Here is a 53,957-nt window from a genome sequence, read left to right as displayed (position 1 = left end):
GGGCTGCGAAGCAGCCCCACAAACCCAGGCACCTCGGCGTGCCAGCTGAAACCACATCGCCTGGAATGGCTATCAAAGGTGCGAGGGGGCTTGCCCCCGATAGCGGTGCATCAGCTAAAAAACCACAGGCTGACACTCCACCATCGGGGGCAAGCCCCCTCCCACCTTTAGATCAGTTGCATACATTGACATCAGCGCAAGGCGCGGCGCAGGACCTTGCCCACGGTGGTCTTGGGCAGTTCGGTGGTGCGGAATTCCACGTAACGCGGCACTTTGTAGCCGGTCAGGTATTCCCGGCAGTGGGCAAGGATTTGCTCCTGGGTCAGGCTCGGATCTTTGCGCACCACGACAATCTTGACCTTCTCTCCGGTCACGCCGTCTTCCACGCCAATCGCCGCCACTTCGGCCACGCCGGGGTGCAGGGCCACCACGTCTTCGATTTCGTTGGGGTACACGTTGAAGCCCGAGACCAGGATCATGTCTTTTTTACGATCCACCAGGCGGATATAGCCGCGCTCGTCCATCACGCCGATATCGCCGGTGGCCAGCCAGCCCTCGGCATCCAGCACTTCGGCGGTTTCCTTGGGGCGCTTCCAGTAGCCCTGCATCACCTGTGGGCCGCGTACTTGCAGCTCACCTTGTTCGCCGATATCGGCGACTTCGCCGTCCTCGCGCATAAAACGCACCCAGGTGGAAGGCAAGGGCACGCCGATGCTGCCGGTGAATTCCATCTCGCGCATACGCGAAATATCGATGGGGCTGATGCTCACTACCGGCGAACACTCGGTCAGGCCGTAGCCTTCGATGATCGGCAGCCCGGTGACTTCCTTCCAGCGCTTGGCAACTGACGTGTGCGTGGCCATGCCGCCGGCGATGACCATGCGCAGATCGGAGAAGTCCCGCGCGCAGAATTCCGGGTTCTCCAGCAACCCGTTGAACAGCGTGTTGACCCCGGCAATGCCGTTGAAGCGCTCCTTGCGCAGGATCATCTGCACTCGCTTCACGTCCCGTGGGTTGGCGATCAGGATATTGCGCCCGCCCAGGCACATGAACATCAGGCAGTTCACCGTCAGGGAAAAGATGTGGTACAGCGGCAGCAAGGTCACGTTGGTTTCCTGCTTGTCCTGATCCAACTGGTCCCCGACCCACGCCTTGGCCTGCAACAGGTTGGCGATGATGTTGCGATGGCTGAGCATCACGCCCTTGGCATCCCCCGTGGTGCCCCCGGTGTATTGCAGAAACGCCAGATCATCCAGGTGCATGACCACCGGCTGCGGGTAAAGCGCCCGGCCCTGTTTCAACGCTTGATTAAAGCGCACCGAGCCGCGCAGGTTGAAGGCCGGAACCTGCTTTTGCACGGAGCGCAGGATGAAGTTCATCGCCGCCCCCTTAAAGGTGCCGAGCAGGTCGCCGATGGCGGCGATTACCACGCGTTTGACGCTGCTGCCTTCGATGACTTTTTCCAGGGTGTGGGCGAAGTTTTCGAAGATCACCACAGTTTCGGCGCCGCTGTCCTTGAGCAAATGTTTGAGCTCATGGGCGGTGTACAACGGGTTAACGTTGACCACCACCGCCCCCGCCAGGATGGTGCCGAGCAAACAGATCGGGTACTGCAAGCAATTGGGCATCATCAGCGCCACACGGTCGCCGCGCTGCACGCCCTGTTCCTGCAGCCAGGCAGCGAACGCAAAGCCTTGTACCTGCCAGTCGGCGTAGGTCATTTCGGTGCCGATGCTGACGTAGGCGACACGCTCACGGAATTTTTCCAGGTGTTCCAGGAACACCTCACGCAGCGACGGGTAGTCTTCGATGCCGGCGTCGATATCCGCCGGAACGCCGGGCAGATAAGCGTCCAACCAGATGCGTTCGCGTTGTTCCAGGCTGATAGCGTTCATGGCAGTCTCCTTGTTGTTGTTTTTGACAGCGCTATTTTTCGACGATGGCGGTAATGCCCAGCCCGCCGGCGGCGCAGATTGAAATCAGGCCACGACCGCCACCGCGTTCATGGATCGCCTTGGCCAGCGCCGCCAACTGCCGGCCGCCGGTAGCAGCGAACGGGTGACCGCAGCCGAGGGAGCCGCCGTTGACATTCATCTTGGCCCGCTCGATTGCTCCCAGCGGTGCCGCCAAGCCTAGCCGCTCGCGGCAGTAGTCGGGGTCTTCCCAGGCTTTGAGCGTACACAGCACCTGGGCGGCGAACGCTTCGTGGATCTCGAAGAAATCGAAGTCGGCAAAGCTCAAGCCTTCACGTTGCAACATGCGCGGCACCGCGTAGGCCGGCGCCATCAGCAAGCCTTCACTGCCGTCGACAAAATTCACCGCCGCCGTCTCGCCGGTGCGCAGGTAGGCCAGCACCGGCCAACCGTGCTCGGCCGCCCAGGCTTCGCTGGCCAGCAGCACCACCGAGGCGCCATCGGTGAGCGGCGTGGAATTGCCGGCGGTAAGCGTGCCGTTCTGGCGGTCATAGGCGGGGGACAAGCCGGCGAGTTTTTCCAGGCTGGCGTCGGCACGCAGGTTGTTATCCCGGGCCAGGCCACGATGGGGGCTGATCAGGTCGTCGAAGAAACCGCGCTGGTACGCCGCTGCCAGGCGCTGGTGACTGGTAAGGGTCAGTTCGTCCTGGGCCAGGCGTTTGATCTGCCAGCGCTTGGCCATTTCTTCGCAGTGCTCGCCCATGGACAGACCGGTGCGCGGCTCACCGTTGCGCGGCAGCAGCGGCTTGAAGAACATCGATGGGCGCACCGTGAGCAGCGTCTTGAGCTTGTCGCCCAAGCCCTTGGCGCGGTTGGCCGCCAGCAAGGTGTGACGCAGGGACTCGTTGATGCCGATGGGTGCGTCGGAGGTGGTGTCGGCGCCCCCGGCGACTCCCACTTCGATCTGGCCAAGAGCAATTTTATTGGCCACCAGCAACGCCGCTTCCAGCCCCGTGCCGCAGGCTTGCTGCACATCGTAGGCCGGGGTTTCGGGCGACAACGTGGTAGACAGCAACGACTCGCGCGCCAGGTTGAAATCCCGCGAATGCTTGATCACCGCACCGGCGGCGAACTCGCCCAGGCGCTGGCCGTGCAGGTTGTAGCGGTCTACCAAGCCCTGCAGCGCCGCCACCAGTAAATCCTGGTTGCTGTCGTGGGCGTACACGGTGTTGGAACGGGCGAACGGAATACGGTTGCCGCCGATGATCGCCACGCGACGGGTCGGCGCCGGGTTAAAACTGTAGTGACTCATTGAAGGTTCTCATTGAGGGACAGCAGACCGCGCAGATGGGGCTTGTCGCCCGCACCGTTGCGCACTTCGAAGGCGCGACGCGGGCCGCTGGCGGGTAAGTTCCACAGCGCAACCTGGCCGGGCAACAGGATCGGCAACTTGAATTCGCACTGCACCTCGGCGCGCTCCAGGCCACCCGGCGGTTGCTGGGCGGCGAGCGCGCGGCCCAAGGTCCACATGCCGTGGGCGATGGCGCGGCGAAAACCGAACAGTCTGGCGCCGATCACCGAGGAGTGGATCGGGTTGAAGTCCCCGGAGACTTTGGCAAACCGTCGCCCCAGGTCGGCCGGCAACAGCCACTTCTGAGTGCGTACCAAACTGTCTGAAGGCAGCGCCAGCGCTTCGTCCCAAGGCGCGCCGACCGGATCGGCCACGCCCCGGCGCAGATACAGACTGTCGCCCTCCCACACCAGTGCGCCAGCGCTATAGGCACGGGTGGCGATGCTCAGCGCCTGGCCCTTGGGGTGCGCGACCCAGCGTTCGGCATACACTTCCAGCCGCAACGCCTGGCCTTCCTGCAAGCGCTGATGCTGCCGGATACGGTTGGCCAAGTGCACCATGCCACTGGCCGGGTACGGAAAACTTGGGCGGGTCAACAGCATCAAGTGCAAAGGAAAGGCCAGCACATGGGGATAGGTTAATGGCACGCCCTGCTCACGGCGAAAACCGCAGGCGCGGCCATACGCGGCGATACCCTCAGCCGACAGCTCCACCGCCGGGCGTACCAGGCGCGCCTTGGGCAGCTGCGGCGCGCCGTCGAGCTTGGGTTTGCGCAGTGCGCGCACACCATCCAGCAGCAGTCGCGTGCGTGACGGTGGTGGGTCGATGATCTGCGTCAGGTCGTCCATGGCTTCAGGCTCCCAACAAGCTTTGGCCGCAGACGCGCACCACTTGGCCGTTAACCCCGCCCGACGCCGGATGGGCCAGCCAGGCAATGGTTTCGGCCACGTCGATCGGCTGCCCGCCCTGGGACAGCGAATTCATCCGCCGCCCCGCCTCGCGGATCATCAACGGGATGCGGGCAGTCATCTGCGTCTCGATAAAGCCCGGCGCCACGGCATTGACCGTAACCTGCTGGGTCGCCGCCCGTGGCGCCAGCCCTTGCACCAGGCCGATCACCCCGGCCTTGGAAGTGGCGTAGTTGCTTTGCCCGAGGTTACCGGCGATGCCGGAAATCGACGACACGCACACAATGCGCCCGCCGGCATTCAGGCCCTGGCCGTCCAGCAACGCATTGCTCAGGCACAGCGGCGCTTGCAGGTTGACCGCCAGCACGCTCTGCCACGCCGCTTCGCTCATCTTGGCGATGGTTTTATCGCGGGTGATCCCGGCGTTATGCACCACCACATCGAAGGCACCGTACTGGCTGACATGGGCCTGCAACGATGAGGCGGCGTCGGGCGCGGTGATATCCAGCGGCAATGCCGAACCGTTCACTGAGTCGGCGGCCTGTTGCAACGCAGCCTGGGCCTGGGGCACGTCCACGCACACCACGTGCGCGCCGTCGCGAGCCAGTACCTGAGCGATCGCCAGGCCAATGCCACGGGACGCACCGGTAACCAACGCACGGCGGCCAGCGAACGGCTTATCCCAATTGACCGTGACGTGACCATCCACCGGGGCTTCCACGCGCACCACCTGCCCCGACACATAGGCCGAACGGCGCGACAGGAAAAACCGCAGGCTGCTGTCCAGCGCGTCTTCAGCCCCCGGCGCTACGTACAGCAACTGCACGGTGATGGCCCGGCGCAGTTCCTTGGCCAAGGACCGCACCAGACCTTCGAGGGCGCGCTGGGCGACGGCTTGGGGCAAGTCCGCGCAGTGCTCCGGCGCCGTGCCGAGCACCACCACCCGCGCGTGCTGGCCGAGGCGTTTGGCGTTGCAGTGGAAGAACGCGTACAGCTCGTCGAGTTGTTCCAGGTTAGCCACGCCGCTGGCATCGAACACCGCGCCCTGCACCTTGACCGTGGAGGGCGCCTTGAGCGTCGCCGCAGTGGCGGCCACCGTGTCGGTGGCGCTGAATATCCGTTGCACCTGGGCCGTCAGGCGCCCTGCCCCGGCGACGATCACCGGATTGACCAGGCCCTGCTGGCCACTGCGATGGCGCTGCAGCGGCAAGGGCTGGGGCAAGCCCACCGCCTGGGCCAGGCGACGGCCCCAGGGGGAATTGACGAAGGTTAGGTAGCTGTCACTCATATCAGCAATCACTCTCAACACATTCTGACCGTGTAAACCCGATCCAATGCGGGAAGGGCTTGCTCCCGATAGCGATCTAGCCGTCACCGGCTCATTGGCTGAACCACCGCTATCGGGGGCGAGCCCCCTCCTACACTGACCGGGGTTTCTTAGTTGACCGAGGCGTTTTCGCCCTGGGCCGTACGACGCTTGGCGACCGGTTCCAGCGCCTGCTTGCGTTGCTGCAACGCCTCCAACAATCCGAAGTCCTGAGGGAAGTCATCCACCTGGATGCCGTGATCGGCGTATTCCACGTAGCGGGCGAGCAAGGTGTCTTCGTCGTCGCTGATCAAGTCCAGGGCCCGGGCCTTGATGCGCCAGGCGGTAAACGCAGTGGTCGATACCGGCAGCGGTTCGAGCAGGCCCTGCTTGATCGCCGGCTTGAGGCGCGCTTCGATCAGCTCGACCTGGGGCAGCAAACGGAAACCCAGTTCGCCGTAGGCCAGCTTGTCGATTTCCGGGCGCGGGATGTAGGAATCGGCCAGCAAGCGGTCGCGGGTGGCGCCGGGGGTCTGCACCGCATCGGCGACGTCGGCTAACAGGCGGTCCGACGGTTTGCGCAAGGGCAGACCGAATGGAAAACTCAAGGCCCGCACCGCGCGCGCGGCGGTTTTGGAGGGGTAATTGTCGAGCACTTCGGCCAGGGCTTCATGGGCGCGCAGCAACGCGTCCTGGGCCGACCAATGCACCAGCGGCAGGTCCGCCTGGGGCCGGCCATCGTCCTCAAAGCGTTTAAGCACGCAGGACAAGATGTACAGCTGCGACAGCACATCCCCCAGGCGCCCGGTCAGGCTTTCCTTGCGTTTGAGCGCACCGCCCAGCACGCCCATGGAGATATCCGAGATCAACGCCAACACCACCGACAGCCGATTGGCCTGGCGGTAGTAGGACGCCAGCGCCGGTTCGGTCTTGGCCGGTGCGGCAATCAGCTTGCCACCGGTCAGTGCATGCACCGCCGCGCGTACGGTATTGGCCAGCACAAAACTCACGTGGCCGAACATGGCGCTGTCGAAGGCTTCCAGGGCCTGGCGCCGGTCCGGGTTGCGCGCCGCTTCCATCTCGCGGAACACATAGGGATGGCAACGGATCAGGCCCTGGCCAAAGATAATCAGGCAGCGCGTCATGATGTTCGCGCCTTCCACGGTGATGGCGATGGGGCTTTGCTGATAGGCGCGGGCCAGGAAGTTATTGGGGCCCATGCAGATGCCCTTGCCGGCGACGATGTCCATGCCGTCGTTGACTATCATCCGCGCCCGCTCGGTAACGTGGTACTTGGCGATGGCCGAGATCACCGAGGGTTTTTCTCCAGCATCCAGGGACGCCACCGAGACTTTGCGCACCGCGTCGCAGGCATACAAATGCCCGGCCATGCGCGCCAGCGGCGCTTGCACCCCTTCGAACTTGCCGATGGGCAGGCCGAACTGTTTACGCATGGCGGCGTAGGCCGTCGTGCCCCGTACCGCCACCTTGCCCAGGCCGACGTTGGCCGACGGCAGGGAAATCGCGCGGCCGGCGGCCAGGCATTCCATTAACATGCGCCAGCCATTGCCAACCTGCTCGCGGCCGCCGATCACCCAATCCAGTGGGATAAATACGTCTTTGCCGGTGGTCGGGCCGTTCTGGAACACCGCGTTAAGCGGCCAGTGCCGCCGGCCGCTGTTGACGCCGGGGTGGGCGGTGGGAATCAACGCACAGGTGATGCCCAGGGAGCCGGCCGCGCCGAGCAGGCCGTCCGGGTCTTCGGCGCGGAATGCCAAGCCCAGCACCGTGGCGATCGGGCCGAGGGTGATGTAGCGCTTGTCCCAGGTTACGCGAAAGCCCAACACTTCCTGCCCTTCATGCACGCCTTTGCAGACGATGCCCACATCGGGAATCGCCCCGGCATCGGAGCCGGCATAGGGGCTGGTCAGGGCGAAGCACGGGATGTCTTCGCCACGGGCCAGGCGCGGCAGGTAGTAATTGCGCTGCGCCTCGGTGCCGTAATGCAGCAGCAGTTCGGCCGGGCCCAGGGAGTTGGGCACCATCACCGAAATCGCCGCCGCCGAGCAACGGGTGGACAACTTCATCACCACTTGGGAATGGGCGTAATGGGAGAAGCCTTTGCCGCCGTATTGCTTGGGAATGATCATGCCGAGAAACCCGGCGCTCTTGGTGTACTGCCAGCCTTCGGGCGACATGTCCTGCCAGATCTGGGTGGTTTCCCAATCGTTGGCGATGTCGCACAGGGTTTCCACTTCGTTATCGAGAAACGCCTGTTCCTCGGCACTCAGGCTGGCCGGAGCGGCCTGTAACAGCCGCTGCCAGTTGGGCTTGCCGCTGAATAGTTCGGCGTCCCACCACACCGTGCCGGACTCGATGGCTGCGCGCTCGGTATCAGACATGGCCGGCATGATCGTACGAAACAGGCCGAGGGCTTTGCTGGTCAACAACGCGCGGCGCAGGGGCTTGATCGTCATCAGCAGCGCAGGCGCCACCACCAGCAGCGCGGCGACCGTGACGCCAACACCGGCAACCACGGAGAACAGGTAACCGAATGCCAGCCACACCAGGCTGCCCCCCAACCACTGGGCCGCCGCCGCTTGTCGATACGCCAGGGCAAGCGCCGCTACGAAACCCGCCAATAACCAGATAACCATGGGATACCTCTACTCGATTCAGGGCACGACAGCTACGCAGCTCGCTAAAACGCGACAGCGGCGTAACGCCACACTACAAACTGGGAAACACAAATTCAAATTTTGTTTTGAAATTTTTATTTAATGCTTGGACCAAAAAATAGCGGCTGAGCGGGCTCAGCCGAAGTGTTGAAAAATGGTCGAACGAGGCAGCCAGATGCGCTGACTGCCCTCGCTGATCAGCCCAGGATCAGAACGCGTAAGTGGCCGACACACTCACCACATCACCCGACGACTCGGCTTTACCGTCCAGACGCGCGCCGCCCAGGCGATCGACGTTTTGAGTCTTGAGCTTGACCTCCTGAACGAACTGGTGGGAATACGCCAAGTCCAGGCTCAAGCCCTTGACGGCTTTAACGTCGTAACCGGCGCCCAAGGACAGGAACGTACGGTCGCCGTCGGGAATCCGCGGGTCGCGCGTCGAGTTGCGGGTGGGTGTCTGGTCAAGGGCCACACCGGCACGCAGGGTTAGTTCATCGGTCAAGCGATAGTCGCCGCCCAAGGAATACATCCAGGTGTTCTTGTAGTTGTAGGGAATGGAGACAACCGTGGTGCCTGCGGATTCGAGGGTCAGGTTCTTGAACGACGACCATTCGGTCCAGGTGACGCTTGCGCCCATGGTGAAACGGTCATTGAACTGATGCACCCAGTCCAGGCCCGCTGTGGCGGGAATGTCCAGTTGCACGCTGGCATGGGCACCGTTCGGGTACAACTCAAGCCCTGGATAGGCGGTATTGACCAGCGTACCGGTGCCGCCAAACGGGCTCGGCTGGGTCATCAGGTTATTGGAGAACTGATCGGCACGGACAGTGTACTTGCCGGTCATCTTGTTCTTGATCTTGGCGTGGTAGTTCAGGCCCAGCGTGTCGCGGTCGGTGGGTTTCCACACGATACCGGTAAACCAGCCAGTCGAAATATTGTCGACCTTCACCCGCATCAGTGCGGTGCCCACATCCGATGGGAAGTTGATGCCGCCCAGGACCGAATCGGACACGGCGGCGGCGGACAGCAGGTCGACGTTCTGACTGACGAAGCCCTTGCTGTGCTGCACGATCAACCCGCCACCAAGGGAGAACTGATCGTTGACCTTGAAGGACAAGGAGCCTGTGAGCCCCACTGTTTCGATTTTGGTGTCCACGGCAAAGTCGCGCAGTTTGGAATTTTCATCCCAGGTGGAACGCATGCCTTGTGGGACGACCTGGCTCAAGCCAAACGCGAACCGGTCCCCAAGGGGCATGACCATAAAGCCGGTGGGTAACCAAGCGGTAAAACCGCCCTCGCCGCCGTCGTTGTTATTCTGGGTGGTCGCAGCCAGGTCAGGGAAACCGTTGGCGTCCAACGGTGTGCTGGAAGTCGGGTTGCCGGTGTAGTCGAAGGCATCGCCCTTGTACTTGATCTTGATGCGCGCGTAGTCGACGGTGAGTTGCGCCACATTACGGTCGACGAAGGCCATGGCCGCTGGGTTGTTGTACGCCGAGCTGGGATCGTTTTTAAACAGCGAACCGCCGGCAAAGGCCCGGCCCCAGCCTGGTGCGCCATAGGTGGGTGTTGAAAAACCGCCGGCCTGAACAGGTGCGGTCATCACCACGCCGCCTATCAATGCCAGCCCCAGCAAAACCTGCATCTGTTGTTTCTTATTATTCATGCGGCACTCCTTATTATTATCGCTCTGAGCCGGCCCTGCCGGTTCGTCTTGCTGCCTGGCCCTGCTTGAACCGGCGCCCGGTAAGGGCGCCGGCTTTTTTACGGGTGATCAGCCCTTCGTTCTCAGCCGACCATCAAGGCACGATGGTCAGCGCTGGGCTTGGGGTGACGCTCAGACTGACGACGGTGCAGCTGCCGCTCAGGGTCTGGTTGGCCGCCGTCAGCACCCCGCCGCTGTAACCCACGGCGATGGTGGACGGGCCGCAATTGGAAGCCGGGTACAGAATCGAGGCAGCGATGGTGTAGCCGACGTTGGTCACGGAACCCGCCGACGGGCCGGTGGCGGACAGGGTCCAAGGCAGCCCGGTGATTTTCGGCAAGGCGCAGAGCCCGCCACCGGTTACCGCTACACCGGTGATTTTGGCAACGCCAGTGGCGTCAACATTCCCGGTGAAGGTAGCACCGCAGTTAACGGTGCCCTGGAACGAAGAAGGTGATTTCACCGAAATCGTCCCTGGCGCGGTGAAGCTGGTATTTACCGGAGCGATGCTATAGGCGTTCGCCATCGACGCAGCACCCATGCAGACAGCCAAAGCAGACAACGATACGAGGGTTTTCAAGCTTTTCATTGTTTTTCCTCACATGTTATGGCGAATTCATTTCGCCAGGGGGTAATGGCCATGAACGAGAGGTCACGGTGAAACTGCAGAACTTCCCTTTCCAGCCAAATCTCAATGTAATTACCGCTATTAACGTGTGTTGCTATTCAACGACCTTGAAGTTAGGCGGCATCTTGATCGACACCGTTTTAATCTTGCAGTCTTCGCCAATCGGCACATTGGCCGCTTCCAACTTGCCGGTGGCGTTATCCCAGGTGCCGTCGGCGGTGGAAGGACCGCACTTACCGCCCAGGCCGAAAGCATGTACGTCGACACTGATTTTCGACATGGACCCACTACGACTGTCTTTAGCCACCAATACCCACGGCAAGTTAATCGCTTCGACCCGGCTGCACTTGAGGCCGCCGTCGAATTCAACTTTATCGACATTGACCGATGAACCATCGGCCGCCACTTTCCCCGCCACTTTGATGGTGCAATCGGCGCTGATCAGCGCGCCCTTGGAAAAACTGATCGGCCCCTGGGCCGTAAAGGCGCTGCCGGCCGGTTCGATACGGGCAGCCTGGGCCTGGTGATAGGCGATCAGGCCCAACGCAGCCAGTACAACATGGGCAGTGAATTTGGCAGGTGCTTGCATGGTAGACGTCCTTCCCTTTAATTGTTTTTGTTCGGGTCAAACACAACTTGCTGAAAACTTGAGCGGTAAATCGAGGGCGACAAAACCCCCACGCTGGATATATCTGGCGCCGTTAACGCTCGCTTTAATTACATTAGAACGGGGTCGCGTTATTCCCGTACTTTTCCAGGTATTTCAAACGCTGTGACGGCTGCAGATTGGTCAGGGTGATATCCCCGGCATAATGCTTAAGTACCCGATGGTCCATGCGTCGGCGCCACAAGTACGGCACATAAGCCCAGACAATCATGCTCGCATAACCGTAGGGAAGTTGCGGCGACTCATCGAAATGACGCAGCGACTGATAACTGCGCGTGGGGTTGGCATGGTGGTCGGAATGGCGCTGCAACTGGAACAGAAAGATGTTGGTGACAATCCGATTGCTGTTCCAGGAGTGCCGTGGCGAGCAGCGCTCATAACGACCGTTGGGCAACTTCTGACGTTTAAGGCCGTAGTGTTCGACATAGTTCACCACTTCCAGCAGCGAGAATCCGTAGATGCCCTGAATAATCAGAAATGGAATCACCGCGGCACCCAGCCAGGCGATCATCGCGCCCCACAGCACCACGCTGTACATCCAGGCACTGAGCACGCCGTTTTTCCAGTGCCAGGCCGGCAGGCCCAGTTTGCGCAGGCGTTCACGCTCCAGGTTCCAGGCCGAACGTGCGCTGAACCACACCGAGCGCGGCAGGAAGGCCCAGAAACTCTCGCCCAGACGCGAGCTGGCCGGGTCTTCCGGGGTGGCCACGCGGACGTGATGGCCACGGTTGTGTTCGGTGTAAAAGTGCCCGTAAAAGGTCGGCGCCAGGGTGACCTTGGCCAGGAACACTTCCAGGGGTTTGGGTTTGTGCCCCAGCTCATGGGCGGTGTTGATCGCAATGCCGGTGGCGGCGCCGGTCGACATGGCCATGCCCAGGTAAGTGAACCAGCTCGGTTCGCCATGCAATTGCGTGCGGGCGGTGACGTAAGTGGCCAGCTGGGACATCCAGTTACCCGGGTCGAGATGGGCGGTGGCCCGAATCAGCCCGCCGTCGATGATCCAGGCGATACCGCCCGCAGCGAGCCAGCCGGTGATCACCACCGAGGCGATGACGAACAGCACGCCGGTGTAGACGATCCAGCGGTAATAGCGTTGGGATTCGAGGTGGCCGACGGCGGATTCCGGCGGGTTGCTGACGTCTTCGCCGAGCAGGCCGTCGATCAGCGGGATCAGGCCGAAGATCACCAACACCCCGACCCACCACAGTTGCTGGATACCGGTGCTGATCGCCAATGCCCCGGACAACAGCGGTGTGGCCAGGGGCATGATGCCCAGCCACCACAGGTGGCGTTTACCGTCGGCCCATACGGTCGGTGCTGTAAGGGTCTGGTTCATGGCAGCCTCCGGGCGACACGCGCCGACAGAGGGGCACACAGCAGGTGCAGGGAGCGCAGAAGGCTGCGGGAACATAAACGGGCGACAAAAGGCGTTTTTTTCATTGTTATTCGCTCTTAGGCACTTCAAAAAATTCATTTCAAAATAAATATTGAAATATTTTTTTAAATAGATAGCGCGGAATCGTTAGGTCGTCAACTACTTTGTCGAGGGCTTTTTGACGTGACTGCGCAGTCTGTTTTTCTGCTCTGCAGTCAGGTCTCTAAAACAACCTTTTGCCTCGCCCTCGGCCACGACCCACCTCACGATTATTTATTCGCCAGCGCAACGGGCGGGGGTAGAGGCGCGACGTTTTGCAGCGGCCGCGCACGCTTGGCCACCTGCTGCACCAGCTCCACCACCCGCGCCGTGGCGGTAATCGGCAGCATATGGCCGCGCCCCTCCACCAGTTGCAGTTTCAGGCCCGGCACCGCGTCGGCGAGGGCCTGACCGTGCTTGCGAAAGTCCAGCACGCGGTCCTGGGCACCGTAGATCAGGCCAATGGGCAAGGTCAGGCTCGTGTAGCGCTTGACCATCTGCGGCAGGTCATCGTTGACCAGGGCAATTTCACTGGAGGCGGCATAGAAGTTGTTCGGGCGCATGCCCAGCAACCCCCCGCCGCGGGTGGCGAAATCGTCTGGGGCGGGGTCCGGCGCGAAGACGCCCTTGACCACCGTGCGGCGGGTCAACAGGCCAATGGGCACTGTCAGCGTGTGGGCGACCCAGCGGCGCAGCCAACCGGGACGTACCGCCAGTGACCAGAACACCAGCGGCAAAGTCGGTTGGGGATGAGTCAGCGGCGCCACCAGCACAAGGCCCGCTACCGTCTCAGGATGATCCAGGGCCAGCGCCAGCGAAATCGCACCGCCCAGTGAGTGCCCCAGCACCAGAGGTTTGTCCAAGCCCAGGGTCTGCATAAACCTGGCAATCTGCCGCGCCTGCCCCGGCAAGTCGGCTGCGGTGCCTGCGTGGCGCGTGGAATAACCCGAGCCCGGACGATCAAGGGTGATCACCCGAAAGTGCTCGCGCAACTGCGCGGACAAGGCGTAGGTGAGGTTGCGACTGCTGCCCATCAGCCCGTGAATCATTACCAGCGGCGGGCCTTTGCCCTCGTCCCTATAGTGGAAGCGTTCGCCGTCGACCTCGACAACATGCCCGTCGCGCGGCACCGCCGCTTCAATGCGCCGCGTCTTCCAGGCGCTAAAGCCCCAGGCCAGCACACACGCTCCCACACCCGCAGCCACCACCCATTCCATCGTCATGCGCTCGGTCCTCTGCATTCCCTGCCGCCGCGCACCCCACCGGAATTGGTCGGGCTTCGGCCACCGTCCACACCCTGGACCCGAACCTCATGCACAGCGTGCGCGTCCGTCGGACAAATCGCACATTTGAGACAAGGACCTAGCGTAGGCGATATTTTCAGGTAGATTATTTAAAATCTTTTTTAAAATAATTAATTAAATTTTCCTTTGCAATGGCGTTCTCTCCACACGACAAAACAAAAACAGGAGCACCTGCGATGCCCACCAAGGACAGCCTATGAATGCCCACAGTGACTCGATCGACATCGCCATCATCGGTTCAGGCTTTGCCGGCCTGTGCATGGCCATCAAACTCAAGGAAGCTGGGGTTCGCGACTTCTTCGTCGCCGAACAGGCCGACAGCCTCGGCGGCACCTGGCGCGACAACCACTACCCCGGTTGTGCCTGCGATGTGCAGTCCCATGTTTATTCGTTTTCGTTTGCGCCCAATCCGAACTGGACGCGGCAGTTCGCGCCGCAGGCGGAAATCCGCGCTTATCTTGAGCAGTGCGCCGCGCGTTTCGAGCTGGCGCCTTTCCTGCGCTTCGGCATGGGGCTGACCCGTGCGGTATTCGACGAAGCACAGCAACGCTGGCAATTGAGTTTCAGCAATGGCCGCCAGGTGAGCGCACGGGTGTTGGTATCCGGGATGGGCGGCCTGTCGCGTCCGGCGCTGCCGGATATTCCGGGCCTGGACAGCTTCAAGGGCAAGCGCTTCCACTCCCAGCAGTGGGACCATGAATACGCGTTGAAAGGCAAGCGCGTGGCCGTGATCGGCACCGGCGCCAGTGCGATTCAATTCGTACCGCAGATCGCTGCGCAGGTGGCCCACCTCGACCTGTTCCAACGCACGCCGCCGTGGATCATGCCCAAGCCCGACCGGGCGATCTCGCCGTTCGAACGCTGGCTGTTCAAGCACCTGCCCTTCACCCAGCGCCTGGTGCGCGGCGCGTTTTACTGGGCGTTGGAAGGCCGCGTGGTGGGCTTTGCGCTGCACCCGCGGCTGATGAAGACGGTGCAACGCATCGCCCTGCGCCATCTGCATAAACAAGTGGCGCGCCCTTCCCTGCGCAAAACCCTCACCCCGAACTACACCATCGGCTGCAAGCGCGTGCTGATCTCCAACGACTATTACCCGGCCTTGTCGCGCAGCAATGTGGAGGTGGTAACCGAGGCCGTGCAGCGCATCGAGCCGGACGGGGTGATCACCGCCGACGGCATCAAGCACCCGGCCGATTGCTTGATCTTCGGCACCGGTTTCCAAGCCAGCGACCCCCTGCCCCGTGGCTGCATCATTGGCCGCGACGGCGTGGACCTGATGGACACCTGGCGCGACGGCGCCCATGCCTATAAAGGCACCACGGTGCCGGGCTACCCGAATCTGTTCCTGATCATCGGGCCCAACACCGGGTTGGGGCACAACTCGATGATCCTGATGATCGAGGCCCAAGTGGCCTACATCCTCGACGCGCTCAAGCAGATGCAACGCCAGCGCATTGCCACAGTGGAGGTCAAACCGTCGGTGGAGCAGGCCTATAACGCCCATCTGCAGGACAAACTCAAGCGCACCATCTGGAACACCGGCGGTTGTCAGAGCTGGTACCTGGACCCGCGCACCGGCAAGAACACCACGCTGTGGCCTGGCTCGACCTGGCGCTTCAAGCAGGTCACCCGCCAGTTCGCGCTCAAGGACTATGTAGCGGGCGTGACGACGGCCAACGCCACGCCGCGCACAGTCGCGGTGGCCCACGCCAATATCGAAGGGAGCCTGTCATGAAGTCATTCAACGGTCGCGTGGCGGCCATTACCGGCGCCGCGTCCGGCATGGGGCGCGCCTTGGCCCTGGCCTTGGCTCGCGAAGGTTGCCACCTGGCGCTGGCGGATAAAAACGCTCAAGGCTTGGAGCACACCCAGGAATTGATCAAGACCTCCACCCTGTCGCCAGTGCGGGTTACCACCCAGGTGCTTGATGTGGCCGACCGCCAGGCCATGGAGGACTGGGCCGCGCGCTGCGTGGACGAACATGGCCAGGTCAACCTGGTGTTCAACAATGCCGGCGTGGCGCTGTCGAGCACCGTGGAAGGCGTGGACTACGCGGACCTGGAGTGGATCGTTGGCATCAATTTCTGGGGCGTGGTCCACGGCACCAAGGCGTTCCTGCCGCATCTCAAGGCCAGTGGCGAGGGGCATGTGATCAACACCTCCAGCGTGTTCGGGCTGTTTGCCCAACCCGGCATGAGTGGCTACAACGCCACCAAGTTCGCCGTGCGCGGTTTTACCGAGGCGCTGCGCCAGGAACTCGATCTGCAACGCTGCGGCGTGTCGGCCACCTGTGTCCACCCCGGCGGCATCCGCACCGACATCTGTCGCAGCAGCCGCATCGACGCGAACATGACCGGCTTTCTGATCCAAAGCGAGCAACAAGCCCGCGCCGACTTCGAAAAACTGTTTATCACTGATGCCGACCAGGCCGCCAAAGTGATCCTGCACGGCGTGCGCAAAAACAAGCGTCGCGTGTTGATCGGCCGCGACGCCTACGCCCTCGACCTGCTCGCCCGCTGCCTGCCGGCGGCCTATCAGGCGCTGGTGGTGTTCGCCAGCAAGCGCATGGCCCCCAAGCCGCGCACGCCGGTGTTCGAAACCAATGACGAGTCCCGTCTCTGAACAGGAGCACAGCCCATGCTACCCATCCGTCGCGATGTCCGTTTTGCCCTACCCGCCGAGCGCATCAAGGACTGGCACGCGCAAGGCCCGTTCGTTACACACTTCTTCAACGCCCTGTCGCTGCTGTTTCCCCAGGGTGAGCTGTTTTTTATGGACAGCGTGCGCCACTACCGTCAGCGCATCGACGACCCGCTGTTGAAAAAGGAAATCCAGGGCTTTATCGGCCAGGAAGCCATGCACAGCCGCGAACATGTGGCCTATAACGATCTGCTGCAAGCGGCGGGCCTGCCGGCGCATACCCTCGACCGGCGCTTGAAATTCATCCTCGACTGGCAGAAAAAACACCTGCCGCCGGCTTTCAACCTGGCCGTGACCATCGCTCTGGAGCACTACACCGCCATGCTGGCCGAGATCCTGCTCAGCGACCCGTCGCGCTTCGGCCACTCACTTAAGGGCTACCAACAAATGTGGTACTGGCACGCCCTGGAAGAAACCGAGCACAAAGCGGTGGCGTTTGACGTGTGGAATACGGTGATCAAGCCTGGGCCCGCGCGCTACCTGCTGCGCACCGGGACCATGTTGACCACCACGCTGTTGTTCTGGCTGGTGGTGCTGGATTTTCATGTGCGCTTGCTGGTGGCCGACCGCAAGGCGGGAGGCTTTTTCAAAGGGTTCTGGCGCATGCTCAAGTTTCTGTACGGTCCCAAAGGTGTATTCCCGCGCATGCTGGTGCCGTGGCTGCATTACTTCAAACCGGGCTTTCACCCATGGGATCACGACAACCGCGCGCATCTGGCCGGTATCGACGCGTTGGTCGAGGATATCGAACAAACCCGACGCCGCTACGAATCCGCCTAGGTCTGCGCCAGCGCCGCACGCTCGCGCACAAAGCGCTGCAATTGATCGCCCGGCAGCGCCTTGCTGAAATACCAGCCCTGGATAAACAGCTCGCTGCCGGTGTTCAGGAAGGCCAGTTGCTCGGCGGTCTCGACGCCTTCGACCACCACGCCCAGGTTCAGCGCTTCACAGAACCGCAGCATGCCCGTCAGGACCTGGGCGCCCTTGGGGTCGTGCTGGGCGACTACGAAACTGCGGTCGATCTTGATGAAGTCCACTGGAAACTGGTGCAGATAACTAAGGGCCGAAAACCCGGTGCCAAAATCATCGATGTACACCTTGGCGCCAATCGCCTGGAGTTTCTGAATGGTCTGGCGGGTGGCCTGGATATCGCTGACCAGGGCGTCTTCGGTGATTTCCACAGAAACCAACCCGTGAGCCTGGGCCAGAATGCCGACCAGGCGTTCGCCGTAGGCGGCATCGGTCAAGGTCGCACTGGAGATATTGATGGTCATGGGCAGCGTGAATCCGAGCTTTTGCCACTGCTGGTATTGGCGCACGGCTTGGGACGCTACCCACATATCCACGTCCGGCATCAACTGCGCCTGAGCCAGCCACTGCAGAAATTCCCAGGGCGAATGCACCGTGCCCTGGCCATCGCGGGCACGCATCAAGGCTTCGCAACCGGTGCACAGGCCGGTGAGGGTCGAGACTTGGGGTTGGAATTCCAGATAAAAATCATAGTCGCTGATCTGCTGGATGCGGCTCAGCTCATTGGCTTGGCGCGCCAGGGTTTTGTGGGAGGTCAACACCGGGTCGAGCTCGCGCAGCCGGCCTTTTTCCTCCAGGCCACGGAAGGTCATGTCCAGGGACTTGAGGTATACCGTGCCGCCTTCACTGGCCTGGCGATACATGGCCCGTACATACGGCGCATAAACCAGCGTGCCCAGCCCCAGCAACGCCACCTGCAACCCGACCGCCGCCAGGTCGCCATGGGTGCTCAGATAAGCATTGAGCAGCACCGGCGAGGTGAACGGCACGCTGGCTACCGCCGGCGACACCCAGCCCATATGCACCACCCCCAGAGCCAGCATCGCGTTCAAGGCAGGTACTAACAGAAAGGGCATGAACAGCCGCGGATTGAGGATGATCGGCAAGCCGAACAACAGTACCTCGCTGACGTTGAACAGCGACAACGGCAAACTCGCCACCGCCACCAGGCGCATGGACTGACTCTTGGAAAACAGCAGAATCGCCAGCAATAGGCACAACGCACTGCCAGACCCACCGATAAACGCAAAACTGCCGAGCAGACCGCTGTTCAACAGGTACTTGATCGGCTCGCCGGCCGCCAGTGCCGTGCCATTAAGCACCACGGCCTGATCCAGCACATCGAACAGCGGCTGCATGGCGTACACGCCGTGAATCCCGAAGAACCACAGCAGCGAGTTCATCAACGTCACAAACAAGCCGCTGCCGTAAGGCGACTGCAGCGCACCCAGCACCTGCGGCCCCTGCAACTGCGCCACATAAGGCACCTGTAGCAGCAGAGACAGCACTATCACCAGTACCAGAGCGGTGATGGCGCCGGGCACCACCATATTGATGGTGCCGCGCAGGTTGTGCCCTACCAGGTCCTCATTGACCAGCCGAGTCCAACGATAACGGTGCAGCCATGCCATCGCCGGCACGTTTAGCAGCGGCGAGGCGATGGCGATAAACAACACAAAGGTCGCCGAGGCTCGCGGGTAGTCACGCAGAATGAACGTCGCCACCACCACATGAGCCAGGCACAGAAAGGCAACCGGCAACTGCGGTAGGCGATGCTGAATTGCCAACATGTAACCAATGGACGCTGCCACAAGCAGCGGGATGACCGAGCTGATCTGGTTATGCAGCCCAGCGAGGAACGCCACCACCGAAGGCTCGAACCCCAGCACCCGCGCGAATTCGGACAGAATCAGGAAACCGGCCGACACCAGCAGGCAGGGCAGAATCCACAACAACCCTTCGCGGATCGCCCGCAATGACTCAGTGCTGGCCAATGCGGCCAGGCGCTGGGTGAAGAAAAGTTTGGAGAGCGTTTGCACCATGACCCATCCCTCTGCCCATCGCATACGCCCTTTAAGGCAGGGCCCCGTAAACACGGGCTAACGCTACACGTCCTGGCATCGGGAGCGAAAGAGATTTGAAGGATGGGCATGCAATTTTATTGGCTGGCTGTCGCAGCATCGGTAAGTTTTCGCTGACGATTTATTGAACTTTCGGAACAGCTAAAATTCCTAATCTCTCTTGAACGGGTACTATTGCCGGCTTTTGAAGCGTTATGGGCAGCCCGGTGAAGTCTCAGGCTGAGGTGCCCATTCAGGGAAACAGCGCCTGAGTGGTATCAGGTACCAAGGAGGTAAGCTCGAAATGCAACATAAGTTGTCGAATGCGATGCGCCCACTGCTGCTTAACGCAGCGCTGTGGTTAAGCGGTGTAGCTCTGCTGTTTTTGATCAAAGATGTGATCGAAGAGGTTTCGGGCCCCATTGGCGGAACCTGGATTGACCTGACGCTGGTACTGACAGCTTACTTGCTGTTCTTTATCCTCGATCCACTGCAATCTCGGGTGAACCGCCACTTGCGCAAACGCGCCCGACGCAGAAAGACGCATCTGGAGGCAGGCTCCCGTGCTTGAATCCGGCCCCGGCGATAGTCACCGACTAGCCCTCGAACGCTTTCAGGCAGCGCACCCGACGTTGGTCGCTGAACTGGATGCTTTGAACCCTCTGGCCGCCCGGGCCAGGGGTGAAACCCTGGCCGAATACCGCGCCGAACGTTTGCACGAGGCCTTCGAAGCCGAAGCCGAGCGCCTGGGCCTGTTTGCTTGGGAGCTGACGCTCAAGCTCACCAGTGACTCTCCTGAAGCGTTCGAAGCCCAGCGCCTGGAAGTGCACAAGGAAGTGGCGCAGATGGCGGGCATGAGTTGGGCCGATTACTGCCAGTTGCACGACCTGCCCGGTTAAAGCCGTCACTACACGAACCAGCACCGTCTGACGCCGGCCATGGCCTCGCGCAGCTGTGCCACCGTGACCTTTCGCTGCTCCGGCGTCCAATGCAAGGCCGAGCGCAACGCCGGCCAACACCGCCTGGGTAAGCCGCGCGGTCTCGGCAGCGGCTGGTCGGGCTGACGTGGCGCCGAACGGCGGCCCTGGGCGAGTTCATAGACGACACAAGCCGCGCCGTACAGGTCAGCCAAGGCCGACAGTTCCCCACCCGCCATCAGCTCCGGTGCCGCGTACGCAGGCGTCCAGGCATTCAGACGGCTACGGCTCAAACCAGGCAACCCCGCCGCTTCCTGCGCCTTGCCGTGGCCCAGGCCGAAATCGAACAGACGCACCCCCTCGTCGCCCAACAGGATATTCGCCGGTTTTACATCGCCATGCAGAACGCCCTGCCGGTGGGCGTAGCTCAAGGCATCTAACAACTGCAGCGCCAGAGGCTGCAGTTCGCTCCACGGCAAACCCTCCGGACACTCCAACAGCAGGCGATCGAGGGTCACTCCCTGCAACAGCTCCATGGTGAAGAACGCCACTTCACGGACGGTGTCGACGTCGAAGGCGAACATCCGCACGACATGCTCATGGCGCAGGCTGCGGGTCAGGGCGAATTCGCTGTACAGCAACACATGACCATCCGGGGACTGGGCCAATGGCTCGCCCAGCAGTTTCAGGGCGACCCAGGCGTTGGCGTCGCCGAACGCCTCATGCAGCAGGTCGCGAGCCCGATAGACCACGCCCATGCCGCCGGAACCCAGTACGCGCTCAAGCTGATAACGCCCTGCCAGCACATCAGTCGGCCCCACCCCGGCGGTCATGGCTGAACCACCACGGCCGTCAAGTCGTCCGCTGCCGGCCCGCGCAGCACCTCGGTGAACAGCCGATCCACCACCTGACCGGGTGCGCCCCTACTCAGCGCACGTCCCAAGGCGTCATGGCCGAGGCCCTGATACAAACCATCGCTGCAAAGCAAAAACACATCGCCAGGACGAGTACACAGCTCCAACACTTCCAGAATCAGCGGTTGCCGCCCGCCCAGCGCACGGGTCAGAGACCTCGCTGCCGGGTGGGACTGCGCCTGTTGCAGGGTCAAGCGTTGCGTGTCCATCAGTTGCTGCTGCAAGGAATGGTCTCGCGATAGCTGATACAAGCGCTGCCCGCGCCACAGATAGCAACGGCTGTCCCCAGCCCAGACGCAGGCTGCCCGATTGCCCTCCAGCAACAACGCCACAACCGTGCTGCCCATGATTGCGTACGGCGCGCTTGCATTGGGGGGCAACCCTCGGCCCAGTCGACTGTCCAGTGCCCGCAGACAATGCCGCACGGCATCGAGCCGCTGGTCGAAATTGCTCTGGCGCGGCAGCGCGGCAAGGCTGCTGATCACCCACTGGCTGGCCACATCACCGGCGCGATGCCCGCCCATCCCATCGGCCACGGCCCAGCAACCGTGTTGCGGGCAATCGAGAAATGCATCCTCATTGCGCGCACGCGTCCTGCCTCGCTCGGTGCGCCCGGCGCTGCGGCACGGGTCGCGCAGTTGGCTCACAACTGCTCCGGCAGACGGAAAGTGCGCCATGCCGCCATCTGGAACGGGCCCGGGTGGCGTGCGCTGCTGAGCAGGAAGTTGGCGCGCAGCCCCGCAAGATCGGCCTTGAGTACCTGGGCATTGCGGCCATTGGCGGGCTCGCTTTGCATCAGATCCAAGAAGCGGAAGAACGACCAGGGCCCGCTGTTTTTCTCGATACCGAACGGCCGCTGGGCGCCACGCTCCAGCACCAGACTGCTGCGGCCGTTGTCTGCCTCTTCAGGCCAATGGAACGTCGTCGGCACGATCGGACCGTGGCGGTACTCCAGTTGCTTATCGCCGATGCGCAACACCGCGCGGCTAACCGTCGGGTCCAGGCTGTAGGGTGCCAGTGTGAAACGAACGGCCCATTCGCCCTGCTCCTCACTGAAAAAACCCAGGCGAATCAGTTGAGCTTTGGCCAGTTGCTCCAGGGACGAGCGTGACATCGGCAGGCTGCGGCCATCCAAGCCGCGCAGCCGGAAGCGGCTGCCTTCGGTGCTTACAAAAGGCTTCACGTAGGTCTCGTAAAAACGCGCCATGGCGCCCCTTGGCTTGAAAAACTCCTGAAAATCCCCCAGCGCGACCTCGCCCGCGGCTTGCGCATTGAAGGGGTATCGACGCTGGATGGCCTTGGCGTAGAAGCCATAGACCTCACTCTGATAACGCTGATTGACGTGCACATACGCATCATCGAGCAGCAATCGCCAACTGTCGTCAGCGATAGCTTCGAGCCAGCCTTTGAGGGGCAGCGGCAGGCGCGCCGCTCTGTCGCGCAGTTGGCCTAACAGCGGCTGCTGCCCCTCCATGCGCTGCTTGACCAACTTGAACGCCGCCTGTTCCGTCGCCCCTTCGCGGTTCAGGGCGACCAATTGCAAGTGCCACTCGTGGAGCAGCCGCAAGGCCTGCAACCATTCGCCGTCGGGGTTGCGCTCGGCATCCAGCAACTGGTGCAAGGGCTCGAAGCGACGCAGCAACGCACGGCGAGCGGAGTCCGGCACGGCCTGCGCCTGGAGGCCGCTAAGCAGCCCTGCGGCAGCCTCGCTCTGAGTCGAGGTACCGCGCTCGATGGCCTGCTGTACGCCACCAAGGCGCTCATGAGCCGTCGGAAAACGCGTGTGCTCATGCACCTGCTGCAACAAACGCACTAGCGGTGATTGCATTGAGGAGAGGCCCGCGAGTGTATCGACATGCTCTCGGAGGGTTTCGCTCGGTTCCAGACGGACGCGGCTCAGGGCGCGGCTCCAAGTATCGGCGTACTCGCTGAAATAGCGTTGTTCCAGCTCCTGCATCAACTGCCGCATATCCATCGGACTAAGATCGCCACCCTCCCCGAGAACCCAGTTGTCCTGGACAATCCCATTGACCAGACGCGAGCCCTGCTTTTCAAAGTGCTGCACGTACTGGTGGGTAAAGAACCCCGGAATGAGGGGTTCGCCCGCCGTCACCCCTGCCCCCTCCGCCAAGCGATAGGGTTCCAGATTGCGGGCCTGATCACGCAATACGCGATAGATCACACCCGCCAGCGACTCTCCGCGCAGGGCCTGGCGAGCCGCTGCCACCCGTTCGGCATTCAACGGCGATTCAAAAGATAGCCTAAGCAAATATGAGAAATGCGCGTTCAGCCTGTTCTGCGCCGAGCTATCCCCGCCATATAGCGCAGCCCACTGAGCCGCCACGCGCTCGGCCAGCCAGGTCGCGTCCCGACGCTCGGGCAAACTGAGCATCAGGTAGGCCCGCAGGCTGTCCATCAACTTTTCGCGGTCGTTCAGCGTGGCCTGCACCTGCGCTTCGAGCAACGCCGCGACCTCGGGCAATAATTGTTGGCGCAGCGCGTCCTCATAAGCCGTCACCAACACCGGGCGACTGATCTCGCCCTGATACAGCCCGGCCCGTTCGTTCCGGCGCGCATCCGTCACCGCGGGAAACACCTGGGTGGCAGCCAGCCGGCTGTCCAGCAGTGGTAGCAACGCCAGAGTGGCGTCCGAACCTGGTGTCGCCGGGGGGTGAGGCGCGATCAGCTGCGCCAGTTGCATCAGGCGCTGATGATTGGCCGAATAACTGTGCGCCCACAATGCCCCGCTGCCGACCACAACCCCTGATGCCGCCAATATCAGCAAGCCCTGACGAAGATGGAGGCGACGTCGCTCCGGGGTCTGCAACCCCGCAAGGCCGGCCTCGGCAAAAATCACCTGTTTGAACAAACCTTGAACAAAATGGCCGCGCCTGCCAGCGGTTTCCGCACTCGTCAGATAGAACCCACGCAGTCCATAGATACGTTGGAAGCGATGAGCCGAGAACCCGGACTCCACAAACAGGCACAACCGCTCGGCGATTCGCGCGGCCTGCCGAGGAAAATCAAGCATGACGCCGCGCCGCTCGGCACTGCGCTCCTGGTGCAATCGCGGGATCAGCTCCGTGCCCAGACGCTTGAGCAAGGCTTCAAAGGCATCGCGTACCTGGGCCATCTCGGTACCGGTTTTACTGGCGGGCAAACGCTCTCCCAATACCGCTTGGGCGCTGCCCCCCTGAGGCGTATCGAAGAATTCGGCAAACCCCGGCAAGCGGTCAGCCTGGGTCAGCACCAGATAAATCGGCACATCCATATGCAGCGTCTGGTGGATGTCCTGCAAGCGCGCATGCACATGGCGGGCATGCAGATCCAAGTCGTGTTCGTTGCCGCCGAGCAAGGTGTCCACCGCCAGCGTCACCACCACGCCATTGAGAGGACGTGCCCGGCGCCGCGATTTGAGCAAGCCCAGCAACGTCGCCCAGCCTGCTTCGTCCACTTCACCATCGGGCTGCGTCAGATAGCGCCCGGCGCTTTCGACGATCACGGCCTCATCAGCCAGGAACCAATCAAAGTAGGCGGTCGTGCCTGAGGGTGTGTCGCTGCGGTCGAGCGGAAACCGCACGCCGCCGGCGGCCAACAACTGGCTTTTGCCACTGCCCTGTTCGCCGATCAGAAGGTACCAGGGCAAGTCATTGCGCCAACGCTCGCCACGCTCCCCGTAACAGCGTGAGGTTTTCAGGGTCTGCAACGCCTCCTTGAAACGCCCGCGCACCTGCCGCCGCTCTTGGTCGATCAACACCTGACGTTGATGTCGCGCCTGGTGGTCCGGCCTGTCGAGCCATGCCGCGCGCCGCCCTCCCACGACCACCATCACCAGGCCCCATAGCAGAAACAGCACGCTGATGCTCAGCAGACGTGCCGTGGCCCCGTGCCAGAACCGATAATCGTCCACCGCCAACAACGGCCCGAAACACCACACCAGCGCCGCCAGGCATAACACCAGCAGCAGGCTCCAGACCCAACTCTTGCGCAGCACTCTGCCCACGCCCGTGAAGAATGCGTTCATTGATTGCTCCCAGCGTTACATCGGCGTCCGCGTCTGTTCCGGCGCCACGGATTGAAAGGGTTGCAGGACGGTCATGCGCTCGTTGCGCAAGACCCAGGCAAACCCGGAGTACACCACCAGCAAGCAGGCGACGGTCAGGACAACAACCCAGGTCGCCGAGATCATCCGCAACGGTGTGTCGCCTGCTCGCCCAGGCTCAACCGACGCCGCCGACGGCAGGCGTTCACCGCGCACGTGCCGGATCTGTCGATATAAACCATCGCGTACCGCTTCCAGTTGCGCCGCTCCACGCTCCATGACGCGATACTGGCCTTCGAACCCTATCGATAAGCACAGGTACATCAGTTCAAGCATGGCCAGGTGCTTGATCGGATCGCGGGACAAGCGCTCCAGCAACTGGAAAAATTTCTCGCCGCCGAAGGTTTCCTGATGAAAACGGCTCAGCAGGCTCATGGTCGACCAGTCACTGCGGGCACCCCACGCCGTGGTCACCACCGCCTCGTCAATCACACTGCACAGCACATAGCGGGCAGACATGACCTGACTCTTTTCCGCCCCCTGATGGGAGGCCCGCATTTCAAATGCCGAAACCCCCGCCGATAATCGATCGTTGAGGCTCTGCAAGCTCTCCCGGCCCGAACTGGCCTTGAGCTGTACCACCTGGGACAGCAGTTCCCAGGCCGCCGTTACCAAGGTGTTGGGCCCTATATCGAAGCTCTGCACGCCCTGCAGGGCGGCCGAGTAAATCATGCGGTCTTCCAGCTGTTCGAAGCGCGGAGGCGTTGGGAAGTCCGTCAGCGCCCCCTGTGCCGGTTGGTGGCCCTCGCGGTCTAGCAGGACGGTTTTTTCGTCCTGCGGGTATTCACTGTCCATAGTCATGATGTTCAGTTCCTGATGGCCCAAAAGTTGAGTTCCAGTCCTGCGAACTCGCCGCTGGCGTGGAAGGCGAAGCCACCCGACTGCTCCAGCTGTGTGATGTCGCGGGCACTGAGATCGAGCATGAAATAGGTTTTGCCGGCATGGAACGGGATCTGCCGCGGCGCCACCGGCAGCGGCTTGAGCTTGATACCCGCCAGATGCAGGTTGACCAACTCACGGATGCGCTCCACAGGGCCGATCTTGAGGTGCGCCGGCAGACGGTGGCGCAGTTCTTCCGAATCGCACTGGGCCTCGGCCGCTAGAATGAAGGTGGCGCAACCCAGCAGGTTGAGATCGCTGACCGGGCAAACCAGCACGCCGTATTGACGCGGTTGCAACGCGAGCTGGGTCGCATGCTGCTCCAGCACCCGCGACAGCGCCGTTCGAATGCCGTCCATCAAGCTTCGGAAGCTCTCACCCTGGTCGTCATGTCGGTACCGCCCCTGCGACTGCGCGCGCTTGTTATCGGTGCCGTATGTCGATAGCTCGCCGAGCAACGACAGCAACTGGCGATACACCGCTTCTGGACGGACCTGGGGCTGGCTCAAGTAGTGATGCAAGAGCAGTTCCGTACGGTTGATCAATTGCAGCATAAGGAAGTCACCCAACTGAGCGCCCGCCGATCCGCCATTGCCCTGGACGCGCGCGGCAATCGCATCGCCCCGGGTAGCGAGTAGGCTGATCACCTCCTTGACGCACGACGCTACGTAGCCAGAACGCTGTAGATAGAGGAAGGTCGGTACGAAATCCGCATCCAGCGTCACGCCCCCTTCCCGCGTCGATTCCACAACCTGGGCCACCTGGAGTTTCACCAGCAGCGGATCATCGCGCTGCTCTCCCAACACCAATCGCAGGTCCGGGCGCGCGCAATGGATCTGGCAGCGCGAATCGGCACCCGCGTTGGAGTCGCCGACTTGAAGTTCACAGCTGACATACCGCGCCAGCACGTCGCCATGCTCCGGGAGCCGCGCTTCGACCTGATTGCCGATCGCCAGCGGTAACGCCAGGTACACGGCCTGACCGCCGGCACCGACGGGAACCTGCAATACCAGCGGCTCGTCGGCACTGTCCAATGCAAACAGACTGCCGTCGGGAAACATCCCGCTGGCCTGGGTAAGCACCACCTTGCCCAGGTTGAGGTGCTGGGTATCGACGTGCAGCGTCAGGAATCCCCAACCGTCACAGCCCATCAGGCGTGTCTGATTGAGTTGCTGCTGGTAATAACGGTCGTTGTGCTGCAAGTGCTGAGGACGCAGCAGCATGCCTTCCTGCCAGATGACTTTATAGGCCTGCATTTGAGTTCCCCGACCGGCTGGCGAACGGATCGACAAGACGAATACCCGATTCGTCCAACATCACTTCGACACGCGTGCGCTGTTGCGGGGCCACGGGCAACGCCAGCCGCCATTGCACATGGGGCAAATCCCGATAAGCGGCCAGCACGCCGACATAACGGCTCTGTGGCTCGATGCTGAGTTTGAGCGCCACCTGTTCACCGGGGCGTAGTTCCAGCTCCTCGGAGTTCACCCAGTCCTTAGGCAATGCTTGTTCAGCTCGGGCATACAGGCTGAAGAAATCGGCATTTTCGAACGCGACCGGATGGCGCAGCTCCAGCAGATGCACCACCACGGGGGAAGGCCGACCGTGCAAGTCCGGATTCAGCGCTTCGCCGGCCGTCAATGTCAGGTCCAATTTGGTCAGGGTTGAAAACGGTCCCACATGACTGCAACCGCTCGACAGGCTCAGCGCCAACAGCATCAATGCAATAAAGGTTCGATACATAAATCTCATCCTGGGTACGCCGCATGCAACGTGGAAACCAAGCGCACCTGCTCCTCGTAGGCCTTGGAAAAATCGTTATTCAACAGCTGTTCATCCAGGGGGAGCTCATCGACCAGATGTCGGTAGTGACGCTGATAGGCGCGCCAGCACGCGCCGTCGGTGGTGAACCTGGCCGGCTTCCCTTCTCGCTCGAAGCACAGCATCAAATGGCTCGGCGCGAACGCCGCGAGCGCGCCGCGCACCACCGCTCGACAAGCCACCACCAACGCCAACTGATGGACTTGCATCTCCCGACAGGCTTGAGCCAGCGCCAACTCGGCGGACAATTGACCCAGCTCGCCCGCGCCCAGCAATGCCGTTATGGTCGCCTGGGTATCGAGGCAGTCTTTCAGCGGGTTATGGCTTTTAAAGCCAGGCATGGCTGCGCCCAGGTTCAATTCATTGTTCAGCTCATCTCGAGTGCGCAGGCATTGCTGCATTCCCTCGACGGTTTGTTTGAACAGGCCCGCCACTTTGATCGCCAGCGCTTCGCAGGCCACGCTATCGAGCCCATCCATCCGCAGGCCCAGGGCGTCGCCAAACTGCGCCCAGAAGGCTGCCGGCAGCTCGGGCACGCTTGGGTCAGGTGGAGGGGGTGGCATGCGCTTGGGAGGTTGCGCCCATCTCGGCACCGTCAGGTGATCGCGCTCCACGGCGCTATGGGCAAACGAACAGGTGGGCGTTTCTACACTGTGCGCCAGTGCATCCAGCTCCTCGCAAGACTCATCGCGCCATTGCTCATGCGCCAAGGCGTGCATCGGGTCCAGTCCAAGAAATGCGTCATCTGGAATGGTGTCGGCGCAGGCCAGCGCCTGCCGGTCGTCCTGCGTCGTCCAGCGCGGTCGCAAGTGCGCGCGAATGTCCAAGGCGCCCAGCTGATAGACCTCGCCGTCGGCGATCAGCCGCGCCTGCCCCTTCCTCAAACGCTCCATGCCGCCTGCCACGCCAATGCCATTACTGCTGACATCCGTCAGAAAGTACTGCCCATCTCGATAGCCGATCAACGCATGGTGGCTGGAGAGCAGCCGCGTCGCATCCGGAATTACCCAGTCGCATCCTGCGCCACGACCGATAACACCCCCGACGCGGTCAAACACCTTGCGCAGCGACGCCTCACCGCTGGCGGTGTCACATACCTCGAACACTAATTGCATCGCTCGGCACTCCTTGCTCACTGACCACGACGCGTCGTTTGGGGGTCGCCCAGCGGACGGTAATCGGCATCATCAAAAACGTAGTTGGCGTTACAGCCGCTCAGTAGACACAGCACAAGCCCCCAGGCTTGCCACGGACGTAGAAGCATCAGGTTTCTCCCGGAAAATTCAGGTACGCGGTCGGACAACACATTCTTGATCGGCTCATTCAGCACTCCCCGCCACATCGCCACAGGGAATGTTCAGACGCGCAAGTCGATACAGCAGCGTGCGACGTGCCACGCCCAGCTCACGGGCGGTACGGGTCCGGTTACCACGGTTCTTGTGCAGGCAATCGAGCAGAAATACCCGCTCAACCCGCTCCAGGCGCTGGCGTAAAGTCGCATCGACACAGGGCACTACCGGCTTCGGCTCCAGGCACAAGTGCGCCGGCAGGATCAGGTTCTCGTCACACAGCAATACCGCGCGTTCGACTCGGCATTTGAGTTCGCGAACATTGCCGGGGAACGGATGACCGGACAGTTGATCGAGCGCCGCACTCGACCATTGCACCGTTGACCGACCCAATGCGACACAGGCCTTTTCGGCGAAATGCCGCGCCAACAGCAATACATCGCCATCTCGCTCGCGCAAGGGCGGCAGCTCGATGGGGAATTGCGCCAACCGGTAATAAAGATCCTCGCGAAATGTCCCCTCGGCCACCATGGCCGTCAGGTCGCGGTGGGTCGCGGCAATGATGCGCACATCCACCCGATGAGCCGCGCTGGCGCCAAGCGGACGGATTTCACCTTCTTGCAAAACCCGTAATAGCTTGGCCTGCAGCGACAACGGCATGTCGCCTATTTCATCCAAAAGCAAGGTGCCGCCATCGGCGGTATCGAACAAACCGATGTGGTTGCGCTCGGCGCCGGTGAAGGCGCCTTTGCGGTAGCCGAACAGCTCACTTTCCAGCAAGCCTTCGGGGAAGGCGGCACAGTTCTGCACCACGAACGCCTTGCCGTTGCGCGGGCCGGCGCTATGGATGGCGCGCGCCACCACTTCTTTGCCGGTGCCGGTCTCGCCGCTTAGCAGCACGGTGTAGGGAGCCTGCAAAACCTTGTCGATCAAACGACAGGTATCGGCCATCGCTTTGCTGGTGCCGATCAGGCCGTGAGTGCTTTGGGGGGCTCGCGCGCTGACCTGGTTCGCCGCGCGGCTGTGGGCAGGACGCACGCGGCGCAGTAAACCCAATTGCGTCAACGCAAAGCTGCCCAATTGCCCCAATGACCGGGCATAGTCCTGCAAGGGTCTGGGGCGCAGGCTGGCGCACAACAGCAAGCCTGCGAGGCTTTCACGCCGACCGAACAGCGGTATACATGACAACGACTGCCACGGCGTCGCCATCGCCGGTAAGAAGCCGCTCTCGTAAACGCTACCACTCAGGTCATCCAGGTTCAGAGGGCTGGCTTGCTTGAGGACATACTGCAACAGCGGCTGATGCTGAACGTCGTCGCCGCATAGCCGTCCGCCTGGCGGCAAGGTACCCGCTAAGTGCTGGGCAATCAGCTCAAGCCGACCCGTCGTCTCGTCGTACTTATACAACTGGCTCAGTTCGCACTGGCTAAGCTGCGCCGTCGCCGCGGCACACAGCTCGGGCAAGCTCGCCTCGTCACTGTCGGTGCCCAGGCGCGTGAACCAGCCCAACAATGCTTCGGCATAAGCCAGGGGATGGGGCAGTTGGCTAAAGAGATTGTCCGTCATTGGCTGAACTCGCAGATCGGTTGTCCACGGTGGTCAAGATCGGCGTGGGCGCGCGACAGCGATTCACCGACGGCCATCGCCTCCAGCAGACGGTTGACCATTTGTGGCATCAAATGGGTCTCGATCCATTGGTCGATATAGCGCGCGCCACTGTCGCTATGGCTGCAACGGTCAGCCATATGCGCGACCAGTTCCGCTGTATAGCTGAACGCCAGCCGGCGTGCTTCCAACCGCCGCCCGAGGCACTCCAGCTTGGCCCTGGCCAACTGCTGCAACACATCGCCCGCGATCGGGTAATAGGGCAATACGCGCATGCGCGCCAACAGCGCCGGTTTGAAATAGTCACGCAACAGCGGATAGATCGCTGCGTGCAGCGCCTGCGCATCCGGCCGCTGGGCGCCGGAACACAGATCGGTAATGCAATCGCTGCCCAGGTTGGACGTCATCAGGATCAGCGTATTGCGAAAGTCGATTTCCCGACCTTCGCCATCGTTGGCCAGGCCTTTGTCGAAGATCTGATAAAACAGGTTCAGCACCTCCGGGTCGGCCTTTTCCACTTCATCCAGCAGGACGACCGAGTATGGTCGTTGACGCACCGCCTCCGTCAGCACGCCGCCCTCGCCGTATCCGACATAACCGGGCGGCGCCCCAATCAACCGAGATAGCGCATGTTTCTCCTGGTACTCGGACATGTTCAAGGTCGTGACAAAGCGCTCACCGCCGTAGAGCAAGTCGCCCAGGGCCAGGGCCGTTTCTGTCTTGCCTACGCCGCTGGGTCCCACCAGCAGAAACACACCGACCGGCGCGTCGGGCTTATTGAGGCCAGCGGCGACCGCTCTTAGATTACGATCCAGTGCCTGCACGGCAGGCTCCTGACCGAGGATGCGTGCACGCAGTGCCTGGGCAAACCCAGTGACCGCATCACTGTGCTCAAACGCCAGGCGTTCGACCGGAATCCCCGTCCACGCGCTGATTACCTCGGCCACCAGGCGTGGGCAAACCTCAAGATGAACCAATGGCTGCGGGCCTTGCAGTGCAGACAATGCCCGTCTCTGTTCGCCAAGTGCCTGCTCCAGGGCGTCGACGCCCTGCCCTCCACGGCGAGCGTCCTCCAGTTGCCGGCGCAGAGTCAGTGCCTGTTCCGCGCACGCGCGCTGTTCGAGCCAACGCTGCTCCAATGAGTGCCGCTCGCTCTCTACTGCCGCCAAGCGAAGATCCAGCGCGTGCAAAGCCTGCGTATCCACCGGCACCCCGGCATCCCTGTCGCGAATCCATGCCAGGCGTTGTCGGGCGCCTTCGGCCAGATCCGCCTCCAGACGCTGCAACGCCTCAGGCGCGCAAACCCGGCTGATCCGCGCACGCGCGCAAGCGGTATCCAGTACATCCACCGCTTTATCGGGTAGCTGTCGACCCGCCAGATAACGGGCACTCAAGTGTGCCGCCGCCACGACGGCGTCGTCACGCACGTAGACCCCATGACTGGTCTCGTGTACCGGCACTAGCCCACGCAGGATCGAAACCGCCTGTTCGACGCTGGGCTCACCGACATGGATGGGCTGGAAGCGCCGCGCCAGGGCCGGGTCTTTCTCGAAGTGACGCTTGTATTCGGACCAGGTGGTCGCGGCAATGGTGCGTAGCTCACCGCGCGCCAACGCCGGCTTGAGCAGGTTGGCGGCATCGGCGCCACCTGCCGGGCCTCCCGCTCCCACCAGGGTATGGGCTTCATCGATAAACAGAATAATCGGGCGTGGGGATGCGTTGACCTCGTCGATCACCCCCTTGAGGCGCCGCTCGAATTCACCTTTGATGCTGGCCCCGGCTTGCAGCATGCCCATGTCCAGCGTCAGCACGCGCACATCCTTCAACAGTTCCGGCACTTGGCCGCCGACAACGCGCAGGGCTAGTCCTTCGACAATTGCGGTCTTGCCCACTCCGGCTTCGCCGACCAGTAGCGGATTGTTCTTACGTCGGCGCACAAGGATGTCGATCAAGCGGCGAAGCTCATCATCCCGACACAGCACCGGGTCGATGCGCCCGGATTGCGCCTGGCGTGTCAGATCGTGGGTAAACCGTGCCAGGCAGGACTCGTCAGCCAATGCAGGCGGGGTTTCAACGGCGCGACTCGACACGAACTCAAGCACGCGCTGCGTATCCACACGGCTCAACAGTTCTTGGTAAGCACAGCCGGCATGCTGCTGCGGATGCTGCAGCAGCGCCAATAGCAGCGCGGCGTGGTCCACCTCGGTTTGACGCAATTGCAAGTGGGCAACGAGCGATGCCTGCTGCAACCATCGCACCAGCGCCTGGGCGAATACCGGATTACGTGACGCGTTTGCCTGCGCTTTTGGTTGCAAGATGGCTTGCAGCTCGCCGACCTCGACACCCGCGTCGGCCAATGCCCGTGCCAGAAGGCAATCGCTGTGCTCCAACCAGGCCAATAGGTAGTCCTCTACCAAGACCTCATGGCCACCCCGTGTGACGCATCGCTCGGCGGACCGCTCCAGATCTCGCCGTGCCTGTGGGGTCAATGTGCGGATAAGTTGTTGCAGGTCTACATTCATCATCTTTGCTGATCCCCTAATGTGCGTCGCTGGCCACGATGAGCACACCGTCAGCACAGTCGTGCGCGAGCCAGCTGGTCCATCCCAGCCGGCAGACGTTGTGTTCGCCGATGTGCAGCGGCCTGATCTCTTCTTTCGCAAGCACCAGGCGCAAGTCGTATTCCAGCGGATCGCGCGCAGTCAGCCGTATCAACGAGCACAGCTGCGGGTAATCCGCGCCAGTGGGTAAAAACCCGTGAAAGCGCTGCCAGCCCAGGTCGTGCACATGCACCCTGAATTTGCCGCCACGGTCGGCGACACGACTGCCCAGCACGTTGTCCTGGCCCAGCACACTGTTGGCGACGCCTAGCTGGTTTGTCTGGCACTGAGCGATCGCCACCGAGCGCTCAACCCATTGCTCGATCCACAAGCGGCTGTGCTTGAAGTAGTAACGCAGCACCGTTTCGATCAAGGCCGCCGAATGGGCTCGCAAGCCAAGCAGCCCCAGGTAAGGCAACAGCCGCTTGCAGTCCAGTTGGGCGGCAGCGCGAATCGGCTGGCCCCTCAAACCGATCAACGCAAACATCTGCTCGGAAAAGGCGTCGCGTGCCCCTGTCTCGAAACAGGTGCGGTAACGATATTTACGCCAGATTCCCAACATCAGACGCTGCAATCGATGGTGAAACAGGTCCAGAAAATCGCGGGTTGCATCAGCCCCTTCGGCGCATGCCTGTTCCGCGTAAAACGCAGGCAACGGCGATCCCGCGCCACATAGGCCCAACACGTTGAGGCGAAGACGGGCGCGCAATTGACCCTGCTCAACAAAAAACTCCAAGCGATCAATATCGTGAGCGGGAAACCCCAACCCTGGATTGGCCTGAAACTCCAAGCGCTCATACAACGCGTCGTCATCCAGCAGCGGGTGCACATCGCGCAACTGCTCGATCACCCGAGCGATCGCCTGGAACAGCGAGTACTCACGGATGACTCGGCTCAGTTGCTTTAAAGCAGGGGCTGTTGGCCCATCCGGATTGGCCATTGGTACACGTCTCCTTGTGTGCTGATGACTCGTAGTTCGTGGTAAGCATTGAGGCTGGCGTACAGCGTGAAGAACTCATTGAGTACCGACGCGAACATAAAAATCTCGCCTGGCCCCAAAAAGCCCTGGGCGTCGACGGTCAAGTCGATTCGCACGCCGCGAAACGGCATGCCGCGATGCAATCGGTCGACCCCCGTGTGCTGGATGGAGCGCAATGCGTCCAGCTTTCTCTGACTGATTTTTTGCGCCTGCCGATCGTGGTAACGCGGCAGGTCGTAGGTTTGCAGGACGACCTTCAGCGCACTGATGTCGCTCAACGACAGGTAGTTGAGCGACATGTTGCTGATCAACCGCCAAAGAAAGTCCTGATCCAGCGGCGGCGCAAAACTCTCGGTCGGCGCGCAGATATTGCGAAACGACAGGCCTTCGGGAGTTTGTTCGCAGGGCTGGTTGATTGCCCCCGCCTTGAGTGACCGAGGTACGTTGTGATTGGTGCACGTTAGCTCGACCGAGAGGGTTTCCTGGCTTTGCCCCATGCCATTGCCAAACCCCAGCCAGGTATCGAGACCGCCGTGATGTGCGGATGCGCGTTGGCGAATGCTGTAGCAGGGTGAGCCCTCGTTGGCGTCGTGCTCGAAGGATTCAAATGGCACGTATGCCTGATACCCCAACCCTCCGGGGCGCCACCCGGTTACCCGGTCAACGGAAAACACGTCGGCATTGCCCCGCTTGTATTCTCCAGGGATCAGCAAGTAATCATCCTGTTTGCCATCCAGGCGGATCGGAACCGCGTCATGTTCAAACAGGTTGACGATGGGCGTGCAGTACAGCTTCACGTTATCCAGCGTAGGCTGCTGGAGTTGCGGGCAACGACCGCTCAGCTCAAAACGCAGCGTCACACCGCACGTTTGCTGGAGGGCTGCGGTCGGCAACGTCTGTAGTACATCCAGCCCAACCAAATCGACAAACAGGTACTTTTCAGGAAAGGCGAAATACTCCTGCAGGTGCCGGTATCCGCGAAAGGTATTGGGCGGATAAGGGATCAGCGCATGCTCTTCAGCGAACCCTACGGGTTGTACGCTTTGCGCGCCAATTCGCAGCGACAGATCTTGGCCATTGCCGACATCGATTCCAACGCCGTCGCGACCGAACGGTCGTAACTCGATGCCGTCCAAATGACGCAGCAACCCCAAATACAGGCCTTGACTGACATACCGGTCCCCCGCCAGATGCAGGCGCAGTCGGTCAAATACGCACGCGCTGAAATTCCCCTCGGCGCTCATGTCCAAGCGCAAGTTCAACACCGCCCGCTCGCCCTGAACGTTGTACTCCAGGGCACTCAGTTGAAACGGCAGAACCTGAGTGGCGTAACAGGTTCGGAAGCGGCAGCGCTCACCGTCGACCGGTTCGCTCTCCACAGGTGTATCCCGTGCAACGGTCACGCTGGGGCCGGCATGTCGCAGCGGGTCGAATTGGAGGATGCTGAACGCCGGCAGCGGTCGCATATAGTTGGGCCACAGCAAGTGCATCAGCGAATGCGTCAGCTCGGGTAACTCGTCATCCAACTTCTGGCGCAGGCGACCGGTGAGGAAAGCAAAACCCTCCAGCAGACGCTCCACGTCCGGGTCCTTGCCGGTCTCTCCCAGAAATGGCGCAAGCGCCGGGTTGCGCTCGGAAAAACGCCGGCCTAACTGACGTAGCGCGCTGAGTTCGCTCTGGTAATAGCGGTTAGCGGACATCGGCATAGACCTCACTACGACCGGCGTCGCCAAGCCGCGCAGTGAAGGTGACGGGCCTCGTGACACCGTCAACACTCAGCGTGGCTTCAATGGAAAAGGCCAGGGCCAATGGGTCGTGATCACGGGGCAAGGCGCGCACCAGGACATTCTGCAAGCGCGGCTCGTAGGCCCGGATAAAGCGCTCGATCAGTAGTCGCGACCGGCTCAGGGTTTCGTGCAGGCTCTGGTTCATATCGTTGAGGTCAGGCAAGCCGTAATCCGGCAGCGTTTGGACACTGCCGGCGCGGATGCTGAGCATCTTGCCCAGATGGGCCGCGACAGAACTCGCACAGCATTTTGAGTGAGGTGCGGAGCGATCAAGACGCTCGAAAAGGCGTTGGTTGCGCGTCATCCCTGGCTCCCGATTCATTCTTTGTCGAGCTTGCCGACCAGGGATAAGGTGAAGTCCGCGCCCATGTATTTGAAGTGCGGTCGCACGCTCAGATTGACCCGGTACCAGCCGGGCTCGCCTTCAACGTCACTGACAACGATACGGGCCGCGCGCAACGGCCGCCGGCCACGCACTTCGGCACTAGGGTTTTCCTGGTCTGCGACGTACTGGCGAATCCACTTGTTGAGCTCCAGTTCCAGGTCGGTGCGCTCCTTCCACGAGCCCAACTGCTCGCGTTGCAGGACCTTTAAGTAATGAGCCAGGCGGTTGACCACCATCATGTAGGGCAACTGAGTGCCGAGACGGTAATTCAGCTCGGCTTGCTTGCCCTCGGCACTGATGCCGAAGTGCTTGGGCTTCTGCACGGAACTGGCGGAAAAGAACGCGGCGTTGTCGCTGCCCTTGCGCATCGTCAGAGCAATAAAGCCCTCTTGCGCCAGCTCATATTCTCGACGGTCGGACACCAATACTTCGGTGGGAATCTTGGTCTCGATTTCGCCCATGCTGTGGAAGTGATGCAACGGCAGATCCTCCACCGCGCCGCCGCTTTGTGGGCCAATGATATTGGGGCACCAACGGAACCGCGCAAAGCTGTCGGTCAGGCGCGTGGCAAACGCATAGGCGGTATTGCCCCACAGGTAGTGCTCGTGGCTGTTCACCACATTTTCCCGATAAGCAAAGGTCTTGACCGGGCATTCGAGGGGATCGTAAGGCGTACGCAGCAAGAAACGCGGGACGGTGAGCCCGATATAACGGGAATCCTCGCTCTCGCGAAAGCTCTGCCATTTGGCGAACTGCGGGCCTTCGAAATGATCCTTAAGATCCTTCAGGTCAGGCAGGCCGGTGAAGCTCTCAAGGCCGAAGAACCCCGGCCCGGCCGCGGCGATAAACGGCGCATGGGCCATGCAGGCCACACTGGACGCGTATTGCATCAGTTTCACATCGGGAGCGCTGGGCGCCAGGAAGTAATTGGCGATTATCGCGCCCACCGGCTGACCACCGAACTGACCGTATTCCGCGCTGTAGATATGCTTGTAGAGCCCGGATTGCGTCACCTCCGGCGAATCTTCGAAGTCGTCCAGCAGGTCTTGGCGCGAAACGTTCAACAGTTCGATTTTGATGTTTTCGCGGAAATTGGTGCGGTCGACCAACAGTTGCAAGCCCCTCCACGCGGATTCCAGTGCCTGGAATTGCGGATGGTGCAGAATCTCGTCCATTTGCAAGCTGAGCTTTGTGTCGATCTCGGCAATCATTCGATCGACCAAATGCTTCTTGACCGGTTCGCCACTGTTCTGGGGTTTGATCAGCTCTTCGATAAAAGCCGATACCCCGCGCTTGGCGATGGCGTAGGCTTCGTCGTCGGCGCTGAGTAATGTTTGGGCAATGATGTTGTCGAGGATGCTGTGTTCTTCGGTGGCGTTGACCGAGGTCTGTATCGGTTGGCTGTTCATGGTGTCAGTGTCCTTTTACTGAAAAGTGTCAGGCGGGTTGGCTGCTCAAGGCCAGTTCCGCCAATACCCGTGCGCGGGACTCGTCATCGGCCAGCGCCTGTTCGATGGCTTTACGAAAGCTCGGCGTGTTGCCCAGAGGCCCCTTGAGCGCCACCAATGCCTCACGTAGAGCCATGAGCTTCTGCAACTCCGGAATCTGCTCCACCAGATGGGCGGGGTTGAAATCCTTCATCGAATGGATGCGCACCTGAATCCCCAGCTCCTCGACATCGGCGTCGTCCTGAAGACGATTAGGGACGTTCAGCGCCAGGCTCAGCGCCTGGTTGGCCAAGACTTCGTCAAGGCTGTTTTTGTCGATCGCGATAGGCTTGCGATCTTCGAGCTTGCGCGCGTCTTCGCGCTGGGTGAAATCTCCCAGCACCAGCAGTTTCAACGGCAGTTCGACTTCTTCCTGGGCAGCGCCGATGGCAGGTTTGAAGGTGATGTTGATGCGTTCCTTGGGTGCAACCGAACCTTCTTTGGCCATGGTGTTTCTCCTTTTTTCGAGTGGCTCGAAAGCCTATTCAAGTACCGCTTCGAGATCGAAGAGGCACAGCCTGCGGTGGGTGTCTTCCTTGCGCTCGCGTACGGCATGGCTCTGTGGCAACAGGTCACAGCAGCGGTGCAACAGCTGCGTGACGTGGACAGCGAGCTCCGGCTCCCAGCGCTCCAGCCCCGTGCGTTGCAACTCGAGGTCCAGATGGTCGAGCTGGATCTTCGCCAACTCATGTTTGCCCGCCTGCACACACAGCCGGGCCTGTGCCAGGCGCCAGTGAAAACGCTCGCGGTCGCTACGAGCCCCATGCAACCCCCGCTTGAGTTGATGCACGACGGCCTTGAGCCCGTCTTTGCGCAGCCTGGGCTGCAGGGCCTGCAAGGCGACTTCCCAAGGCGCCTCCTCGACGGCCTCGCACGGCGCCTCGGGTGGCCGCAGGTGACGTACAACCTGCGTGGCGATCCAGTCCCGTGTGCCCGCATCGGCAAATGGACTACCGTCGTGGAAGCGAAACTCAGGCAGGTTCGGCAGGCGCTGCAGCAGCAGGGCAAAATTCACTTCCAGTTCGGTCATGGCCAGCTCGGCCTGCAGAGCTTCCAGGCATTGCCAGACCATGTGTAAGCCGTCGAACCAGAACATCGCGCCGGCCAGACTGGCCTCAAGTTCCAGCAGCAGATCGGCGTAATGGCCTTGGGCAAAGCGTTCGTGATGGCGTTTGAGCTTGTCCGGTGCTGGGCCGCGCAGCGCGGTGATGCGCTCACTGTCCGCGTCCGGATAGCTGAGCAGGGAGAGCCACATCAGCGTGCGATTAAGGCGCAAGGCACGCAGGTCGGTAGCGTTCTGGCGCAACCACCAGGCGCATAGCGGACGGGCCTGCTCCTGCAGTGCTCGCAGCCACTTGTGCGCATCCTTCTCACTCTCCAGCACCGGCTCGGGTTTGATCAGTTGTGTCGTGGCCTGCTTCACCTGGGCTATCGCGCCGGTCAATCCTGTGGCCGGAGCTTGGCTCTGCGCGGCGCGCTCCAACTGCTGGGTCAATTGCCTGCAAATCGGCAATAGCAAAGGCGCGTCCTCTTTCAGATGACGGCTCAACAGCTCATCCAGGCCCTCCAGTTCCTCAACGACCGCACGAAAAAGCGGCTGTTGGTCTTGGAGGGCCAAGTGGCGCGCGAGCAATGTCTCCAGGCGCGATACCAACCACTGAAACGCAGCGGCACGGGTGCGCGTTTTTCGGGGATACACCTCCGACCAATGGCCCTCACAGAGAAGACGCAATAATTTCAATCCGGCCAGCAGCCCAGGAAAGGACTCACGCTGATGCAGCGCCCAGGTCAACCAGACAGCCACGCGAAGATCCTTGGATTGTTCCCTTAGCAGAACCTCGGCGGTTGCCACGACTTTCTGCCAGTCCGGCTGGCACGCACCATGTATGGACTGGGCCTTGGCCAGTTCGAATTCGAGGGTTTCATACTCAGTTGAAAACCGCACATCGCCGCCCGCAAAATTCGACTGCGAGCAGGGAGTTTGCGCAAGCTCCAAATAATAAGCACAAAACTTTCCTGAATAGACCATTTAGGACCATACGCAACTAAGCATTAGATTCAAGACAAGACAATAACAACTAGACCGGCCTATCAACTTGTCATCCTGGCTTCGCCTTAACTTCCACGAAGTTCGCAAACCTTAGTCATGCCAAGACCATTGAGCAAGCAGCCACCCAACACTTAAGTCATTTCCTACAAACCCCTGAATTAGGGGCCTGCGCAGTTTTTTGCGCAGTTGAATACTTACATCCTGTACAGCCAGACCGTGGAAACCTAGATAATTAAAGGAAGATAATAGCGAGCAATTAATTGCACACTTATGCGCACATATTCTCCAACTTACCTGCATTTCAACGCGGGTTTTTAGATAAACACAGACGAACATTCGGCGCAGAGCGCGGCCCTATTGGCCATCACAGTTTCCGGCACGTTTTTTGTTATAGGCATTTGACCAACCGGCAGCATTGCGGGTTGGAACTACCTCTATAACCAGGCAAGGAAACCCGTCATGCCAACACCCGCGTATCTTTCTATCACCGGTGTCAAACAAGGTTTGATTACGGCAGGCACGTTCACTCAGGACTCGGTAGGCAATATTTATCAGGAAGGCCACGAAGACCAGATCCTGGTACAAGCCTTCTCCCATCAGGTCATCATTCCCAGGGACCCGCAATCCGGCCAGCCGACCGGTCAGCGGGTGCATAAACCGCTGATGATCAGCAAGGTCTTCGATAAATCTTCGCCGCTGCTGTTCAGCGCGTTGACCAGCGGCGAAGAGGTCAAGTGTCGACTGGAATGGTTCCGTACCTCTTCGGCCGGGACCCAGGAGCACTACTTCACCATTGAACTGGAGGGCGCGACCCTGGTGGATATCCAATCACGCATGCCCAACTGCCAGGACCCGGACAATGCGCATTTCACCCATCTGGAAGACGTGTATTTCACCTATCGCAAGATCGTGTGGACCCACGAGGTGTCCGGTACGTCGGGGTCGGATGACTGGCGCAGCCCGGTAGCGGGTTAAACCGAACCGCAGAAACGGCGGCCATGGACGGCGCCGTTTCTGTCGTCAGCTAGACCATCGCCAACGGATGCTTGCGTTTGGGCGCGCCGAACACACGGTCGATGGCATCGAGGTCGTGCTCATCGAGCACCAGCGCGGCAGCGGCGGCATTGAGCCGCACATGCTCGGGCGTCACCGCCTTGGGAATGGCGATCACGCCGTCCTGGCGCAGTACCCAGGCCAACGCAACCTGGGCGGGAGCTACCTCGTGACGCAGGGCGATCTGCTTGAGCGTCGGACTCGATAGCAGTGCTCCGCCCTGGGCGATGGGACAGTAGGCCATGAGCGGCAGATGATGTTGCTGCCACCAAGGCAGCAAATCGAATTCGATGCCCCGTTCCTCGATGTTATAGAGCACCTGATTCGTGGCACACGCCGGGGCTGCCAGTTCCTGCAGGTCCGCCACATCGAAGTTGGACACGCCCCAACGGCCAATCTTGCCGGCTTCGCGCAGGCGTTCGAACGCTTCTACGGTTTCTTCAAGGGGGTACTGGCCGCGCCAGTGCAACAGATACAGATCGATATAGTCAGTGCCCAACCGTTGGAGACTGGCTTCACAGGCACGGGGCATGCCCTTTTGGCTGGCATTATGCGGATAGACCTTGCTCACCAGAAACACTTGATCGCGCCGGCCGCGAATAGCCTCGCCGACCACCGTTTCGGCGCCGCCCTCACCATACATTTCGGCGGTATCGATCAGGGTCATGCCCTCGTCGATCCCCAACTGCAATGCCGCGATTTCAGCGCGGCGATGGTTCGGGTCTTCGCCCATGCGCCAGGTGCCCTGGCCGATGACGGGAACGGGAACGCCCGCCAGATCGATACTGCGCATGACAACCTCCTGATGAGTTCTTGGGTTAACCGTGTGGCATTGACCGGACAAAAGGGTTCAATCGAAGTATGGTTGGGCCCTGCCCAATCGCCAGGAAGGATCTGCAATGCTGTTTGTCGTGATGCTCGGGGGCAAACACCCTCGCGCCAGGATCGAAGTTCATGATGTGGTATTCGCCGCGGCCGATACGCTGCAAGGCACTTACCCGCAACTGCGCGAGGCGTGGTTCGGCAGCGCCAAGGGCGTGCATATCGATTCGTGGATGGCGGTCGACGGCGTCGACGGTTGGAAAGTCGAACTCAGCCACCTGGCACCCCACGCTGACGCCCATCGCCTGTATTTCATCAACCTCGGCGGTTACGAAGCCGAGAGTTTCGGCGAGGCCCACCATTATCTGCTGGTGGTTGCCCGCAACAAACACGAAGCTAAAAGCCAAGGCAAGCAACAGATGCGCCGGCACTGGTCCCAGGCGCATACCGACGCTGTGCTGGACGTAGATGACTGCCTGCCCATCGACCTGGTGGATGGCCGCTACGTGCATCTGGTCCAGGGTGAGCACCTTCCGATCGTCAAGCGCAACGATTACATCGTTCTATAGTGAAACATCAGCCTGCCTGCGAAAGGCATGGCCCGCCGCCGTACCGCTCAGGCAATCCCCGGGAACTTTGCCGGGAAATAACCGCCTGAATCCGGTACGCTCACCCTTTTCATTCAAGGAGTTACTCTCATGGCCAAAGCCACCGCCCGCCACATCCTCGTGTCTACCGAAGACAAGTGCAACGAACTCAAGGCCCAAATCGAAGGCGGCGCTGACTTCGCAGAAATCGCCAAAGCCAACTCCAGCTGCCCTTCCAGCCGCGATGGCGGCAACCTGGGTTCGTTCGGTCCAGGCCAGATGGTTAAAGAATTCGACACCGTGGTATTCAGCGCTCCAGTCAACACCGTGCAAGGCCCGGTCAAGACTCAGTTCGGCTACCACCTGCTGGAAGTTACCAGCCGTCAGGACTGATTTGTCCTGCACTGATGCGCGAAACAACGGCCCGCCATTCGGTGGGCCGTTGTGCATCTGATCACTGGCGACGCTGCCGCCGTTAGCGTACAAATCCCTATTCTTTTTATCCGGCGTTCAAGGCTGACAATGCGATTGGCTTTTTTCACACCCCTTATCAGTACTGCCCTGGCCTTTGTAATGGCGAGTACCGCCGTGATCGCGGCGCCACAAACGTACCTCACGGTGTACGGCGAACCGGCCAAGTACCCAGCCGGTTTCACCCATTTCGACTATGCCAACCCCAAAGCCCCCAAGGGCGGCAGCCTGCGGCGTTCGGCCATTGAGATCGGGCGCTTCGATCATGTGTTGCCGTATATCGATAAAGGCATCGGCGTGTCCCAGGTCGATGGCTGGCTCTACGCGCCGCTGGCCCAACGCTCACTGGACGAACCCTACACGGTGTACGGGCTGGTAGCCGAGAAGATGGAGCGCGCCGAGGATGGCCTGTCGCTGCGCTTTTACCTGAACCCCAAGGCGCGCTTCGCCGATGGTAAACCGATCACCGCCGAAGACGTACGCTACAGCTTCGATCTGTTGATGACCCAAGGCAGCCTGCGCTTTCGCACGCTGTTCGCCGACGTCAAACAGGTCGAAGTGGAAGGCGAACGCCAGGTACGCTTTGACTTCTCCAGCAATGAGAACCGTACCCTGCCCCTGGATATCGCCACCCTGCCGGTATTTCCGGAGCACTGGTGGAAGACCCGCGACTTTGCCAACGGCGGCGGCTACGAGGCGCCACTGGGCAGCGGCCCGTACAAAGTCAGCAAGATCGACTCAGGCAGCACCATCACCTTTACCCGCGACCCCGACTGGTGGGGCAAGGACCTGCCCGTCAGCCGTGGCCTCTACAACTTCGATCACCTGAGCCTGGAATACTTCGGCGACACCGAAGTGGCGCGCCAGGTATTGCGCGGCGGAGCCTACGACTTCAACCGCGAGTTTTCCGCCACCGGCTATTCCATCGGCTACAACGGCCCTGCCCTCGACGATGGCCGCCTGCAACGCGCGCATTTGGCCAAGGAAATGCCGCAACCGGCGCAAGGCTATGTGTTCAATGTGCAAAAGCCGATGTTCCAGGATCGCCGCGTGCGCCAGGCCCTAGCGATGCTGTGGGACTTCGAGTGGGCCAACCGGCAGATGATGCGCAACATGTACATCCGCCAGCAGAGCTTTTTCTCTAACAGCCCACTGGCCGCCACCCAACTGCCAAGCCAGGAAGAGCTGGCCATTCTGGAACCGCTGCGCGGGCAAATACCCGATGAGGTATTCACCCAAGTGTTCAAGGCGCCGGTCACCGATGGCAGCGGCATGATCCGCGACAAACAATTGCAGGCCCTGGCCCTGCTTGAGCAAGCCGGCTGGAAACCCGATGGCGACAAACTGGTGAACGCCCAGGGCGAGCCGCTGGAGTTCACCTTTCTGAACGCCCAGGCCGGTCTGGAACGCCTGCTGCTGCCCTACAAACGCAACCTGGCGCAGATCGGCATCACCCTCAATATCCGCCGCATCGATTCCTCCCAATATGTAAACCGCCTGATGAGCCGGGATTACGACATGATCGTCACCGGGTTCCCGGTCACCACTTCGCCGGGGATGGAGCTGTACAACTACTTCGGTTCCGCCGCCGCGTTCGATCCGGGGGCCAACAACTACATGGTGCTCAAAGACCCGGCCGTGGACAGCCTGATCAAGGGTCTGGTCAAGGCCAACACCCAGGCCGAGATGCTGACCTACGCCCATGCCCTGGACCGAGTGCTGCAATGGAACTACCTGTGGATCCCCAATTACTACCCGCCGGGTACGTCAGCGGCGTGGTGGAACCGCTTTGGCCGCCCTGCTATCGAGGCCAAGAACGACGAGGCCCTGGAAACCTGGTGGGAAATCAGCCCCACACCGCTGACGAATGAACAAATGAAAGCCGAGCTGAAAAAACGCGGGGAGGCCCGCTGATGTTTGCCTATATCGTGCGGCGCCTGCTGCTGATCATCCCCACCCTGGTGATTATCCTGCTGGTGAATTTCGTGATTGTGCAGGCCGCCCCCGGCGGCCCAGTCGAACAAGCCATTGCCCATCTGCAAGGGATTGGCGGCGGTGGTGTCGGCGGCTCGTCCGGCGAAGGCATGGGCAGCGGCTCCCGCGCCAGTCGCGGTCTGGACCCGAAGCTGATCAAGGACATCGAAAAGCAATACGGCTTCGATAAGCCCGCGCCGGAGCGTCTGTGGCTGATGCTCAAAAGCTATGCCCAGCTGGACTTCGGTAACAGCTTCTTCCGTGGCAAAACCGTGATCGACCTGATCCTTGAAAAAATGCCCGTGACCATTTCCCTCGGGCTCTGGGCCACTCTGATCACCTATCTGGTTTCGATCCCCCTGGGCATTCGCAAGGCTGTACGCCATGGCAGCAGCTTTGATGTATGGAGCAGCACCGCCATTGTGATCGGCTATGCCATGCCGGCGTTCCTGTTCGCGATGTTCCTGATCGTGGTGTTCGCCGGCGGCACTTCCCTGAACTGGTTCCCGGTGCGCGGCCTGGTGTCGGAGAATTTCGAAGAGTTGAGCACCGTGGGCAAGGTGGCCGATTATTTCTGGCACCTGGTGCTGCCGGTGACCTCTCTGGTGATCGGCGGGTTCGCCACCTTGACCATCCTGACCAAAAACTCATTCCTGAATGAAATCACGCGTCAGTACGTGGTCACCGCGCGCGCCAAGGGCTTGAGCGAGCGCCGCGTGCTGTACGGTCATGTATTTCGCAACGCCATGTTGCTGGTGATCTCGGGGATTCCCCAGGCGTTCATCAGTGTGTTCTTTGCCGGCTCGCTGCTGATCGAAGTGATCTTCTCCCTCGACGGCCTGGGGCGCATGAGCTACGAAGCCGCCGTCTCTCGGGACTACCCGGTGGTGTTCGGCTCGCTGTTTATCTTCACCTTGTTCGGGCTGCTGATAAAACTGATCGGCGACCTCTGCTACACCCTGGTGGATCCGCGTATCGACTTCGCCGCGAGGAACGCCTGATGCTCAATCTGTCTCCGGTGGCCCGCCGACGTTTCGAGCGGTTCAAGAAAAACCGTCGCGGCTGGTGGTCGCTGTGGCTGTTTATCGGCCTGTTTATCCTGACCCTGGGCGGCGAGTTGATCGCCAACGACAAACCCTGGGTGCTGAGCTACAAGAACGAGCTGTATTTCCCGGTGTTCAAGCGCTACACCGAGCAACAGTTCGGCGGGCAGTTGCCGTTCCAGGCCGACTACCGCAGCGATTACGTACAAAAGCTGATCCAGCAGGACGGCGGCTGGATGTTGTTCCCGCCGATCCCGTTCAGCGAAGATACCCCCAACTACGAACTGACCCGCCCTGCCCCCAGCCCGCCCTCGGCGGTGAACTGGCTGGGCACCGACGATCAGTCGCGGGATGTGCTGGCACGGGTGATCTTCGGCGCGCGGGTCTCGATTCTGTTTGCCCTGGCGCTCACCGCGATCAGCGCGGCCATCGGCATCGCGGCCGGCGCGTTGCAGGGTTACTACGGCGGCTGGGTGGACTTGATCGGACAGCGCGTGCTTGAAGTGTGGTCCGGTTTGCCGGTGTTGTACCTGCTGATCATTCTGTCGGGGTTCGTGGAGCCGAATTTCTGGTGGCTGCTGGGGATCATGGCGCTGTTTTCCTGGCTGGCGCTGGTGGACGTGGTGCGCGCCGAGTTCCTGCGCGGGCGCAACCTGGAATACGTCAAGGCCGCAAGGGCCTTGGGCCTGGGGGACGGCAAGATCATTGGCCGGCACATCCTGCCCAACGCCATGACTGCGACCTTGAGCTACCTGCCATTCATTTTGACCGGGGCAATTTCCACTTTGAGCGCCCTGGACTTCCTCGGTTTCGGCATGCCGGCGGGCAGTGCGTCCCTCGGTGAATTGATCGCCCAGGGCAAACAGAACCTGCAGGCGCCGTGGCTGGGCCTGACCGCGTTTTTCACCTTGGCGCTGATCCTGTCGCTGCTGGTCTTTATCGGCGAGGCGTTGCGTGACGCCTTCGACCCACGCTCATGAGTGATTGCAAATGAACCTGATCGAGATCCGCGACCTGTGCGTCGCCTTCAACGGCCAGACCGTGGTACACAACTTGAGCCTGGATGTGCGCCCCGGCGAATGCCTGGCACTGGTGGGGGAGTCGGGCTCGGGTAAATCGGTGACTGCCCATTCGATCCTGCAACTGTTGCCCGAAGCCGGCGCTGCCACCACCGGCTCGGTGAAGTATCGCGGCAAAGAGCTGGTGGGCGCCCCGGCGGCGACCTTGCAGAAGCTGCGCGGCAACCGTATCGCCATGATCTTCCAGGAGCCGATGACCTCCCTCAACCCGCTGCACAGCATCGAAAAGCAGATCGGTGAAACCCTGTTGCTGCACAAAGGCCTGGGCGGCAAAGCGGCGCAGGCGCGTATCTTGGAACTGCTCGACATGGTCGGCATCCAGAAACCGAGGGAGCGCCTCAAGGCCTATCCCCACCAATTGTCCGGCGGCCAACGCCAACGGGTGATGATCGCCATGGCTTTGGCGTGCGAGCCGGAACTCTTGATCGCGGACGAACCTACCACCGCGCTGGATGTGACCGTGCAGCGCAAGATCCTGCTGCTGCTCAAATCCTTGCAACAACGCTTGGGCATGTCGCTGCTGCTGATCAGCCATGACCTCAACCTGGTGCGCAGCATCGCCCAGCGGGTGTGCGTGATGCACGCCGGCGAGATCTTCGAGCAGGCCGAATGCCAGGCTCTGTTCAGCGCGCCGCAGCATCCTTACAGCCGCCTGCTGCTGGATGCCGAACCGGCGGGCGATGCACTGTGCAGCGAGGAACGCGAGACGGTGTTGCAAGTGGAGGACCTGAGCGTGCAGTTCCGTCTCGGTGGCGGGCTATTTCAACGCAAGACCTACCTGCGCGCGGTGGACGGTATCAGCCTCAGCGTGCAACGTGGCAAGACCCTGGGCATCGTTGGTGAATCCGGCTCGGGTAAATCCACCCTCGGCCAGGCGATCCTGCGCCTGCTGGACTCCCACGGCAGCATCCGCTTCCAGGGCCAGGCCCTCGATACCCTCAACCATCACCAGATGCGACCATGGCGCAAGCAGATGCAGGTGGTGTTCCAGGACCCTTATGGCAGCCTCAGCCCGCGCATGTCGGTGCAGCAGATCATCAGCGAAGGCCTGGAGGTGCACGCCCCGTGCAGCCTGGCCGAGCGCGAAGCGCAGGTGATTCAGGTGCTCAAGGACGTGGGCCTGGACCCCGCCAGCCGGCATCGCTACCCCCACGAGTTTTCCGGCGGCCAGCGCCAACGCATCGCCATCGCCCGCGCGCTGGTGCTCAAGCCGGCGCTGATGCTGCTGGACGAACCCACCTCCGCCCTTGACCGCACCGTACAAAAGCAAGTGGTGGCGCTGCTGCGTGAACTGCAGGAAAAATACGGCCTGACGTATCTGTTTATCAGCCATGACCTGGCCGTGGTGCGGGCCATGGCCCACGACATGATCGTGATCAGGGAGGGCAAAGTGGTGGAGCGCGGCGCCAGCCACGATGTATTCGAATCACCGCAACACCCCTACACCAAGGAACTGATGGCAGCGGCGCATATTCCGCTGTAGGACGTTATGGAACTTCACTCACCCTTTTGCTGACGGCATGGGCATGAACCTCACCGATAACCTCACCGATTACCAACAGGTACGCGGCCTGGCCATCCAGTCGCTGTTCGAAATCATCGAGCAGTCCAGCGAGGGCACGGTGATCGTCGACCGCGACGCCAATATCGTGTGGATGAACGAGCGCTACGCCAAGCGCTTCGGTCTGAACAGCGCGGATGAGGCCATCGGCCAACCCTGCGAGCGGGTGATTTCCAACAGCCTGCTGCGCCAGGTGGTGCGCACCGACCGGCCGATCCTGCTGGATATCCAGGACACCCCCAAAGGCCCGCTGGTGGTGATGCGCCTGCCGATTCACAACGATGCCGGGGCGGTGATCGGTGCCATCGGCTTCGCGCTGTTCGATGAGCTGCGCAACCTGTCGCCATTGATCGAGCGCTACATGAGCATGCAGCAGGAACTGGCCTCCACCCGCTCGTTGCTGCGCTCACGCCAGAGCAAGTACACCTTCGCGCACTTTATCGGTACCAGCGCCGCGAGCCTGGAAGTCAAACGCCGGGCGCGGCGCAGCGCCAAGACTGAGTCGCCGGTGTTGCTACTGGGGGAAACCGGCACCGGCAAGGAGTTGCTGGCCCAGGCCATTCATGGCGCCTCGTCACGGGCACACAAGGCATTTGTGAGCATCAACAGCGCGGCGATCCCCCACGATTTGCTCGAAGCCGAGTTCTTCGGCACTGCGCCCGGCGCGTTTACCGGCGCCGACCGCAAGGGCCGCCCCGGCAAGTTCCAGATCGCCCAGGGCGGCACGCTGTTTCTCGACGAAATCGGCGACATGCCCCTGCCGCTGCAAAGCAAACTGCTAAGGGTGTTGCAGGAAAAGGAGTTCGAACCGGTCGGCTCCAACGAGATGCTACACAGCGACGTACGGGTGATTGCGGCCACGTCGATGGACCTTGAGGCGGCGATCAAACGTGGCGAGTTTCGCGCGGACCTGTATTACCGCTTGAACGTGCTGCCGATCCAGGTCCCGCCCCTGCGCGAACGCTTGGAAGATATTCCGGCGCTCAGCGAGGCGATCCTGGAAGAACTGCGCAGCCATCACGAACTGGACCGCGAAGCCCTGGACTTATTGGCCCAGCATGCCTGGCCGGGGAATATCCGTGAGTTGCGCAACGTACTGGAGCGCGCGGCGCTGTTAAGTGATGACTTGATATTGAACGCCCAGGAAGTCCGTGCGGCCATCGGCACCTTCACCCCGGTGGCACGTAGCGCTGCCGTGGCGGCGGAGAAAGGTGAAAGCTACAACGCGGCGCGGGAGCGGTTTGACCGGCAGGTGATTGTGGCGGCGCTCAAGGCCTGTGATGGGAATGTGGTGGAGGCGGCTAAGCGGTTGGGGCTGGGGCGGTCGACGTTGTACAAGAAAATGGTCGCGCTAGGTATCACCTGATCTCCAATCAGAGACTTAACTCTCAATAAATAGACGACCACTGTGGGAGGGGGCTTGCCCCCGATGACAGTGGGCCAGTCAGCACATCTGATACCGATACACCGCTATCGGGGGCAAGCCCCCTCCCACATTCGGCCCGGGATTGTCTCTAGATTGAGACACAAGCAGAAGCCAATTTAAAAATATTCATACATTTCAACAAGTTAAGTAATTGGCACGCATCTCGCTATAGCCCTTCCCCACCGCGTCACCACAAAAATAACAATCCTATCTGGAGACACACCATGAGTGTGATCATTGCCCTGGCAGCCCTCGCGCTGCTGATGCTGGCTGCCTACCGTGGCTATAGCGTTATCTTGTTCGCCCCCATCGCCGCGCTAGGAGCGGTGCTGCTGACCGACCCCTCCGCCGTCGCCCCTGCCTTTACCGGGGTGTTCATGGAAAAAATGGTCGGCTTTATCAAACTGTATTTCCCGGTGTTCCTGCTCGGTGCGGTGTTCGGCAAGCTGATCGAACTGTCGGGGTTTTCCCGTTCGATCGTGGCCGCGGCGATCCGTTTGCTCGGCACGCGCCAGGCCATGCTGGTGATCGTGCTGGTCTGCGCCCTGCTCACCTACGGCGGCGTCTCGCTGTTTGTGGTGGTGTTCGCGGTGTACCCGTTTGCGGCGGAGATGTTCCGCCAGAGCAATATCCCCAAGCGCCTGATCCCGGCGACCATCGCCCTCGGCGCGTTTTCGTTCACCATGGACGCCCTGCCCGGCACGCCGCAGATCCAGAACATCATCCCCAGCACCTTCTTCAACACCACCGCCTGGGCGGCGCCGTGGCTGGGGCTGATCGGCACGATTTTCGTGTTCTGCGCCGGCATGCTTTACCTGGCGCGCCAGCGCAACAAGGCCCAGCGCGCCGGTGAAGGCTACGGCACCGAACTGCGCAACGAGCCGGAAACCGCCGAGAACCTGACGTTGCCCAACCCGTGGATCGCGCTGTCGCCGCTGATCCTGGTGGGGGTGATGAACCTGCTGTTCACCCACTGGATCCCGCAGTGGTACGGCAAGACCCACAGCCTTAGCCTGCCGGGCATGAGCGCGCCGGTGACCACCGAAATCGCCAAGCTCACGGCAATCTGGGCGGTGCAGGCGGCGTTGCTGGTGGGGATTATCGTGGTGCTGGTGTTCGGCTTCTCGGCGATCAAGAGCAAACTCGCCGAAGGCAGCAAAAGCGCGGTCAGCGGTGCATTGCTGGCGGCGATGAACACCGCGTCGGAATACGGCTTCGGTGCGGTCATCGCTTCGTTGCCGGGCTTTCTGGTGCTGGCGGACTGGCTTAAGGGCATCCCCAACCCGTTGGTCAACGAGGCGATCACAGTGACGTTGCTGGCCGGTATCACCGGTTCCGCCTCGGGCGGCATGAGCATCGCCCTGGCGGCGATGTCCGAGAGTTTTATCGCGGCGGCCCACGCGGCCAATATCCCCCTTGAAGTGCTGCACCGGGTCGCGGCCATGGCCAGCGGCGGCATGGACACCCTGCCCCACAACGGCGCGGTGATCACCCTGCTGGCGGTCACCGGCCTGACCCACCGCGAAGCCTACAAGGACATTTTCGGCATCACGATTATCAAGACCCTTGCGGTGTTCGTGGTGATCGGTACTTTCTATGCCACTGGCATTGTGTGAGGTGAACATGACGACATTGAACGGCAAGACCGCCCTGGTCACCGGTTCCACCAGCGGCATCGGCCTGGGCATTGCACTGAGCCTGGCCAAGGCCGGCGCCAACCTGATCCTCAACGGCTTCGGCGACGCCAGTGCGGTAATCGCCCAAGTGCAAGCCTATGGCGGACAGGTCGGCCACCATCCGGCGGACGTCAGCGACCCGGCGCAGATCGCCGACATGTTTGCCTATGCCGAGCGTGAGTTCGGCGGTGTGGACATACTGGTGAACAACGCCGGCATCCAGCATGTGGCGGCGGTGGAAGACTTCCCGGCCGAGCGCTGGGACGCCATCATCGCGATCAACCTGTCGTCGGTATTCCACAGCACGCGCTTGGGTCTGCCGGGCATGAAGGCCAAGGGTTGGGGGCGTATCGTCAATATCGCTTCGGTGCATGGCCAGGTCGGTTCGGTGGGCAAGGCAGCTTATGTGGCGGCCAAGCATGGCGTGATCGGCCTGACCAAAGTGGTGGGCCTGGAGACCGCCACCAGCAACGTGACCTGCAACGCGATCTGCCCCGGCTGGGTGCTGACGCCGCTGGTGCAGAAACAGATCGACGATCGCATCGCCCAAGGCGTGGACCCGCAGCAGGCGCAGCACGATCTGCTGGCGGAGAAACAACCGTCGCTGGAATTCGTGACCCCGTCGCAACTGGGCGAGCTGGTGCTGTTCTTATGCAGCGAGGCCGGCGCCCAGGTGCGTGGCGCGGCGTGGAATATCGATGGTGGCTGGCTGGCCCAATAGATCAAACACAGCGAAACGCTGTAGTTTGCAAGACGTGCATAAGAACAAGAGACCCTGCTGATGTCCGAGATCCTCTGGCAACCCTCCCCGGAACGCATCCGTACGACGCGCATGGACCAGTTCCGGCGCTTTATCAATGATCGCCACGCCGTGCAGCTTAGCGACTATCCGGCCCTGCACCAGTGGAGCATCGACCAGCGCGCCGAGTTCTGGCAGGCCATCGTGGCGTTCTTCGATGTGCAGTTTCGCAGCCCGCCCAGCGCCGTGTTGATCGAAGGGGATGCTATGCCCAGCGCTCAGTGGTTCCCCGGCGCGACCCTGAACTTTGCCGAGCATTTGCTGCGTCGCCGCGACCATCACCCGGCCGTGATCGCCATCGGCGAAGACGGCCAGCGCGAACAACTGACCTACGCCGAACTCGCCGCCCATGTCGCCGGCTTGCAAAACAGCCTGCGAGCGGCGGGCGTTGGTCTCGGTGACCGCGTCGCGGCGTGCATGCCCAACACCTGGCAGACCCTGGTGGGTATGCTCGCCACCACCAGCCTTGGGGCGATCTGGTCGTGCTCCTCGCCGGATTTCGGCACCCAAGGCGTGATCGACCGCTTCGGCCAGATCGAACCCAAGGTGCTGATCACCTGCGCCGGTTATCGGTATGCCGGCAAAATCATCGATCAAAGCGCCAAGCTCAATGAAATCCTCGAACGCTTGCCGTCCCTGGAACAGTTGATCGTGGTGCCGTACGCACGGCCCGAGGCACGGGTCGAGGACTATCGCACCCAGGCCCGCGTCACCCTGTGGCAGGACGCCTACCAACCCGGCGGCGAACCGGCGTTTGTCGCGGTGCCGTTCGATCATCCGCTGTACATCCTGTATTCCAGCGGCACCACCGGGGTGCCAAAGTGCATCATCCATGGCACCGGTGGTGTGTTGCTCACCCATCTGAAGGAACATGGCCTGCATGCCGACCTGTCCCGCGACGATTGCCTGTTCTACTACACCACCTGCGGCTGGATGATGTGGAACTGGCTGGTCTCGGTACTGGCCCTGGGCGCCACGGCGGTGCTGTATGACGGCTCGCCGTTTCATCCGGGGCCCGAGCGCTTGATCGACCTGATCGATGCCGAACGTATCAGCGTGTTCGGCACCAGCCCCAAGTTCCTCGCCACCCTGGAAAAGGCCGGGCTGCAACCGCGTCTGAGCCATGACCTGAGCAGCCTCAAGGGCTTGATCTCCACCGGCTCGCCGTTGTCGCCCCAGAGCTACGACTACGTCTACCGCGAGATCAAGG

General features: G+C 61.4%; 44 protein-coding genes (1 of these 44 running past the window's edge). 16 read left to right on the top strand and 28 right to left on the bottom strand.

The window, feature by feature from the left end; all coding sequences use genetic code 11:
• Window positions 1–191: 191 nt before the first annotated feature.
• From YA0848_RS20695 to YA0848_RS20650, 10 genes are all read right to left on the bottom strand, one after another.
• Window positions 192–1,895, bottom strand: coding sequence for an AMP-binding protein (locus YA0848_RS20695; protein WP_169903089.1), 1,704 nt, complete (start codon window positions 1,893–1,895; stop codon window positions 192–194).
• Window positions 1,896–1,926: 31 nt separating this feature from the next.
• Window positions 1,927–3,225, bottom strand: a complete 1,299-nt coding sequence (locus YA0848_RS20690; protein ID WP_040268513.1) for an acetyl-CoA C-acetyltransferase — start codon at window positions 3,223–3,225, stop codon at window positions 1,927–1,929.
• Entirely contained in the window at window positions 3,222–4,112 is an 891-nt protein-coding gene (locus YA0848_RS20685) for a MaoC/PaaZ C-terminal domain-containing protein (protein ID WP_169903091.1), read from the bottom strand. Before YA0848_RS20685 ends, YA0848_RS20690 begins: the two co-directional genes overlap by 4 nt.
• Before the next feature lie 4 nt (window positions 4,113–4,116).
• A complete protein-coding gene (locus YA0848_RS20680; RefSeq protein ID WP_169903092.1) occupies window positions 4,117–5,460 on the bottom strand; it encodes a 3-oxoacyl-ACP reductase in 1,344 nt (447 codons plus the stop codon).
• Window positions 5,461–5,609: 149 nt separating this feature from the next.
• On the bottom strand, window positions 5,610–8,135 hold the full coding sequence (locus YA0848_RS20675; protein ID WP_169903094.1) for an acyl-CoA dehydrogenase: 2,526 nt from the start codon (window positions 8,133–8,135) through the stop codon (window positions 5,610–5,612).
• A 229-nt stretch (window positions 8,136–8,364) separates the two neighbouring features.
• On the bottom strand, window positions 8,365–9,819 hold the full coding sequence (locus YA0848_RS20670; RefSeq protein WP_103387527.1) for an outer membrane protein transport protein: 1,455 nt from the start codon (window positions 9,817–9,819) through the stop codon (window positions 8,365–8,367).
• Window positions 9,820–9,952: 133 nt separating this feature from the next.
• A complete protein-coding gene (praB, locus tag YA0848_RS20665; RefSeq protein ID WP_034098267.1) occupies window positions 9,953–10,447 on the bottom strand; it encodes an alkane oxidation protein activator PraB in 495 nt (164 codons plus the stop codon).
• A 133-nt stretch (window positions 10,448–10,580) separates the two neighbouring features.
• Window positions 10,581–11,075 carry an alkane oxidation protein activator PraA gene (gene praA / locus YA0848_RS20660; protein WP_034098269.1) on the bottom strand — a complete coding sequence of 165 codons (495 nt, stop codon included), beginning with the start codon at window positions 11,073–11,075 and terminating at the stop codon, window positions 10,581–10,583.
• A gap of 133 nt (window positions 11,076–11,208) precedes the next feature.
• The gene (locus YA0848_RS20655; protein ID WP_034098271.1) at window positions 11,209–12,489 is read right to left on the bottom strand and encodes an alkane 1-monooxygenase; all 1,281 of its coding nucleotides are present in this window, start codon (window positions 12,487–12,489) and stop codon (window positions 11,209–11,211) included.
• 308 nt (window positions 12,490–12,797) lie between these two features.
• Window positions 12,798–13,790 carry an alpha/beta fold hydrolase gene (locus YA0848_RS20650; protein ID WP_034098273.1) on the bottom strand — a complete coding sequence of 331 codons (993 nt, stop codon included), beginning with the start codon at window positions 13,788–13,790 and terminating at the stop codon, window positions 12,798–12,800.
• A 277-nt stretch (window positions 13,791–14,067) separates the two neighbouring features.
• Here YA0848_RS20650 and YA0848_RS20645 point away from each other — a divergent pair, with 277 nt between their 5' ends.
• From YA0848_RS20645 to YA0848_RS20635, 3 genes are read left to right on the top strand one after another with little or no spacing between them, the layout of a single operon-like run.
• The gene (locus YA0848_RS20645) at window positions 14,068–15,606 is read left to right on the top strand and encodes a flavin-containing monooxygenase (RefSeq protein WP_184315837.1); all 1,539 of its coding nucleotides are present in this window, start codon (window positions 14,068–14,070) and stop codon (window positions 15,604–15,606) included.
• A complete protein-coding gene (locus tag YA0848_RS20640; RefSeq protein ID WP_034098276.1) occupies window positions 15,603–16,493 on the top strand; it encodes an SDR family NAD(P)-dependent oxidoreductase in 891 nt (296 codons plus the stop codon). The genes YA0848_RS20645 and YA0848_RS20640 overlap by 4 nt, the downstream gene beginning before the upstream one ends.
• Window positions 16,494–16,508: 15 nt before the next feature.
• Window positions 16,509–17,351: a metal-dependent hydrolase gene (locus YA0848_RS20635; RefSeq protein ID WP_034098278.1), complete on the top strand. Its 843-nt coding sequence runs from the start codon at window positions 16,509–16,511 to the stop codon at window positions 17,349–17,351.
• Here the strand turns inward: YA0848_RS20635 and YA0848_RS20630 are convergent.
• A complete protein-coding gene (locus YA0848_RS20630) occupies window positions 17,348–19,423 on the bottom strand; it encodes a PTS sugar transporter subunit IIC/EAL domain-containing protein (protein WP_169903100.1) in 2,076 nt (691 codons plus the stop codon). The two genes, YA0848_RS20635 and YA0848_RS20630, sit on opposite strands and share 4 nt — an antisense overlap.
• Before the next feature lie 322 nt (window positions 19,424–19,745).
• Between YA0848_RS20630 and YA0848_RS20625 the strand changes: the two genes are divergently transcribed.
• Both YA0848_RS20625 and YA0848_RS20620 read left to right on the top strand, forming a co-directional pair.
• Window positions 19,746–20,012, top strand: a complete 267-nt coding sequence (locus YA0848_RS20625) for a hypothetical protein (protein WP_034098282.1) — start codon at window positions 19,746–19,748, stop codon at window positions 20,010–20,012.
• Window positions 20,005–20,340, top strand: coding sequence for a DUF6388 family protein (locus YA0848_RS20620; protein WP_034098284.1), 336 nt, complete (start codon window positions 20,005–20,007; stop codon window positions 20,338–20,340). The genes YA0848_RS20625 and YA0848_RS20620 overlap by 8 nt, the downstream gene beginning before the upstream one ends.
• Before the next feature lie 8 nt (window positions 20,341–20,348).
• Here YA0848_RS20620 and YA0848_RS20615 read toward each other — a convergent pair whose 3' ends face one another.
• From YA0848_RS20615 to tssA, 16 genes are read right to left on the bottom strand one after another with little or no spacing between them, the layout of a single operon-like run.
• A complete protein-coding gene (locus tag YA0848_RS20615) occupies window positions 20,349–21,191 on the bottom strand; it encodes a serine/threonine-protein kinase (RefSeq protein ID WP_169867717.1) in 843 nt (280 codons plus the stop codon).
• Window positions 21,188–21,949 carry a PP2C family protein-serine/threonine phosphatase gene (locus YA0848_RS20610; RefSeq protein WP_184315839.1) on the bottom strand — a complete coding sequence of 254 codons (762 nt, stop codon included), beginning with the start codon at window positions 21,947–21,949 and terminating at the stop codon, window positions 21,188–21,190. The genes YA0848_RS20615 and YA0848_RS20610 overlap by 4 nt, the downstream gene beginning before the upstream one ends.
• Window positions 21,916–25,296 (bottom strand): type VI secretion system membrane subunit TssM, encoded by a 3,381-nt coding sequence (tssM, locus tag YA0848_RS20605; RefSeq protein WP_184315841.1) that lies wholly within the window; start codon window positions 25,294–25,296, stop codon window positions 21,916–21,918. Before tssM ends, YA0848_RS20610 begins: the two co-directional genes overlap by 34 nt.
• Window positions 25,297–25,311: 15 nt before the next feature.
• Window positions 25,312–26,175 (bottom strand): type IVB secretion system protein IcmH/DotU, encoded by an 864-nt coding sequence (gene icmH / locus YA0848_RS20600; RefSeq protein ID WP_232925147.1) that lies wholly within the window; start codon window positions 26,173–26,175, stop codon window positions 25,312–25,314.
• Between the two features lie 5 nt (window positions 26,176–26,180).
• Window positions 26,181–27,509, bottom strand: a complete 1,329-nt coding sequence (tssK, locus tag YA0848_RS20595) for a type VI secretion system baseplate subunit TssK (RefSeq protein WP_169903105.1) — start codon at window positions 27,507–27,509, stop codon at window positions 26,181–26,183.
• A complete protein-coding gene (gene tssJ, locus YA0848_RS20590) occupies window positions 27,496–27,996 on the bottom strand; it encodes a type VI secretion system lipoprotein TssJ (RefSeq protein ID WP_169903106.1) in 501 nt (166 codons plus the stop codon). The genes tssK and tssJ overlap by 14 nt, the downstream gene beginning before the upstream one ends.
• Window positions 27,997–28,001: 5 nt before the next feature.
• Entirely contained in the window at window positions 28,002–29,189 is a 1,188-nt protein-coding gene (tagH, locus tag YA0848_RS20585) for a type VI secretion system-associated FHA domain protein TagH (protein WP_169903109.1), read from the bottom strand.
• Between the two features lie 17 nt (window positions 29,190–29,206).
• Window positions 29,207–29,338 carry a type VI secretion protein gene (locus YA0848_RS36110; RefSeq protein WP_080758744.1) on the bottom strand — a complete coding sequence of 44 codons (132 nt, stop codon included), beginning with the start codon at window positions 29,336–29,338 and terminating at the stop codon, window positions 29,207–29,209.
• Between the two features lie 55 nt (window positions 29,339–29,393).
• Window positions 29,394–30,929, bottom strand: a complete 1,536-nt coding sequence (locus YA0848_RS20580) for a sigma 54-interacting transcriptional regulator (RefSeq protein WP_169903111.1) — start codon at window positions 30,927–30,929, stop codon at window positions 29,394–29,396.
• Window positions 30,926–33,493 carry a type VI secretion system ATPase TssH gene (gene tssH / locus YA0848_RS20575; protein WP_184315843.1) on the bottom strand — a complete coding sequence of 856 codons (2,568 nt, stop codon included), beginning with the start codon at window positions 33,491–33,493 and terminating at the stop codon, window positions 30,926–30,928. Before tssH ends, YA0848_RS20580 begins: the two co-directional genes overlap by 4 nt.
• A gap of 13 nt (window positions 33,494–33,506) precedes the next feature.
• Complete coding sequence (tssG, locus tag YA0848_RS20570; RefSeq protein WP_034098300.1) at window positions 33,507–34,508, bottom strand: type VI secretion system baseplate subunit TssG; 1,002 nt, start codon at window positions 34,506–34,508, stop codon at window positions 33,507–33,509.
• Complete coding sequence (gene tssF, locus YA0848_RS20565; RefSeq protein WP_169903114.1) at window positions 34,472–36,247, bottom strand: type VI secretion system baseplate subunit TssF; 1,776 nt, start codon at window positions 36,245–36,247, stop codon at window positions 34,472–34,474. The genes tssG and tssF overlap by 37 nt, the downstream gene beginning before the upstream one ends.
• Window positions 36,237–36,638 (bottom strand): type VI secretion system baseplate subunit TssE, encoded by a 402-nt coding sequence (tssE, locus tag YA0848_RS20560; protein ID WP_169903116.1) that lies wholly within the window; start codon window positions 36,636–36,638, stop codon window positions 36,237–36,239. Before tssE ends, tssF begins: the two co-directional genes overlap by 11 nt.
• Before the next feature lie 14 nt (window positions 36,639–36,652).
• Window positions 36,653–38,128, bottom strand: coding sequence for a type VI secretion system contractile sheath large subunit (gene tssC / locus YA0848_RS20555; RefSeq protein WP_040268545.1), 1,476 nt, complete (start codon window positions 38,126–38,128; stop codon window positions 36,653–36,655).
• Between the two features lie 28 nt (window positions 38,129–38,156).
• Window positions 38,157–38,654: a type VI secretion system contractile sheath small subunit gene (gene tssB, locus YA0848_RS20550; RefSeq protein WP_034098307.1), complete on the bottom strand. Its 498-nt coding sequence runs from the start codon at window positions 38,652–38,654 to the stop codon at window positions 38,157–38,159.
• A gap of 33 nt (window positions 38,655–38,687) precedes the next feature.
• Window positions 38,688–40,235, bottom strand: a complete 1,548-nt coding sequence (gene tssA / locus YA0848_RS20545) for a type VI secretion system protein TssA (RefSeq protein ID WP_034098308.1) — start codon at window positions 40,233–40,235, stop codon at window positions 38,688–38,690.
• Window positions 40,236–40,715: 480 nt separating this feature from the next.
• On the opposite strand from tssA, the gene YA0848_RS20540 reads away from it, so the two are divergent.
• Entirely contained in the window at window positions 40,716–41,231 is a 516-nt protein-coding gene (locus YA0848_RS20540) for an Hcp family type VI secretion system effector (protein ID WP_017527976.1), read from the top strand.
• Between the two features lie 49 nt (window positions 41,232–41,280).
• Here YA0848_RS20540 and YA0848_RS20535 read toward each other — a convergent pair whose 3' ends face one another.
• The gene (locus tag YA0848_RS20535; RefSeq protein ID WP_034098310.1) at window positions 41,281–42,102 is read right to left on the bottom strand and encodes an aldo/keto reductase; all 822 of its coding nucleotides are present in this window, start codon (window positions 42,100–42,102) and stop codon (window positions 41,281–41,283) included.
• A 106-nt stretch (window positions 42,103–42,208) separates the two neighbouring features.
• Between YA0848_RS20535 and YA0848_RS20530 the strand changes: the two genes are divergently transcribed.
• The 10 genes from YA0848_RS20530 to YA0848_RS20485 all read left to right on the top strand — a co-directional run.
• On the top strand, window positions 42,209–42,700 hold the full coding sequence (locus YA0848_RS20530; protein ID WP_034113949.1) for a DUF1543 domain-containing protein: 492 nt from the start codon (window positions 42,209–42,211) through the stop codon (window positions 42,698–42,700).
• A gap of 129 nt (window positions 42,701–42,829) precedes the next feature.
• Window positions 42,830–43,111 (top strand): peptidylprolyl isomerase, encoded by a 282-nt coding sequence (locus YA0848_RS20525; protein ID WP_010210937.1) that lies wholly within the window; start codon window positions 42,830–42,832, stop codon window positions 43,109–43,111.
• A gap of 129 nt (window positions 43,112–43,240) precedes the next feature.
• Window positions 43,241–45,103 carry an extracellular solute-binding protein gene (locus YA0848_RS20520; protein WP_034098313.1) on the top strand — a complete coding sequence of 621 codons (1,863 nt, stop codon included), beginning with the start codon at window positions 43,241–43,243 and terminating at the stop codon, window positions 45,101–45,103.
• Window positions 45,103–46,164 (top strand): microcin C ABC transporter permease YejB, encoded by a 1,062-nt coding sequence (locus tag YA0848_RS20515; protein WP_034113955.1) that lies wholly within the window; start codon window positions 45,103–45,105, stop codon window positions 46,162–46,164. The genes YA0848_RS20520 and YA0848_RS20515 overlap by 1 nt, the downstream gene beginning before the upstream one ends.
• Window positions 46,164–47,186 (top strand): ABC transporter permease, encoded by a 1,023-nt coding sequence (locus YA0848_RS20510; RefSeq protein ID WP_169903117.1) that lies wholly within the window; start codon window positions 46,164–46,166, stop codon window positions 47,184–47,186. Before YA0848_RS20515 ends, YA0848_RS20510 begins: the two co-directional genes overlap by 1 nt.
• 10 nt (window positions 47,187–47,196) lie before the next feature.
• Complete coding sequence (locus YA0848_RS20505; protein WP_169903118.1) at window positions 47,197–48,768, top strand: ABC transporter ATP-binding protein; 1,572 nt, start codon at window positions 47,197–47,199, stop codon at window positions 48,766–48,768.
• Between the two features lie 43 nt (window positions 48,769–48,811).
• Window positions 48,812–50,212, top strand: coding sequence for a sigma-54 interaction domain-containing protein (locus YA0848_RS20500; protein ID WP_169903119.1), 1,401 nt, complete (start codon window positions 48,812–48,814; stop codon window positions 50,210–50,212).
• Between the two features lie 284 nt (window positions 50,213–50,496).
• Window positions 50,497–51,888: a GntP family permease gene (locus YA0848_RS20495; protein ID WP_034098319.1), complete on the top strand. Its 1,392-nt coding sequence runs from the start codon at window positions 50,497–50,499 to the stop codon at window positions 51,886–51,888.
• Window positions 51,889–51,895: 7 nt separating this feature from the next.
• Window positions 51,896–52,669: a 3-hydroxybutyrate dehydrogenase gene (locus tag YA0848_RS20490; protein WP_034113961.1), complete on the top strand. Its 774-nt coding sequence runs from the start codon at window positions 51,896–51,898 to the stop codon at window positions 52,667–52,669.
• Window positions 52,670–52,729: 60 nt separating this feature from the next.
• On the top strand, window positions 52,730–53,957 hold the 5' portion of the coding sequence (locus YA0848_RS20485; RefSeq protein ID WP_169903120.1) for an acetoacetate--CoA ligase. Its footprint extends 725 nt past the window's final position; only the first 1,228 of its 1,953 coding nucleotides appear in the window; the start codon lies at window positions 52,730–52,732; its stop codon lies beyond the right edge, outside the window.

The sequence above is a fragment of the Pseudomonas sp. S4_EA_1b genome (assembly GCF_016307435.1).
Lineage (GTDB): Bacteria > Pseudomonadota > Gammaproteobacteria > Pseudomonadales > Pseudomonadaceae > Aquipseudomonas > Aquipseudomonas rhodesiae.
The sequence above is the reverse complement of the archived record's forward strand: the minus strand, read 5'-3'. Positions and strand labels throughout refer to the sequence as shown.

Coding starts and splice junctions, on each gene's coding strand:
- tssG (WP_034098300.1), bottom strand. CDS start 34,508: ATGGCCAATCCGGATGGGCCAACAGCCCCTGCTTTAAAGCAACTGAGC.
- YA0848_RS20685 (WP_169903091.1), bottom strand. CDS start 4,112: ATGGACGACCTGACGCAGATCATCGACCCACCACCGTCACGCACGCGA.
- tssH (WP_184315843.1), bottom strand. CDS start 33,493: ATGATGAATGTAGACCTGCAACAACTTATCCGCACATTGACCCCACAG.
- tssM (WP_184315841.1), bottom strand. CDS start 25,296: ATGAACGCATTCTTCACGGGCGTGGGCAGAGTGCTGCGCAAGAGTTGG.
- YA0848_RS20515 (WP_034113955.1), top strand. CDS start 45,103: ATGTTTGCCTATATCGTGCGGCGCCTGCTGCTGATCATCCCCACCCTG.
- YA0848_RS20670 (WP_103387527.1), bottom strand. CDS start 9,819: ATGAATAATAAGAAACAACAGATGCAGGTTTTGCTGGGGCTGGCATTG.
- YA0848_RS20615 (WP_169867717.1), bottom strand. CDS start 21,191: ATGACCGCCGGGGTGGGGCCGACTGATGTGCTGGCAGGGCGTTATCAG.
- YA0848_RS20505 (WP_169903118.1), top strand. CDS start 47,197: ATGAACCTGATCGAGATCCGCGACCTGTGCGTCGCCTTCAACGGCCAG.
- YA0848_RS20580 (WP_169903111.1), bottom strand. CDS start 30,929: ATGACGGACAATCTCTTTAGCCAACTGCCCCATCCCCTGGCTTATGCC.
- YA0848_RS20690 (WP_040268513.1), bottom strand. CDS start 3,225: ATGAGTCACTACAGTTTTAACCCGGCGCCGACCCGTCGCGTGGCGATC.
- YA0848_RS20520 (WP_034098313.1), top strand. CDS start 43,241: ATGCGATTGGCTTTTTTCACACCCCTTATCAGTACTGCCCTGGCCTTT.
- praA (WP_034098269.1), bottom strand. CDS start 11,075: ATGCAAGCACCTGCCAAATTCACTGCCCATGTTGTACTGGCTGCGTTG.
- YA0848_RS20610 (WP_184315839.1), bottom strand. CDS start 21,949: ATGGCGCACTTTCCGTCTGCCGGAGCAGTTGTGAGCCAACTGCGCGAC.
- YA0848_RS20500 (WP_169903119.1), top strand. CDS start 48,812: ATGAACCTCACCGATAACCTCACCGATTACCAACAGGTACGCGGCCTG.
- YA0848_RS20625 (WP_034098282.1), top strand. CDS start 19,746: ATGCAACATAAGTTGTCGAATGCGATGCGCCCACTGCTGCTTAACGCA.
- YA0848_RS20655 (WP_034098271.1), bottom strand. CDS start 12,489: ATGAACCAGACCCTTACAGCACCGACCGTATGGGCCGACGGTAAACGC.
- tssA (WP_034098308.1), bottom strand. CDS start 40,235: ATGGTCTATTCAGGAAAGTTTTGTGCTTATTATTTGGAGCTTGCGCAA.
- YA0848_RS36110 (WP_080758744.1), bottom strand. CDS start 29,338: ATGCTTCTACGTCCGTGGCAAGCCTGGGGGCTTGTGCTGTGTCTACTG.
- tssK (WP_169903105.1), bottom strand. CDS start 27,509: ATGCAGGCCTATAAAGTCATCTGGCAGGAAGGCATGCTGCTGCGTCCT.
- YA0848_RS20630 (WP_169903100.1), bottom strand. CDS start 19,423: ATGGTGCAAACGCTCTCCAAACTTTTCTTCACCCAGCGCCTGGCCGCA.
- YA0848_RS20530 (WP_034113949.1), top strand. CDS start 42,209: ATGCTGTTTGTCGTGATGCTCGGGGGCAAACACCCTCGCGCCAGGATC.
- YA0848_RS20490 (WP_034113961.1), top strand. CDS start 51,896: ATGACGACATTGAACGGCAAGACCGCCCTGGTCACCGGTTCCACCAGC.
- YA0848_RS20680 (WP_169903092.1), bottom strand. CDS start 5,460: ATGAGTGACAGCTACCTAACCTTCGTCAATTCCCCCTGGGGCCGTCGC.
- YA0848_RS20650 (WP_034098273.1), bottom strand. CDS start 13,790: ATGACGATGGAATGGGTGGTGGCTGCGGGTGTGGGAGCGTGTGTGCTG.
- tagH (WP_169903109.1), bottom strand. CDS start 29,189: ATGCAATTAGTGTTCGAGGTATGTGACACCGCCAGCGGTGAGGCGTCG.
- YA0848_RS20635 (WP_034098278.1), top strand. CDS start 16,509: ATGCTACCCATCCGTCGCGATGTCCGTTTTGCCCTACCCGCCGAGCGC.
- YA0848_RS20695 (WP_169903089.1), bottom strand. CDS start 1,895: ATGAACGCTATCAGCCTGGAACAACGCGAACGCATCTGGTTGGACGCT.
- YA0848_RS20645 (WP_184315837.1), top strand. CDS start 14,068: ATGAATGCCCACAGTGACTCGATCGACATCGCCATCATCGGTTCAGGC.
- YA0848_RS20535 (WP_034098310.1), bottom strand. CDS start 42,102: ATGCGCAGTATCGATCTGGCGGGCGTTCCCGTTCCCGTCATCGGCCAG.
- tssJ (WP_169903106.1), bottom strand. CDS start 27,996: ATGTATCGAACCTTTATTGCATTGATGCTGTTGGCGCTGAGCCTGTCG.
- icmH (WP_232925147.1), bottom strand. CDS start 26,175: ATGACTATGGACAGTGAATACCCGCAGGACGAAAAAACCGTCCTGCTA.
- tssF (WP_169903114.1), bottom strand. CDS start 36,247: ATGTCCGCTAACCGCTATTACCAGAGCGAACTCAGCGCGCTACGTCAG.
- YA0848_RS20495 (WP_034098319.1), top strand. CDS start 50,497: ATGAGTGTGATCATTGCCCTGGCAGCCCTCGCGCTGCTGATGCTGGCT.
- YA0848_RS20640 (WP_034098276.1), top strand. CDS start 15,603: ATGAAGTCATTCAACGGTCGCGTGGCGGCCATTACCGGCGCCGCGTCC.
- YA0848_RS20525 (WP_010210937.1), top strand. CDS start 42,830: ATGGCCAAAGCCACCGCCCGCCACATCCTCGTGTCTACCGAAGACAAG.
- tssC (WP_040268545.1), bottom strand. CDS start 38,128: ATGAACAGCCAACCGATACAGACCTCGGTCAACGCCACCGAAGAACAC.
- tssB (WP_034098307.1), bottom strand. CDS start 38,654: ATGGCCAAAGAAGGTTCGGTTGCACCCAAGGAACGCATCAACATCACC.
- tssE (WP_169903116.1), bottom strand. CDS start 36,638: ATGACGCGCAACCAACGCCTTTTCGAGCGTCTTGATCGCTCCGCACCT.
- YA0848_RS20540 (WP_017527976.1), top strand. CDS start 40,716: ATGCCAACACCCGCGTATCTTTCTATCACCGGTGTCAAACAAGGTTTG.
- YA0848_RS20675 (WP_169903094.1), bottom strand. CDS start 8,135: ATGGTTATCTGGTTATTGGCGGGTTTCGTAGCGGCGCTTGCCCTGGCG.
- YA0848_RS20510 (WP_169903117.1), top strand. CDS start 46,164: ATGCTCAATCTGTCTCCGGTGGCCCGCCGACGTTTCGAGCGGTTCAAG.
- praB (WP_034098267.1), bottom strand. CDS start 10,447: ATGAAAAGCTTGAAAACCCTCGTATCGTTGTCTGCTTTGGCTGTCTGC.